At 65.1% G+C, this 57,671-nt stretch carries 56 protein-coding genes (2 of these 56 only partly in view); 25 read left to right on the forward strand and 31 right to left on the reverse strand.

Translation table 11 applies throughout. The features are described 5' to 3' along the window. Positions 1–415, reverse strand: partial view of an acetoin utilization protein AcuC gene (locus J2X62_RS15795; RefSeq protein ID WP_052054723.1) — the 5' end (the start) only. 854 nt of this gene lie to the left of the window's left edge; the window shows 415 of its 1,269 coding nt (coding positions 1–415); it begins with the start codon at positions 413–415; its stop codon lies off the left edge, out of view. A gap of 185 nt (positions 416–600) precedes the next feature. On the opposite strand from J2X62_RS15795, the gene J2X62_RS15800 reads away from it, so the two are divergent. Beyond that, complete coding sequence (locus J2X62_RS15800; protein WP_027496875.1) at positions 601–1,287, forward strand: metal-dependent transcriptional regulator; 687 nt, start codon at positions 601–603, stop codon at positions 1,285–1,287. A gap of 46 nt (positions 1,288–1,333) precedes the next feature. Continuing rightward, positions 1,334–2,314 carry a UDP-glucose 4-epimerase GalE gene (galE, locus tag J2X62_RS15805; RefSeq protein WP_027496874.1) on the forward strand — a complete coding sequence of 327 codons (981 nt, stop codon included), beginning with the start codon at positions 1,334–1,336 and terminating at the stop codon, positions 2,312–2,314. Positions 2,315–2,326: 12 nt separating this feature from the next. Here the strand turns inward: galE and J2X62_RS15810 are convergent, their stop codons facing one another. The 4 genes from J2X62_RS15810 to J2X62_RS15825 all read right to left on the reverse strand — a co-directional run bounded on the left by J2X62_RS15810 (position 2,327) and on the right by J2X62_RS15825 (position 6,146). Then, on the reverse strand, positions 2,327–3,442 hold the full coding sequence (locus J2X62_RS15810) for a DUF4192 domain-containing protein (protein ID WP_310181633.1): 1,116 nt from the start codon (positions 3,440–3,442) through the stop codon (positions 2,327–2,329). A 169-nt stretch (positions 3,443–3,611) separates the two neighbouring features. Next, positions 3,612–4,286 (reverse strand): DUF5642 family protein, encoded by a 675-nt coding sequence (locus J2X62_RS15815; RefSeq protein WP_371129016.1) that lies wholly within the window; start codon positions 4,284–4,286, stop codon positions 3,612–3,614. A 145-nt stretch (positions 4,287–4,431) separates the two neighbouring features. Further along, entirely contained in the window at positions 4,432–5,064 is a 633-nt protein-coding gene (locus J2X62_RS15820) for an MBL fold metallo-hydrolase (protein ID WP_310181635.1), read from the reverse strand. After that, the gene (locus J2X62_RS15825) at positions 5,061–6,146 is read right to left on the reverse strand and encodes an S-(hydroxymethyl)mycothiol dehydrogenase (protein WP_072691985.1); all 1,086 of its coding nucleotides are present in this window, start codon (positions 6,144–6,146) and stop codon (positions 5,061–5,063) included. The genes J2X62_RS15820 and J2X62_RS15825 overlap by 4 nt, the downstream gene beginning before the upstream one ends. A 164-nt stretch (positions 6,147–6,310) precedes the next feature. Between J2X62_RS15825 and sthA the strand changes: the two genes are divergently transcribed. The 7 genes from sthA to J2X62_RS15860 all read left to right on the forward strand — a co-directional run bounded on the left by sthA (position 6,311) and on the right by J2X62_RS15860 (position 15,057). Further along, complete coding sequence (sthA, locus tag J2X62_RS15830; protein ID WP_032366488.1) at positions 6,311–7,726, forward strand: Si-specific NAD(P)(+) transhydrogenase; 1,416 nt, start codon at positions 6,311–6,313, stop codon at positions 7,724–7,726. A 181-nt stretch (positions 7,727–7,907) separates the two neighbouring features. Continuing rightward, entirely contained in the window at positions 7,908–8,852 is a 945-nt protein-coding gene (locus J2X62_RS15835) for a proteasome assembly chaperone family protein (protein ID WP_027496868.1), read from the forward strand. 225 nt (positions 8,853–9,077) lie between these two features. Beyond that, on the forward strand, positions 9,078–10,118 hold the full coding sequence (locus tag J2X62_RS15840) for an alpha/beta fold hydrolase (RefSeq protein WP_027496867.1): 1,041 nt from the start codon (positions 9,078–9,080) through the stop codon (positions 10,116–10,118). Positions 10,119–10,183: 65 nt separating this feature from the next. After that, a complete protein-coding gene (locus J2X62_RS15845; protein ID WP_032389879.1) occupies positions 10,184–12,700 on the forward strand; it encodes an RNA helicase in 2,517 nt (838 codons plus the stop codon). A gap of 456 nt (positions 12,701–13,156) precedes the next feature. Next, positions 13,157–13,744: a peroxiredoxin gene (locus tag J2X62_RS15850; RefSeq protein ID WP_310181659.1), complete on the forward strand. Its 588-nt coding sequence runs from the start codon at positions 13,157–13,159 to the stop codon at positions 13,742–13,744. Position 13,745: 1 nt separating this feature from the next. Beyond that, positions 13,746–14,285, forward strand: coding sequence for a carboxymuconolactone decarboxylase family protein (locus J2X62_RS15855; RefSeq protein WP_032383674.1), 540 nt, complete (start codon positions 13,746–13,748; stop codon positions 14,283–14,285). Between the two features lie 97 nt (positions 14,286–14,382). Then, positions 14,383–15,057 (forward strand): PhzF family phenazine biosynthesis protein, encoded by a 675-nt coding sequence (locus J2X62_RS15860; protein WP_310181662.1) that lies wholly within the window; start codon positions 14,383–14,385, stop codon positions 15,055–15,057. Here J2X62_RS15860 and J2X62_RS15865 read toward each other — a convergent pair. After that, positions 15,047–15,721, reverse strand: a complete 675-nt coding sequence (locus J2X62_RS15865) for a hypothetical protein (protein ID WP_032383676.1) — start codon at positions 15,719–15,721, stop codon at positions 15,047–15,049. The two genes, J2X62_RS15860 and J2X62_RS15865, sit on opposite strands and share 11 nt — an antisense overlap. A gap of 37 nt (positions 15,722–15,758) precedes the next feature. Here J2X62_RS15865 and J2X62_RS15870 point away from each other — a divergent pair, with 37 nt between their 5' ends. Next, positions 15,759–15,989 (forward strand): hypothetical protein, encoded by a 231-nt coding sequence (locus tag J2X62_RS15870; protein ID WP_032383677.1) that lies wholly within the window; start codon positions 15,759–15,761, stop codon positions 15,987–15,989. Here J2X62_RS15870 and J2X62_RS15875 read toward each other — a convergent pair. Next, complete coding sequence (locus J2X62_RS15875; RefSeq protein ID WP_032383678.1) at positions 15,973–17,232, reverse strand: aspartate aminotransferase family protein; 1,260 nt, start codon at positions 17,230–17,232, stop codon at positions 15,973–15,975. The two genes, J2X62_RS15870 and J2X62_RS15875, sit on opposite strands and share 17 nt — an antisense overlap. A gap of 97 nt (positions 17,233–17,329) precedes the next feature. Between J2X62_RS15875 and hrpA the strand changes: the two genes are divergently transcribed. Further along, on the forward strand, positions 17,330–21,226 hold the full coding sequence (gene hrpA / locus J2X62_RS15880) for an ATP-dependent RNA helicase HrpA (protein WP_310181669.1): 3,897 nt from the start codon (positions 17,330–17,332) through the stop codon (positions 21,224–21,226). 12 nt (positions 21,227–21,238) lie between these two features. Here the strand turns inward: hrpA and nrdR are convergent, their stop codons facing one another. Together nrdR and J2X62_RS15890 are read right to left on the reverse strand one after the other, a co-directional pair. Further along, the gene (nrdR, locus tag J2X62_RS15885; protein ID WP_027496857.1) at positions 21,239–21,703 is read right to left on the reverse strand and encodes a transcriptional regulator NrdR; all 465 of its coding nucleotides are present in this window, start codon (positions 21,701–21,703) and stop codon (positions 21,239–21,241) included. Positions 21,704–21,802: 99 nt separating this feature from the next. Beyond that, on the reverse strand, positions 21,803–22,192 hold the full coding sequence (locus tag J2X62_RS15890) for a hypothetical protein (protein ID WP_027496856.1): 390 nt from the start codon (positions 22,190–22,192) through the stop codon (positions 21,803–21,805). A gap of 399 nt (positions 22,193–22,591) precedes the next feature. Here J2X62_RS15890 and lexA point away from each other — a divergent pair, with 399 nt between their 5' ends. Then, positions 22,592–23,275, forward strand: coding sequence for a transcriptional repressor LexA (gene lexA, locus J2X62_RS15895; RefSeq protein ID WP_027496855.1), 684 nt, complete (start codon positions 22,592–22,594; stop codon positions 23,273–23,275). A 79-nt stretch (positions 23,276–23,354) separates the two neighbouring features. On the opposite strand, the gene J2X62_RS15900 is transcribed toward lexA, so the two are convergent. The 3 genes from J2X62_RS15900 to ptsP form a co-directional block, all read right to left on the reverse strand. After that, positions 23,355–24,497, reverse strand: coding sequence for an acyl-CoA dehydrogenase family protein (locus J2X62_RS15900; RefSeq protein WP_027496854.1), 1,143 nt, complete (start codon positions 24,495–24,497; stop codon positions 23,355–23,357). A 153-nt stretch (positions 24,498–24,650) separates the two neighbouring features. Further along, entirely contained in the window at positions 24,651–25,922 is a 1,272-nt protein-coding gene (locus tag J2X62_RS15905) for a uracil-xanthine permease family protein (protein WP_032400221.1), read from the reverse strand. Positions 25,923–25,942: 20 nt separating this feature from the next. Beyond that, on the reverse strand, positions 25,943–27,610 hold the full coding sequence (gene ptsP / locus J2X62_RS15910; protein WP_371832738.1) for a phosphoenolpyruvate--protein phosphotransferase: 1,668 nt from the start codon (positions 27,608–27,610) through the stop codon (positions 25,943–25,945). Between the two features lie 242 nt (positions 27,611–27,852). Between ptsP and J2X62_RS15915 the strand changes: the two genes are divergently transcribed. From J2X62_RS15915 to J2X62_RS15930, 4 genes are read left to right on the forward strand one after another with little or no spacing between them, the layout of a single operon-like run. Next, complete coding sequence (locus J2X62_RS15915; RefSeq protein WP_027496851.1) at positions 27,853–28,620, forward strand: DeoR/GlpR family DNA-binding transcription regulator; 768 nt, start codon at positions 27,853–27,855, stop codon at positions 28,618–28,620. Continuing rightward, positions 28,617–29,627, forward strand: a complete 1,011-nt coding sequence (locus tag J2X62_RS15920; RefSeq protein WP_032370129.1) for a 1-phosphofructokinase family hexose kinase — start codon at positions 28,617–28,619, stop codon at positions 29,625–29,627. The genes J2X62_RS15915 and J2X62_RS15920 overlap by 4 nt, the downstream gene beginning before the upstream one ends. A gap of 8 nt (positions 29,628–29,635) precedes the next feature. Beyond that, positions 29,636–31,690 (forward strand): fructose-specific PTS transporter subunit EIIC, encoded by a 2,055-nt coding sequence (locus tag J2X62_RS15925; protein ID WP_310181683.1) that lies wholly within the window; start codon positions 29,636–29,638, stop codon positions 31,688–31,690. A 43-nt stretch (positions 31,691–31,733) separates the two neighbouring features. After that, positions 31,734–31,991, forward strand: a complete 258-nt coding sequence (locus tag J2X62_RS15930) for an HPr family phosphocarrier protein (RefSeq protein ID WP_027496848.1) — start codon at positions 31,734–31,736, stop codon at positions 31,989–31,991. Here the strand turns inward: J2X62_RS15930 and J2X62_RS15935 are convergent. The 5 genes from J2X62_RS15935 to J2X62_RS15955 form a co-directional block, all read right to left on the reverse strand. After that, entirely contained in the window at positions 31,988–33,082 is a 1,095-nt protein-coding gene (locus J2X62_RS15935; protein ID WP_310181689.1) for a hypothetical protein, read from the reverse strand. The genes J2X62_RS15930 and J2X62_RS15935 overlap by 4 nt on opposite strands. A 5-nt stretch (positions 33,083–33,087) precedes the next feature. Next, complete coding sequence (gene hflX / locus J2X62_RS15940) at positions 33,088–34,509, reverse strand: GTPase HflX (RefSeq protein ID WP_051365137.1); 1,422 nt, start codon at positions 34,507–34,509, stop codon at positions 33,088–33,090. A gap of 184 nt (positions 34,510–34,693) precedes the next feature. After that, entirely contained in the window at positions 34,694–35,563 is an 870-nt protein-coding gene (dapF, locus tag J2X62_RS15945) for a diaminopimelate epimerase (RefSeq protein WP_310181692.1), read from the reverse strand. Positions 35,564–35,587: 24 nt separating this feature from the next. After that, positions 35,588–36,529, reverse strand: coding sequence for a tRNA (adenosine(37)-N6)-dimethylallyltransferase MiaA (miaA, locus tag J2X62_RS15950; protein WP_094622481.1), 942 nt, complete (start codon positions 36,527–36,529; stop codon positions 35,588–35,590). Continuing rightward, positions 36,522–37,244 carry a class III extradiol dioxygenase subunit B-like domain-containing protein gene (locus tag J2X62_RS15955; protein WP_032372567.1) on the reverse strand — a complete coding sequence of 241 codons (723 nt, stop codon included), beginning with the start codon at positions 37,242–37,244 and terminating at the stop codon, positions 36,522–36,524. The genes miaA and J2X62_RS15955 overlap by 8 nt, the downstream gene beginning before the upstream one ends. Positions 37,245–37,396: 152 nt before the next feature. Between J2X62_RS15955 and J2X62_RS15960 the strand changes: the two genes are divergently transcribed. Then, positions 37,397–38,872: a DUF349 domain-containing protein gene (locus J2X62_RS15960; protein WP_032389872.1), complete on the forward strand. Its 1,476-nt coding sequence runs from the start codon at positions 37,397–37,399 to the stop codon at positions 38,870–38,872. 31 nt (positions 38,873–38,903) lie between these two features. Here the strand turns inward: J2X62_RS15960 and J2X62_RS15965 are convergent, their stop codons facing one another. Together J2X62_RS15965 and miaB are read right to left on the reverse strand one after the other, a co-directional pair. Next, positions 38,904–39,491 (reverse strand): hypothetical protein, encoded by a 588-nt coding sequence (locus tag J2X62_RS15965; RefSeq protein ID WP_027496841.1) that lies wholly within the window; start codon positions 39,489–39,491, stop codon positions 38,904–38,906. Continuing rightward, positions 39,488–41,038, reverse strand: a complete 1,551-nt coding sequence (gene miaB, locus J2X62_RS15970) for a tRNA (N6-isopentenyl adenosine(37)-C2)-methylthiotransferase MiaB (protein ID WP_094653102.1) — start codon at positions 41,036–41,038, stop codon at positions 39,488–39,490. Before miaB ends, J2X62_RS15965 begins: the two co-directional genes overlap by 4 nt. A gap of 249 nt (positions 41,039–41,287) precedes the next feature. Here miaB and J2X62_RS15975 point away from each other — a divergent pair, with 249 nt between their 5' ends. The 4 genes from J2X62_RS15975 to J2X62_RS15990 all read left to right on the forward strand — a co-directional run bounded on the left by J2X62_RS15975 (position 41,288) and on the right by J2X62_RS15990 (position 44,545). Next, positions 41,288–42,016: an amino acid ABC transporter ATP-binding protein gene (locus tag J2X62_RS15975; protein ID WP_174557262.1), complete on the forward strand. Its 729-nt coding sequence runs from the start codon at positions 41,288–41,290 to the stop codon at positions 42,014–42,016. Between the two features lie 52 nt (positions 42,017–42,068). Then, positions 42,069–42,899 (forward strand): glutamate ABC transporter substrate-binding protein, encoded by an 831-nt coding sequence (locus J2X62_RS15980; protein WP_027496838.1) that lies wholly within the window; start codon positions 42,069–42,071, stop codon positions 42,897–42,899. 96 nt (positions 42,900–42,995) lie between these two features. After that, the gene (locus tag J2X62_RS15985; protein WP_027496837.1) at positions 42,996–43,673 is read left to right on the forward strand and encodes an amino acid ABC transporter permease; all 678 of its coding nucleotides are present in this window, start codon (positions 42,996–42,998) and stop codon (positions 43,671–43,673) included. Then, positions 43,673–44,545, forward strand: coding sequence for an amino acid ABC transporter permease (locus J2X62_RS15990; protein ID WP_310181699.1), 873 nt, complete (start codon positions 43,673–43,675; stop codon positions 44,543–44,545). Before J2X62_RS15985 ends, J2X62_RS15990 begins: the two co-directional genes overlap by 1 nt. A gap of 96 nt (positions 44,546–44,641) precedes the next feature. On the opposite strand, the gene J2X62_RS15995 is transcribed toward J2X62_RS15990, so the two are convergent. The 5 genes from J2X62_RS15995 to J2X62_RS16015 all read right to left on the reverse strand — a co-directional run bounded on the left by J2X62_RS15995 (position 44,642) and on the right by J2X62_RS16015 (position 48,488). Then, positions 44,642–45,193 carry a regulatory protein RecX gene (locus J2X62_RS15995; protein WP_032372568.1) on the reverse strand — a complete coding sequence of 184 codons (552 nt, stop codon included), beginning with the start codon at positions 45,191–45,193 and terminating at the stop codon, positions 44,642–44,644. Between the two features lie 12 nt (positions 45,194–45,205). Further along, positions 45,206–46,243: a recombinase RecA gene (gene recA, locus J2X62_RS16000; protein WP_027496834.1), complete on the reverse strand. Its 1,038-nt coding sequence runs from the start codon at positions 46,241–46,243 to the stop codon at positions 45,206–45,208. A 193-nt stretch (positions 46,244–46,436) separates the two neighbouring features. After that, on the reverse strand, positions 46,437–46,628 hold the full coding sequence (locus tag J2X62_RS16005) for a DUF3046 domain-containing protein (RefSeq protein ID WP_027496833.1): 192 nt from the start codon (positions 46,626–46,628) through the stop codon (positions 46,437–46,439). 10 nt (positions 46,629–46,638) lie between these two features. Next, a complete protein-coding gene (locus J2X62_RS16010; protein WP_032366617.1) occupies positions 46,639–47,811 on the reverse strand; it encodes a glycosyltransferase in 1,173 nt (390 codons plus the stop codon). Positions 47,812–47,876: 65 nt separating this feature from the next. Beyond that, entirely contained in the window at positions 47,877–48,488 is a 612-nt protein-coding gene (locus J2X62_RS16015; protein ID WP_027496831.1) for a TetR/AcrR family transcriptional regulator, read from the reverse strand. Between the two features lie 238 nt (positions 48,489–48,726). Here J2X62_RS16015 and J2X62_RS16020 point away from each other — a divergent pair, with 238 nt between their 5' ends. Further along, on the forward strand, positions 48,727–49,623 hold the full coding sequence (locus tag J2X62_RS16020) for a diacylglycerol kinase (protein WP_027496830.1): 897 nt from the start codon (positions 48,727–48,729) through the stop codon (positions 49,621–49,623). A gap of 12 nt (positions 49,624–49,635) precedes the next feature. Here the strand turns inward: J2X62_RS16020 and J2X62_RS16025 are convergent, their stop codons facing one another. From J2X62_RS16025 to pgsA, 5 genes are all read right to left on the reverse strand, one after another. Then, a complete protein-coding gene (locus J2X62_RS16025) occupies positions 49,636–49,809 on the reverse strand; it encodes a hypothetical protein (RefSeq protein WP_027496829.1) in 174 nt (57 codons plus the stop codon). A 98-nt stretch (positions 49,810–49,907) separates the two neighbouring features. Next, complete coding sequence (locus tag J2X62_RS16030) at positions 49,908–50,777, reverse strand: phage shock envelope stress response protein PspM (RefSeq protein ID WP_310181716.1); 870 nt, start codon at positions 50,775–50,777, stop codon at positions 49,908–49,910. A gap of 45 nt (positions 50,778–50,822) precedes the next feature. After that, positions 50,823–51,632 (reverse strand): PspA/IM30 family protein, encoded by an 810-nt coding sequence (locus J2X62_RS16035; RefSeq protein WP_027496827.1) that lies wholly within the window; start codon positions 51,630–51,632, stop codon positions 50,823–50,825. 144 nt (positions 51,633–51,776) lie between these two features. Next, positions 51,777–52,118: a helix-turn-helix domain-containing protein gene (locus tag J2X62_RS16040; RefSeq protein ID WP_027496826.1), complete on the reverse strand. Its 342-nt coding sequence runs from the start codon at positions 52,116–52,118 to the stop codon at positions 51,777–51,779. A gap of 219 nt (positions 52,119–52,337) precedes the next feature. Further along, complete coding sequence (gene pgsA, locus J2X62_RS16045) at positions 52,338–52,931, reverse strand: CDP-diacylglycerol--glycerol-3-phosphate 3-phosphatidyltransferase (protein WP_027496825.1); 594 nt, start codon at positions 52,929–52,931, stop codon at positions 52,338–52,340. Positions 52,932–53,134: 203 nt separating this feature from the next. Here pgsA and J2X62_RS16050 point away from each other — a divergent pair, with 203 nt between their 5' ends. Both J2X62_RS16050 and J2X62_RS16055 read left to right on the forward strand, forming a co-directional pair. Beyond that, positions 53,135–53,722, forward strand: a complete 588-nt coding sequence (locus J2X62_RS16050; RefSeq protein WP_228139205.1) for an amino-acid N-acetyltransferase — start codon at positions 53,135–53,137, stop codon at positions 53,720–53,722. A gap of 41 nt (positions 53,723–53,763) precedes the next feature. Then, a complete protein-coding gene (locus tag J2X62_RS16055) occupies positions 53,764–54,048 on the forward strand; it encodes a YciI family protein (protein WP_027496823.1) in 285 nt (94 codons plus the stop codon). A gap of 86 nt (positions 54,049–54,134) precedes the next feature. Here J2X62_RS16055 and J2X62_RS16060 read toward each other — a convergent pair whose 3' ends face one another. Together J2X62_RS16060 and J2X62_RS16065 are read right to left on the reverse strand one after the other, a co-directional pair. Next, positions 54,135–56,837: a DNA translocase FtsK gene (locus J2X62_RS16060; RefSeq protein ID WP_310181724.1), complete on the reverse strand. Its 2,703-nt coding sequence runs from the start codon at positions 56,835–56,837 to the stop codon at positions 54,135–54,137. A 68-nt stretch (positions 56,838–56,905) separates the two neighbouring features. Then, positions 56,906–57,529 carry a TIGR03085 family metal-binding protein gene (locus J2X62_RS16065; protein ID WP_310181726.1) on the reverse strand — a complete coding sequence of 208 codons (624 nt, stop codon included), beginning with the start codon at positions 57,527–57,529 and terminating at the stop codon, positions 56,906–56,908. 79 nt (positions 57,530–57,608) lie between these two features. Here J2X62_RS16065 and J2X62_RS16070 point away from each other — a divergent pair, with 79 nt between their 5' ends. After that, positions 57,609–57,671 carry the start of a sulfite exporter TauE/SafE family protein gene (locus J2X62_RS16070; protein ID WP_032366467.1) on the forward strand. The gene runs 717 nt beyond the window's last position, so 63 of the gene's 780 nt are visible here — the first part of the coding sequence; it begins with the start codon at positions 57,609–57,611; its stop codon lies beyond the right edge, outside the window.

Genomic DNA, 57,671 nt, shown 5'->3' on the forward strand with positions numbered 1-57,671 from the left:
TCCTGGCCCGCCCCGACGCGATCTCACGCGCGGCCGCCAAGGAGCCGCCGGTCAGCATCGCGCTGGCTTCGTGCATGTGCTCGAACACCGGGTTGTCGTCGGAACCGAGACCGTGGACGACGTCGTCGGGGTCTCGCAGGGCCGGACCCTGCGACGGCGCGCGCTTGACGGCCTCGATGTACGCGCTGGTATGGAAACGCAGCAGCTCCGAGTCCGGTGCCGCCGACGGTTCGACGAGCTCCACGCCCGCCAACACACCGAGATCGGTGGCGAGGGCCATCGTCAGATCGAGCCGCGTCGGGTTCATCGGATGGTCGTCGCTCCACCGGTAACCGAGATAGTCCGCGCTCCACACGACGATGTCCTCGGGACGGTTCGGAATGGATACGGCGGCGCGTGTCGCCTGATCAGACATACGGACAAAACTACGTTGCCGCGCGGGATGGTGTTGCCGGGTTCCGGTGTTGTGTTCGGTACCCGGTTGTGACGCGCCACGGCGAGCGGCTTCCGGGGTTGTGATGCGCCGCGCCCGCCGCCATCGGGTGCAGCGCCGATTCAGAGCCGCTGACGGTAGGATCGAACCCGACGAAGGGGTTGAGTGTGAAGGATCTGGTCGACACCACGGAGATGTACCTCCGGACGATCTACGATTTGGAAGAAGAAGGCGTCATCCCGCTCCGCGCGCGGATCGCCGAGCGGCTGGAGCAGAGTGGTCCCACCGTCAGTCAGACCGTCGCCCGAATGGAGCGCGACGGTCTTCTGTCCGTCGCCGGCGACCGGCATCTGGAGCTGACCGAGAAGGGCCGCAGCCTGGCCGTCGCGGTCATGCGCAAGCACCGTCTCGCGGAGCGTCTGCTCGTCGACATCATCGGACTGCGCTGGGAAGATGTGCACGCCGAGGCGTGCCGTTGGGAACACGTGATGAGCGAGGAGGTCGAGCGCCGGTTGGTCACCGTGCTGAACAACCCGACGACCTCGCCCTACGGTAATCCGATCCCTGGTCTGGCGGAGTTGGGTCTGGGTCAGACGACACTGGCACCGGAGGCTCTCATTCGTCTCACCGACGTACCGCTCGGCGAGCCTACGGCGGTCGTCGTTCGCCGCTTGGCCGAGCACGTTCAGTCCGACCCCGAGGTCATCGCTCAGCTACGCGAGGCGGGCGTGGTTCCCGATGCCCGGGTTACAGTCGAAGCCAAGCCCGGGTCGGTGACGATCACGGTGCCAGGACACAGTGGTGTCGACATATCCGACGAAATGGCGCATGCCGTTCAGGTGAAGAAGGTCTGATCTCTTCCCACGGACGGCCTCTGCCGCGTGTGAGGGAGATCGAACAGTGAAGCTTCTCGTTACCGGTGGTGCAGGGTACGTCGGCAGTGTGTGCGCGGCGGTACTCGACGAACGCGGCCATGAGGTCGTCGTCGTGGACAACCTGTCCACCGGTAATCGGGATGCCGTTCCCGCCGGGGTCACTTTCGTCGAGGGTGACATCAAAGACGTCGCGGCGGAAGTATTGACGGGCGGCGACTTCGATGCAGTTCTGCATTTCGCAGCGCAGTCGTTGGTGGGCGAGTCGGTTGTGTCGCCGGACAAGTACTGGAGTGGGAACGTAGTGACGTCCCTGGCTCTTCTGGACGCGATCCGGTCCTCCGGCACCCCCAAGTTGGTGTTCTCCTCCACCGCGGCCACCTACGGCGAGCCCGAGAAGACTCCCATCACCGAGGACGACCCCACACGTCCCACCAACCCGTACGGTGCGACGAAACTCGCGATCGACCACGCCATCACCTCGTACGCAGCGGCCTACGGTCTCGCCGCTACCAGTCTGAGGTACTTCAACGTGGCCGGCGCGTACAAGGGTTTCGGTGAGAACCGCGTCGTCGAGACCCATCTCATCCCCCTCGTATTACAGGTCGCCCTCGGTCAGCGAGAGAAGATCTCGGTGTTCGGCACGGACTGGCCCACTCCCGACGGCACAGCCGTCCGCGATTACATCCACGTCGCCGATCTCGCCGAAGCGCACATCCTCGCCGTCGATGCCGCCCAACCCGGTCGGCACTCCATCTACAACCTCGGCAGCGGAACGGGATTCTCCGTCGACGAGGTCATCTCGTCGTGCAAGCGCGTCACCGGACTGCCCATTGCCGTCGAACATGCGCCTCGCAGGCTCGGTGATCCGGCCGTGCTGATCGCATCGAGCGCCCGTGCCGTCGAGGAACTGCATTGGACGCCGGAGTTGACCGATCTCGATCGCATCGTGTCCGATGCGTGGGACTTTCTGCAGCAGCTCGGCGACCGTTCTCACGCGGCTCGCTGAGCAGACTCCAGATCAGCGCCGACCGAACGGGTCGCCCGGTAGCCGAATGCCACAGGCTCGCGCACAGGCGAACCCACTCTCGGCGACTTCGCGAACCAGGGCAGGACTGGCACCGACACTGAGCGACCGGTCCAACAGCGACGCCAAACTGTGGGAGCTGTCTGCCTTCAGGGCCGCATCGATCGCGATTCGGGCCATCGGCCCGTCTCCTCGCACGTAGGCGCTGAACGCGAGAAGTGTTGCTGCTATTGCTCTTTCGCGGTTCGGAACCACACGGACGAGGTGCGCCCAGAATTCCTCGACGATATCTGCATCCTCACCGAGAGTCAGTGCCAGCACCGCGTCCCGGACCTGCACATGCCCGATCGCGACGGCGACCCGCGCGAAGTCGGTGGTCTCGAGCTCGGAGTCGTAGGGAGACCGCGCGAGGTAGGACAACACCGCTGTCAGGTGGTCGGTCAGCGACAGTGCACCGCTGCGCCGAAACTTTGCCATCTCGGCGGCGACTGCCTGCACCGTCTCGACCGGGCCGGGTGCGATGAATTCGGCGAGCTCGTCTCTCGAGCGTCGCACCGGATAGCCGTCCAGCACTCTGGCCACCGTCAGCGGCGATGCCGTCGGATCGGCTATACGACCGTGCTGCCGTGGTCCCTGTAGCGACCACCAGTGCGCGGCATCGGCAATGGCCGAGGTTGCGAAGGCGGCTTCGAGCCGCACACCGAACGTCGGGAGGGTGACCTCGAGCTCGTTCACCAGATCCTGAACGTCGAGTGTGTAGTGCGTTCGCTCGTTGCGGCCGAGTCTGTCGTCGACGAACACAGCGATCACCGAGACGATGTTCTCGAATGCGCAGTAGCCCGCCAGGTAGTCGATGACGTCGAGCATGTCCGGCGTGGCGCGAGTGTCGCTACCCGCACGTCGATCGGTGTGTTCGCCGGCCAGCACGAGGTCGTGCCGCATCGTCGGGCCGATGCTGGTGCCGCCGTCCTCGAGCGCGATCAGCACCATCGATCGATGGGGATCGAAGCCGAGCATCGCCGGGATCGCGGCCAACAGTTCGCTCGCGTCACCGATCCGTACGCGGTGTCGACCGGAGAAGGGGTCGTGGGAGTTCGTCGGTGTGTACATGCCACGAAGTCTTGCGAGGCTCCGTGACGCCTTCGCGGCTCGACCAGGGGCCGAGCAGCACCCTGTGCATGCCGGACTAACTGTGGATGAAACGGCGTCCACCCGCCTCCGCCGAGCGGATCGTGTCGGTCCGCTCTGCTAGAGATGCCGCCACTCCGGCGGGAGAACGTCAGCTCTGGTTCACCTTCTGCACCGCGGCCGTGAACAGCTCGTCCAGCGTCATCGCATCGGGTGTGGCGGACCCGAAGGACATGAATGTCGCCGAGATCCGCACGCCGTCGACCTGCGCCATCAGGGTCAACATCGACTGGGTGACGGCATCCCCGCCGGTGCCCGACGAGACGGTCTGTCGCACGGCGAGTGTGTCGTCAGCGTCTATCGGCGGCGCGGGTGTCAGTGTGGACGTGACCGTGGAGGTGGCACCGGACTTGGTTGCGGTCACTTCGCCGCACTGTTCGAGCTGCTCTTTGCGCGCCGAGAGCGGCTGGTCGACAGCGGTCAGTTCGATGGAGATCGTGGATCGACTGTCGTTGTCGGTGCCGACGATCATCGCCGTACCGGTCGGGCCGAAGTCCTGGTCCGCTGGTTTGCACCCCGCCGGGCTGACCTCGGCGCCGGCCGGTATTCCGCTGAGATCGGGAGCGGCCTGCGAGATGGCCTGCTGGGGCAACACCAACGCGTCGTACGGGGCCGGGAAGCTTGCCGGGTCGATGAGCAGTGTGTTCAGGTCCGTGCCGGGCTGCGATGCGGTGGTGCCACCGGCAGTGGGCTCGGCCGTTCCGGTGACGGTGGAGCTGCACCCCACCAGCACGAATGCTCCGATCGCCGCCGACGTGGCAGCGATGGTCAGGCGGGTCTGTGCGGCGCGGCTCACGTGAAGTCCTCTTCGAGTTCGTGGGGACGCCGCAGCGAGCGCTTCGGCGTCCCCACCACTGTCTCATTCCACCCACCTCGAACGCGGCAGGCGAGCTACGGCAGTGTCGCAAATGTCAGTTCCCGCGGGCGATCCATTCTTCGAGGTGCGGGGACTCGTCCCCGATGCTCGTTCCGTCTCCGTGACCGGTGTTGACTCGGGTCTCGGCGGGCAACGCGAACAATCGATCCCGGATCGAGCCGATGATCGTCGGGAAATCCGAATACGACCGACCCGTCGCACCGGGCCCACCGGAGAACAACGTGTCCCCCGAGAACAACTGACCGGCCTCGGGCAGATACAGACAACTCGACCCCGGCGAATGACCGGGAGTATGCAACGCCACGATCTGCGTCCCCGCGACGGTGATCCGCTGACCGTCCTCGAGCACCGAATGCCCGATTCCCGGATGCGTCTGCTCCCACAACACATCATCGGCCGGATGCAACAGAATCGGCGCATCCAACTCCCCCGACAACTGCGGAGCGACCGTCACATGATCGTTGTGACCATGCGTACACACGATCGCCCGCACGTGCCGACCGGCGACCGCATCGACGATCGGACCGGCCGTATGCGCAGCATCGACGATCACCACCTCGTCGTCGTCACCGACCAACCAGATGTTGTTGTCGACCTCCCACTCGCCACCATCGAGCGCGAACGTCCCCGACGTGACCACCTTCTCGACCCGCAACTGCCCGCTCACAGGACCACCACCGAACGCAGCACCGTGCCCTGATGCATCTTCTCGAACGCCGCCTCGATATCACCGAGACCGATCCGTTCGGTCACGAACTTCTCGAGCGGCAACCGACCCTGCTCGTACAGATCGACCAACATCGGAAAATCCCGCTCCGGCAGGCAATCGCCGTACCACGACGACTTCAACGACCCACCCCGGGAAAAGAAATCGATCAACGGCATCTCGACGGTCATCTCCGGGGTCGGCACCCCGACGAGGACGACGGTCCCGGCGAGATCGCGGGCGTAGAACGCCTGCTTCCAGGTTTCCGGGCGGCCGACGGCATCGATGACCACATCCGCCCCGAACCCACCGGTGAGCTCTTGGATGGCCTCGACCGCATCGACCTGCGAGGCATCGACAGTGTGCGTGGCCCCGAGTTCGAGAGCCCAGTCGAGTTTTTTCTTGTCGCGGTCGACGGCGATGATCGTCGACGCCCCCGCCAGGCGGGCACCGGCGATCGCGGCATCACCGACACCGCCGCACCCGATCACCGCCACCGAATCCCCGCGGGAGACGTGGCCGGTGTTCATCGCCGCACCGAGTCCGGCCATCACCCCGCAGCCGAGCAACCCGACCACCGCCGGATCGGAGTCCGGGTCGACCTTGGTGCATTGTCCTTCGTGGACGAGGGTCTTGTCGGCGAACGCCCCGATCCCCAACGCCGGGGAGAGTTCGGTGCCGTCGGCGAGAGTCATCTTCTGCGACGCATTGTGGGTGTCGAAGCAATACCAGGGGGTGCCTTTCTTGCAGGCTCGGCATTCCCCGCACACCGCCCGCCAGTTCAGCACCACGAAGTCGCCGACCTCGACATGAGTGACCGCGTCGCCGATGGTTTCGACGGTGCCTGCGGCTTCGTGGCCGAGCAGGAACGGGAACTCGTCGTTGATGCCGCCCTCGCGGTAATGCAGATCGGTATGACACACCCCGCACGCGGCGATGGTGACCACGACATCGTTCGGGCCGGGATCGGGAATGGTGATCGTCTCGATCGAGACGGGCTCGCCTTTGCTCTTGGCGACGACGGCGCGGACCTGCTGCGGCATGTATTCCTCCACTGAAAATCGTGTGTTGCGTGCTCGGTTCAGCCTCGCACAACGCATCGTCACGTGGCGACATCTGCATTCGTTCGGTGGGACGAGCCGCGGAATTCACACGCTCGTGACCGAGCGGGCACACAGTCTTCTCGTGCGAGCGGTACCTATGAACGATGTCTGCACCCATGGAATACGACCTGGTGGTCATCGGCTCGGGCCCCGGCGGCCAGAAGGCCGCGATCGCGGCCGCGAAGCTCGGAAAGCGAGTGGCGATCGTGGAGAAGGGCCACATGCTCGGCGGCGTGTGCGTCAACACCGGAACCATTCCGTCCAAGACACTCCGAGAAGCCGTTCTCTATCTGACGGGGATGAATCAGCGAGAGCTGTACGGCGCGAGCTACCGCGTCAAGGCCGACATCACTCCCGCCGACCTGCTGGCCCGAACCCAGCATGTCATCGGTAAGGAAATCGAGGTGGTGCGCTCGCAACTGCTCCGTAACCGCATCGAGCTGATCACCGGGGTCGGCAAGTTTCTGGATGCACACACCATCGTCGTCGAGGACGAGGCCCGGGGCGAGCGCATCACGGTCTCGGCTGCCAACGTGGTGATCGCCACCGGCACCGCCCCCGCGCGACCCGCCGACGTCGCATTCGACGACTACCGGGTGTTGGACTCCGACGGCATTCTGAACTTGGAGTTCATCCCGGCGTCGATGGTCGTCGTGGGTGCCGGCGTGATCGGCATCGAGTACGCCTCGATGTTCGCCGCCCTGGGCACCAAGGTGACCGTCGTCGAGAAACGCGATTCGATGCTCGACTTCTGCGATCGCGAGATCATCGAATCCCTGCAGTTCCACCTCCGCGATCTCGCGGTGACGTTCCGCTTCGGTGAAGCAGTCACCGCGGTGGATGTCGGGCCGAACGGCACGGTGACGACCCTTGCCAGCGGCAAACGCATCCCGGCGGAGACGGTGATGTACTCGGCGGGTCGCCAGGGGTTGACCACGGCCCTCGAACTCGAGAACGCGGGCCTCGAAGCCGACGCCCGTGGGCGCATCTTCGTCGACGAGCATTTTCAGACCAAGGTGGACCACATCTATGCCGTCGGCGACGTCATCGGGTTTCCGGCGTTGGCGGCGACGTCGATGGATCAGGGCAGGTTGGCGGCGTATCACGCGTTCGGGGAACCGAGCGCGCAGCTCACCGACGTCCAACCGATCGGCATCTACTCCATCCCCGAGGTCTCGTACGTCGGCGCGACGGAGGTCGATCTGACGAAGGGATCCATTCCTTACGAGGTCGGTGTGTCGCGATACCGCGAACTCGCCCGTGGCCAGATCGCCGGGGACTCGTACGGGATGCTCAAGTTGCTCGTCTCCACCGAGGACCGTTCGATTCTCGGCGTGCACATCTTCGGTTCGGGAGCCACGGATCTGGTGCACATCGGTCAGGCCGTCATGGGGTGCGGCGGCACCGTCGACTACCTGGTCGATGCGGTCTTCAACTACCCGACGTTGTCCGAGGCGTACAAGGTCGCCGCACTGGACGTCACGAACAAGATCCGAGCCCTGGCAAATTTCGACCGCTGATGCGTCGACGCGGGGACCGAATCGCCGACCGGGAATGAACGACGGTTCCGCGGTTGTTCTGTCGGGTAGTGATTCACCACGATCGACGTCGGCGTGTATGCGGCTCGAGCAGACGGTCCGCGTATTCTGACCCGATGCTCGCGTCGAGGCATCGACGAGTCGATCCGAAAGGGGCCCGGCCATGACCGAACAGTCGAAGATGTACGAGCTGGAATTTCCGGCACCTCAGATTTTCTCCAACGACGGAGTCGGGCCCGTGCTGGTGCACGGGCTGGAAGGATTCTCCGACGCCGGCCATGCCGTGAAGCTTGCGACGACCCATCTGCGGGAGAGTCTCGAAACCGAGCTGGTGGCCTCCTTCGATGTCGACGAGTTGATCGATTACCGGTCCCGTCGGCCGACCATGACGTTCAAGTCCGATCATTTCTCGGATTACGACGCTCCCGAGCTCAACCTGTATGCCGTAAAGGACAACGTGGGGACCCCCTTCCTTCTTCTGGCAGGCATGGAGCCCGATCTGCGATGGGAGAAGTTCACGACGGCAGTGCGACTGCTTGCCGAGCAGCTCGGAGTGCGGCGCACGATCGGTCTCGGCTCCATTCCGATGGCCATTCCGCACACCCGCCCGCTGGGCGTCACCGCGCACGCGAGCGACAGGGCGTTGGTCAAGGAAGGTAACAGCTGGGCGGGCGAGCTGCAGGTGCCCGGTAGTGCGTCGTCCTTGCTCGAACTACGGATGGCACAGCACGGCCACGAGTCGATGGGCTTCTCGGTACACGTCCCGCATTATCTCGCGCAGACGGACTACCCGGGGGCTGCGGAAACGCTGCTCGAGAACGTCGGTGAGGCCGCCGAGCTCGATCTACCGTTGGCAGCGTTGGGCGAGGCCGCGGCTCGCGTCCGGGAGCAGGTCAACGAGCACATCACCGGAAACGAGGAAGTGCAGTCGGTCGTACAGGCACTCGAGCGCCAGTACGACACGTATGTCGCCGCGCAGGAACAACAGTCCACGCTGTTGGCCAGTGACGAGCCGCTCCCCAGCGGCGACGAGCTGGGTGCCGAGTTCGAGCGGTTCCTGGCCGAGCAGGCCGGCCTCGACGACGGAGACGGGCAAGCACCCCGGTAGTTGTGGAGCTGGTCACAGCGAAAGCAGTGGGATCCAGTCATATGCGACAGCCCCGGCGGATCGCAACATACCTGTAACCCGCAATACGCCCGATGCTCTGCCCCGAGCGCGATCTCGTGCGAGAGTCGTAGCAACACACAACCGTCGTCTGTGTTGCTGCGCTCTCGTGAGCAGCGACGCCGTACTGCGCCGTACGTCGGCGCACCAGGGAATCAGGAGGCGCGAATGTCCACTACTCCGCGCAGTCGTAAGCTCCGGCCGGTTCCCGACGAGGAACCGCGGCTGATCTTTCGGACCATTCACGGCTATCGGCGGGCCTTTCGCATGGCCGGTGAGGGCCCTGTGCTGCTGCTGATCCACGGGATCGGTGACAATTCCGAGACGTGGAACGAGGTCATCCCGCACCTCGCCAAGAGCTACACGGTGATCGCACCCGATCTCCTGGGCCACGGCCGCTCCGACAAACCTCGGGCCGACTATTCCGTTGCCGCGTATGCCAACGGTATGCGCGATCTGTTGTCCGTCCTGGGCATCGAGCACGTCACCGTGGTGGGCCACTCGCTCGGCGGCGGGGTGGCGATGCAGTTCGCCTATCAGTTCCCGCACATGGTCGATCGCCTCGCGTTGGTGTCCTCGGGCGGAGTGACCAAGGACGTGCACCCCCTTCTGCGACTGGCGTCGATGCCGTTCCTCTCCGAGGCGGTGAAGCTGCTGCGCTTGCCGGGCGCGATACCGGCGGTCAAGCTGGCCGGCGGCCTGTTGAGCAAACTGCACAGCTCCCCACTGCGACCGGGGTCGATGCTGCACGACACCCCCGATCTGATCCGAGTGCTGAGCGAACTGCCTGCGCCGACGACGTACGAGGCCTACCTACGGACGTTGCGTGCCGTGGTGGACTGGCGTGGCCAGGTGGTCACGATGCTGGACCGCTGTTATCTCACCGAGAATCTGCCGGTGCTGCTGGTGTGGGGTGAGCAGGACTCGGTGATCCCGGTGGCGCACGCCCGGCTGGCTCATTCCGCCATGCCCGGTTCGAAGCTGGAAGTGTTCGACAATTCCGGACACTTCCCGTTTCGCGACGATCCGATGCGCTTCCTTCAGGTCCTCGAGGACTTCATCGACTCGACTCCCTCGCTCAGTTTCGACGAGGTGCGCTGGCGCAACCTGCTCATCACCGGCGTCGGCGAGGACATGATCAGCGGCAGCTCGAGCACCAGGATGGCCGTGCTCGGGGCCATGGGGTCCGACGAGCGAAGCGCGACCTGACGCTCCCGTCGCAGGCGTTCGGTGTCGATTCGGGAACCGCCGTCACCGACACATAGCCTGTAGAGGTGCTCCTCACCGAACTGATACCCGACGTTTCCGCCGCCACCTCCGACGGCGTGGACCCGGACGTCCTGTTCGACACGTTCACCACCTGGGCTTCGGACCGGGGCCTGACGCTGTATCCCGCGCAGGAAGAGGCGCTGATCGAGCTGGTGTCGGGATCCAACGTCATCCTGGCCACGCCGACCGGTTCCGGAAAGTCCATGGTCGCCATCGGTGCCCACTTCGCGGCCATGGCCGCAGGCATTCGCAGTTTCTACACCGCGCCGATCAAGGCGCTCGTCAGCGAGAAGTTCTTCGCCCTGTGCGAGATCTTCGGAGCGCAGAACGTCGGCATGATGACCGGCGACGCGTCGGTCAATTCCGGTGCGCCGATCATCTGCGCCACTGCCGAGATCGTCGCGAACCTGGCACTGCGGCAGGGCGCCGACTCCGACATCGGCCAAGTGATCATGGACGAGTTCCACTACTACTCCGAGCCGGACCGGGGGTGGGCCTGGCAGGTACCTCTGATCGAACTGCCGAACGCCCAGTTCCTGCTCATGTCGGCGACGTTGGGCGACGTCTCGTTCTTCCGCGACGATCTGACCCGACGTACCGGCCGCACGACCACCGTCGTCTCCGGTACCGAGCGGCCTGTCCCGTTGATGTTCTCGTATGTCACCACCCCGATCAGCGAAACGATCGAGGAGCTGGTGCAGACGCACCTGGCTCCTGTGTACGTCGTGCACTTCACCCAGGCGGCGGCACTCGAACGCGCTCAGGCCCTGACGAGCATCAATGTCGCGTCCAAGCAAGAGAAGGCCGCGATAGCCGAGGCCATCGGCAATTTCCGCTTCACCACCGGCTTCGGGTCGACGCTGTCCAGACTGGTTCGTCACGGTATCGGGGTGCATCACGCCGGCATGCTTCCCAAGTACCGCAGGCTGGTGGAGAAACTGGCGCAGGACGGTCTGTTGAAGGTGATCTGCGGTACCGACACGTTGGGCGTGGGCATCAACGTTCCCATCCGGACCGTGCTGTTCACCGGACTCACCAAATACGACGGCATCAGAACACGCAAGCTTCGGGCGCGTGAGTTCCATCAGATCGCGGGACGCGCGGGCCGCGCGGGGTACGACACCCTCGGCACCGTCGTGGTCGAGGCACCCGAGCACGACATCGAGAATGCGCGGCTCGTGGCCAAAGCCGGTGACGACCCGAAGAAGCTCAAGCGGGTACAGCGCAAGAAGGCACCCGACGGCTTCGTCTCGTGGGGCGAGCCGACGTTCGAGCGCATCATCGCGGCGAGCCCGGAGCCGTTGACGTCCCGGTTCTCGGTCAGCAATGCGATGTTGCTCAATGTCATTGCGCGGCCGGGCAATTGCTTCCACGCGATGCGTCATCTGCTCGAGGACAACCACGAGACCCGGCCGGCTCAGCGCAAGCACATCCTGCGTGCGCTGTCGCTGTACCGCGGCCTGGTGGAGGCCGGAATCGTCGAACAGTTGGCCGAGCCGGACGCGGACGGGCGCCATGCCAGGCTGACGGTGGACCTGCAGCCGGACTTCGCGCTCAATCAGCCGTTGTCGACGTTCGCGGTGGCCTCGTTCGAGTTGCTCGACGTCGACTCCCCCACCCACGCGCTCGACGTGGTGTCGATCATCGAGTCGACGCTCGACGATCCTCGGCAGGTGTTGATGGCGCAGCAACATGCCGCACGCGGCGAAGCGGTGGCACAGATGAAGGCCGACGGCATCGAGTACGACGAGCGGATGGAACTCCTCGAAGAGGTCACCTGGCCGAAACCCCTTGCCGAGCTGCTCGTTCCGGCCTTCGAGATCTACCGCGGGTCTCACCCGTGGCTCTCCGAGGTGGGTCTGTCGCCCAAGTCCGTCGTCCGTGACATGGTCGAGCGCGCGATGACCTTCGCGGAGCTGATCAGTCACTACGGCCTCATGCGCTCGGAGGGCCTGGTACTGCGCTATCTTGCCGACGCGTACCGAACTCTGCGCCAGACGGTTCCGCCGGAATCGCGGACCGAGGAAGTGCAGGACATCACCGAGTGGCTGGGCGAGCTGGTTCGGCAAGTCGATTCCAGCCTGCTCGACGAGTGGGAGAACCTGACCGATCCCGGTGCCGAACCGGAAGCCCTGGTCGAGGCGTACGGGTCCGATGCGCCGCGTCCGATCTCGGCGAATCCACGGGCTTTCCGAATCCTGGCCCGTAACGCGATCTTTCGAAGGGTCGATCTGGCGGCGCGTCGTCAGTGGAACGCGCTCGACGACCTGGACGACGGGCCGGACTGGGAGGAGGAATTGGAGCCGTTCTTCGCCGAGTACGGGTTCATCGGCACCGGCCCCTCGGCTCGCGGACCGGCGCTGTTCACCCTGAACGTCGGTGCGGAATCCACCACGGTCCGCCAGGTACTCGAAGATCCGGACGGCGACCACGGCTGGTCCCTCGATGCTGTCATCGACCTCGCCGAATCCGACGCGGCCGGAGAAATCGTGTTCGACGAGATCGTCGTCACGCCCGGCTGATGCGTGCGCCTCGCACGCGAGAAAGCCTGCGAGCGTGGCGAAGTCGGTTATGGCCGACCCGTTCCACGCACTTCGGATCCGAATTGCGTTGCGCGGCAACGGTCAGGGTGCGTCCGCCGAGTACACGACCGGACGGTACGACGGGGACGAAATGCTCCGTGTACACGGTTGGTTGGGCAGGTACCTAGTTTTCGACGGCCCGATACGGTGCCGAGACCAATTGCGTTGCTGCCGTTACGAAGTGGCGGTACTGTGCGGATCGCGGACAAGACTGCGTCGGCCGACAGGGTCGATCGGGCACGCCTGTCGGTCCAGTGCCACTCATCACGTTTACCTTTCGGCCCATTTTTGGCACACTCGTCCAGGTCGGTCGAGCTCGTGCGGCTGCACAATCGCCACCGAGCCGAACCGCTTCCCGACGGAACCGACGCGATCATTTCGACACGAGGAGACCACATGGCACTGTTGACAATCGGCGACCAGTTCCCCGCATACAATCTCACCGCCGTCATCGGCGGCGACCTGTCCAAGGTGAACGCGCAGCAGCCCGACGACTACTTCACCACCGTCACCAGCGACGACCACGCCGGAAAGTGGCGCATCGTCTTCTTCTGGCCCAAGGACTTCACGTTCGTGTGCCCCACCGAGATCGCAGCATTCGGCAAGCTCAACGACGAGTTCGAAGATCGTGACGCGCAGGTCCTCGGTGCCTCCGTCGACAACGAATTCGTGCACTTCCAGTGGCGCGCGCAGCACGACGAGCTCAAGACGCTCCCCTTCCCTATTCTCTCGGATCTCAAGCGCGAATTGGCCGCTGCCACCGGTGTTCTCAATGCCGACGGCGTCGCCGACCGGGCCACCTTCATCGTGGACCCGCACAACGAGATCCAGTTCGTCTCGGTCACCGCCGGATCGGTCGGTCGCAATGTGGACGAGGTTCTTCGAGTACTGGACGCACTGCAGTCTGATGAGCTGTGCGCCTGCAACTGGAAGAAGGGCGATCCCACCATCGACGCCGGCGAACTACTGACTGCGAGCGTCTGACATGTCGATCGACAATTTGAAGAACGCCGTCCCCGAATACGCGAAGGACCTCAAGCTCAACCTCGGTTCGATCGTGCGGTCCACCGTGCTCAGCGAGCAACAGCTCTGGGGCACATTGCTTTCGGTGGCCGCCGCGTCGAAGTCCGCGACCACGTTGAAGGAGATCGCCGAGGACGCCGCCGACTCGTTGTCGGCCGAGGCGTACAACGCCGCTCTGGGTGCCGCGTCGGTCATGGGTATGAACAACGTCTTCTACCGCACCAAGGGCTACCTGGACGGAAAGTACGACGATCTACGCGCCGGCTTGCGTATGAACATCATCGGCAACCCTGGCGTCGAGAAAGCCGATTTCGAGCTGTGGTCGCTCGCGGTCTCGGCCGTCAACGGATGCAACCACTGCCTCGAGGCGCACGAGAAGACTCTGCGCGCCGAGGGCGTCGACCGCGAGAAGATCTTCGAGGCGATTCGCGCCGCATCGATCGTCGCGGGTGTCGCGCAGGCCGTCGAGACCGGCCGCGTACTCGACGGTGCCTCCGTCTGAGGTTCCGCTGAACAGGTCGACACGGGGATCCGCTGCGGCGGGTCCCCGTTCGTCGTCGATCGAGACGCCTCGACGACGTATTGGTAACGTCCCCGGCATGGCTATCGAAGTGTCCGTCGTCCGAGTGTTCACCGATGCCGACGGCAGGTTCGGTAATCCACTGGGCATCGTTGACGCACAGGTTGTAGGCGAGAGCGACAGGCAGGATGTTGCTAGGCAGTTGGGTTTCAGCGAGACGGTGTTCGTCGATCGCTCGTCACCCGGTACCGCGTCGGCGACGATCTACACCCCGGCGACTCAGCTCCCGTTCGCCGGACATCCGACGGTCGGATCGTCCTGGTGGCTTCGCAACAACGGACACTCGGTGCAGACGCTCACCGTCCCCGCTGCCACGCTCGACGTCCGCTACGACGGCGAGCTCACCTGGGTGCGTGCACGCGCCGAGTGGACTCCGCAGTTCACGTTTCATCAGGTCCACGACGCAGCCGAGGTGGCAGCGGCAGATCCGAACACCTACGACAGTGGCCACCACTACATCTGGGCCTGGACCGACGAGCAGCGCGCCGAACTGCGCTCGCGCATGTTCGCGCCGATGATGGGAATCGCCGAGGACGAGGCAACAGGTGCTGCCGCCGTCCGGCTCACTGCCGAGCTCGGTCGGGGCCTGAACATCGTCCAGGGTGCGGGGTCTGCGCTGTGGACCACCGTCGACGAGGACGGGTGGGTGGAGCTCGGGGGCCGAAGCGTCGACGACGACTCGATCACGGTGTGACGGGCACGTCCACTTCGATTTCCTCACCCAGACGCACCCCTTCCGCCAGTGGCAGACGGTCGCCGCTCCAGAACTTTCCTGGATCGAACCAGTTGGCTTTCTTGTTTCCCGTCAACAGACCCATCGAGTCGTAGGTCATCGCAACAACTTCGGCGCAGTACGCGGTTTCGAGCGCAGCGCTCTCCTGCGCGTTCTTCCGGAGCGCCGGCACGCGTCCACGGAACCACCGACCGGCGAGCGCCGCGGTGGTCGGAAAAGCCGTTCCGTCCATCCGCGCGATGGTGCGAAGCAGCGCGTCTTCCTGCTCCTTCGTCACGGCCGGAGTGGAGCCTGGGGAACGACCGGCGTATCCGTCCAATTGCCGCAGCCAACAACGCTGTTGATACCGCTGGGCCCAGTGCGTGACGGCAGCGCGTAGGTCGTGCAGCTGCACTCCACGCTGGAAGTTTCCGGTCCACATGTCCTGCAACGACTTTCCGAGCTCTGCATGCCACATCAGCGGCGGCAGGTCGTCCAGAACGACGGCCATACCGACGTGATTGACCGGGCTGTTCGTCAGAGCCTGAATTGCGCGGTCCGCCGAAGAATGGCCACGGAAGATCCAGATATCGCCGGTTCTGGTGGCATCCACAGCGGTATCGAGGCTGACTCGCGACGGATTCATGGACCAACCCTAGATCTCGTGGCGGTACGGTTGCCGCATGAACGTCTGGAAAGCTCTCGGTCTCGCCGGGATGGCCGGGGTTGCGGCCACCGGGGCGTTGGTGGTGCGGTCCGAGCGCAAGCGGCGCGCGTATGCGCCCGACGAAGTGCGCGATCAGCTGCAACGGCGGTTCGCGGCAATCTCCGCTGAGCCGGAACCCGAACCTGCTCCCCCGCTCTCGCGGGGGAAGCAGCTGTTGAGCAGACTCCGGTTCAGCCGAGCGCACTGAGGATGCGCGAGGCCATATCCTCGATCTCGGCGTCGGTCATGACGAACGCCGGCGAGATCTGCATTGCACCCTGTCCGGCCGCGCGGCCCGAAACACCATGAGCTCTCAACGTTTTCACGAACGGTAATGCCTCCGCCGGGTCGGCGAGCTGAACGGCAGCGACAGCGCCGATGCCACTGCGGACTTCCGCGACCCGATCGTGGTCGGCCAGGGGCGCGAGGTGGGTGTGCAGTGCGGCTTCGATGCGCTTGGAGTGACTCAGCAGGTCCTCGCGCTCGATGATGTCGAGATTGGCCATCGCTGCGGCGGCTGCACCTGCGTGGCCACCGTAGGTGTAGCCGTGACGCCACCAGACTCCGCCTGCGAAGAACGGTTCGGCGATCTTCGGAGCGATGAACACTGCGCCCATCGGGACGTAGCCCGACGTCAACCCCTTGGCGGTCGTCATCAGGTCGGGTTCGAGCTCGAAGCGGGTGGAGGCGAACCAACTACCGCCGATCCGGCCGAATCCGGTCACCACTTCGTCGGCGACGAACAGCACGTCGTTGTCGCGGCAGATCTGCCGTACCTCACGTAGGTAGCCCTCGGGAGGCAAGTAAATTCCACCCGCTCCGATCACCGGTTCGCAGAAGAAGGCGGCGACGTTCTCGGCTCCGACCTCTTCGATCAGCGCGAGAAGCGATTTCGCGTCGTCCCACGCCACTGTTCTGGCGTCGGGCATCAGCTCGCCGTAGTTCTCCTTGTTGACCGGAATGCCGGCGAGCGCGGTGCCGGCGACGTGCATGCCGTGGTAGGCCTTCTGCCGTCCGACGATGATCTTCTTGGACGGCTGTCCCATTTCGACCCAGTAGCGGCGCGCAAGCTTCGCCGCGGTGTCGATGGAGTCCGATCCACCCGAGGTGAAGAAGATCTTGCTGCCCGGCACCGGTGCGATGGCGGCGAGACGATCGGCCAGGGCCAACGTGGTCTCGGGCACGAAGTCGCCGAAGTTCGAGTAGTGGGCGATCGAGCTCAGCTGCGCGGCAACGGCGTCGGCGATCTCGCGGCGGCCGTGACCGACGTTGGTGAACCACAGACCGGCGGTGGCGTCGAGGTATCGGTTGCCCTCGTTGTCGAAGATGTACGCACCCTCGCCTCGCGAGACGACGAACGGCCCATTGGCGGTGACGTTGCCCATGTCGGCGAAGCCGTGCCACAGCGCGGAGGTGTGTGTGGAGGCGGCTGGATCCAGGTCGGAAGACATGCGGTACACAGTAGTCACGTCGAATTCGGCGAGTGCATCGGTTCGTTCCCGGACGGAGTTCGGGTGAGTACCGCGTAACGGATATCCTGGTACGAGTATGTCTACCTCGAATTCGTCCGGTGATCGACGAGCACTCGCCGCACGTGTTGCACAGCTCACCATCCGCGACGAGAACCGGCTCCGACGACGTCTCGACAAGGCCCGCACCGAGGACGCCGTCGCCGCGCTCGAACGCGATGTAGCTCGCGCGGAAGCCGTCATCTCCACACGCCAGGCGGCAGTGCCCACACTCGAATATCCGCAGGCGTTGCCCGTCAGCGCGCGCAAGGACGACATCGCCGCAGCGATCGCTGCCCACCAGGTCGTCATCGTCGCCGGTGAAACCGGGTCCGGCAAAACCACCCAGATTCCCAAGATCTGCCTCGAACTGGGGCGCGGAATCCGCGGCTCGATCGGTCACACGCAGCCCCGAAGGTTGGCGGCGCGCACCGTTGCCGAGCGCATCGCCGAGGAGGTGGGTCAACCACTGGGCGAATCGATCGGCTACAAGGTTCGATTCACCGACCAGTCCTCGGATTCGACCCTCGTCAAGCTGATGACAGACGGCATTCTGCTGGCCGAGATCCAACGCGACCGACTGCTCCGCCAGTACGACACCCTCATCATCGACGAGGCGCACGAGCGCAGCCTGAACATCGACTTCATCCTGGGATACCTCGCGCAACTGCTCCCCCGGCGACCCGATCTCAAGATCGTCATCACGTCGGCGACCATCGATCCGGAGCGATTCGCGCAACACTTCGCACGCGACGGGGTCGCAGCACCGATCATCGAGGTATCCGGCCGTACGTTCCCGGTCGAGATGCGGTATCGACCTCTGACGGTCGACGCGGGAGAAACGACGATCGACCTCGATCCCGTCGAGGCCACCTGCCAGGCCGTCGACGAGCTGATGTCCGAGGGTGACGGCGACATCTTGGTGTTCCTGTCCGGTGAACGCGAAATTCGCGATACCGCGGACGCGCTGGCCGATCGCAATCTCCGCAACACCGAGATCGTGCCGCTGTATGCCAGACTCTCTGCCGCCGAACAGCATCGGGTGTTCTCACCGCACTCGGGACGCCGGGTCGTGCTGTCGACGAACGTGGCAGAAACGTCGCTGACGGTCCCCGGCATCCGCTACGTCGTGGACCCGGGCACCGCGCGCATCTCGCGATACTCGTTGCGCACCAAGGTGCAGCGGCTGCCCATCGAACCGATTTCACAGGCGTCTGCGCGCCAGCGGGCGGGTCGCTGCGGACGCGTCGCCGACGGGATCTGTATCCGGTTGTACTCGGAGGAAGACTTCGAGCGCCGTCCGCAGTTCACCGAGCCGGAGATTCTGCGCACCAATCTGGCCTCGGTCATTCTGCAGATGACCGCGCTCGGATTGGGCAAGATCGACGCGTTTCCCTTCGTCGAGCCGCCGGATCCACGCAGCATCCGCGACGGTATCGGCTTGCTGGAAGAACTCGGAGCACTGAAGCCGGCCACGAAGGACGGCACTGCCGAGCTCACCCCGATCGGCCGCGAACTGTCCGCCCTTCCTGTCGATCCTCGAATGGCACGAATGTTGGTCGAGGCCAACGGCAACGGATCGCTCCGTGACGCGCTGGTGGTGGTGGCGGCGTTGTCGATTCAGGACGTGCGCGAGCGTCCCGCCGAGCACCAACAGGCTGCAGACGAGAAGCATGCCCGTTTCGCCGTCGAGAATTCGGACTTCCTGGCGTACGTGCAGCTGTGGAAGTATCTGCGGCAGCAGCGAGACGAGCTGTCTTCCAACCAGTTCCGACGCATGTGCCGCACCGAGTTCCTGCACTACCTGCGGATCCGCGAATGGCAGGACCTGCACGGACAACTCCGCCAGATCACTCGCGGCCTCGGATGGACAGTGCCCGACGCAGAGTCGAGCGAGAACGCACTGCATCAGTCCCTGCTGTCCGGCCTGCTCTCGCACGTCGGCCTCAGAGAGGGCGACAAGCGTGAATTTCTGGGTGCCCGCGGAGCACATTTCGCGATCTTCCCCGGGTCAGGTCTGTTCAAGAAGCCACCGCGCTGGGTCATGGCTGCAGAACTGGTCGAGACCGGACGACTGTGGGGCCGGATGGCCGCCCGCATCGAACCGGAATGGGCCGAACGGTTGGCACCGCATCTGGTGAAGCGCACGTATTCCGAACCACACTGGTCGATCAAACGGGAATCGGCGCTGGCCTACGAACGGGTGACGTTGTACGGCATCCCGTTGGTGACGCAGCGCCCGGTCAACTATCACCGCATCGATCCCGAGGCGTCTCGCGAGCTCTTCATCAGGCATGCACTGGTTCAGGGCGAATGGAAGACCCAGCACGGGTTCTTTCACAAGAACAGGGCTCTGCTCGACGACGTCGGCGAGCTCGAACATCGTGCTCGCCGACGGGACATCGTCGTCGACGACGACGCACTGTTCGATTTCTACGACGCCCGCATCGCCCCGGAAGCCGTGTCTGCGCGACACTTCGACACCTGGTGGAAGAAGGCCCGCCGGCAAGATCCGTCCCTGCTCGATTTCACTACGGACACCGTCGTCAACTCGGACGCCGCGTCGGTACTGACGGGTGCGTATCCGGACGCGTGGCGACAGGGTGACATTCAATTCCCACTGACGTATCAATTCGAGCCCGGCACGGCCGCTGATGGCGTCACCGCGCGGATTCCCATCGCACTGCTCGCTCAGGTACAGCCGGTCGGCTTCGACTGGCTGGTGCCTGGGATGCGCGCCGAGCTCGTCACCGCCTTGATCAAGACTCTACCGAAGGCATTGCGACGCAACGTGGTCCCGGCTCCGGACTTCGCTGCGGCAGCGTTGGCAGTGATGAAACCGCGGGCCGAAACACTCGTGACGGCTCTGGCCCGAGAACTCTCACGGGCCGCACAGTGCCACATCACCGCGAAGGACTTCGACACTGCGGCGCTACCCGATCACCTGCGAATGACGTTCGCCGCGGTCGACCCGTCCGGGACCGTGCTCGGCAGCAACAAGGATCTGACTGCGCTGCGCGCCGGTCTGGCCGGTGACGTCGGCCGACAGGTTGCACGTGCGGTCGGCGACGCGGAGCGCGCCCCGACGCTGGCGTGGACCTCGGGCACGTTGGGCCGCTTGGAACCCACGGTCACCCGAGACGTGGGCGGGCAGAAGGTCACCGGGTACCCGGCGTTGGTACCCGAGGGTTCGGGCGTGGCGGTGCGAGTGCTCAGTACCCCCGCCCAGCAACGAGCAGCCATGCGCGCGGGCACCCGCACTCTGCTGCTCGCCACGGCACCGAAGGGAACGAAGGCGCTGTTGGCCGGGCTGCCGACCGCCGAACGTCTTGCGCTCGGCCAGAACCCGTACGGCGGCGTCGATGCGCTGCTCGAGGAATGCCGTGCGCTCGCTGTGGAAGAAGCGATGGACGCGCACGGCGGACCGGTTCGCGATCCGGCCGAGTTCGACAAGCTCAGGGCACTGGTGGACGCGGAGGTCCCGCGGCGTACTGCTGCTGTTCTCGCACTGGTTCGACCGGTCCTGACGGCCGCGTTGGCTCTGTCGGCCCAGTTGCAGAGCGCATCGGGTGAGCCGGCCGACGATGTCCGAGAACAGCTCGACGGCTTGATCTTTCGCGGTTTCGTCACCGAATTCGGTTCCCGACGGTTGGCCGATCTGCCACGCTATCTCGCTGCGGCGACGAAGCGGCTGTCCACTCTGCCGAGCAGCGCGGGCCGCGACGCTGCGGCGATGGACGTTCTCGACCGGGTGTACAGCTCGTACGGGCGGCTGTTGGATTCGCTTCCGGAGAGCAGGAAGAACAGCCCGGGTGTGCAGGAGCTGTTCTGGATGATCGAGGAGCTGAGGGTGGGGTTGTTCGCGCAGGGAATTCGTACCGCGTATCCGGTATCGGAGAAGCGCATCGAGAAGGCGATCGCCGATCAGTCTCGCTGATCGGCCCGCGGGTCACTCGACGTCGGCGGACTCTCGATGTTTGCGGAGTTCGTGAATTTCCTTCTCGAAGTCCTCTGCCGAACTGAACGAGCGGTAGACCGATGCGAAACGAAGGTAGGCCACTTCGTCGAGATCGCGTAGCGGTCCGAGAATGGCCAGGCCCACTTCGTTGCTGGGAATCTCGGCCGAACCGGCCGCGCGAATATTGTCTTCGACTTGCTGAGCCAGCAGGTTCAGCGCGTCGTTGTCGACGTCTCTGCCCTGGCAGGCGCGACGAACTCCTTTGACGACCTTCTCGCGACTGAACGGCTCGGTCACACCACTGCGTTTCACGACGGCGAGCACGGCAGCCTCCACGGTGGTGAAGCGTCGACCGCACTCGGGGCAGGACCGGCGTCGCCGTATTGCCTGACCCTCGTCCATTTCACGCGAATCCACCACGCGTGAGTCGGGGTGCCTGCAGAACGGGCAATGCATGAGGGAGCCTCCGTCGTAGCCGATACTCCGACGACGAACGTGCGCGTCGGGGCAGTCTTCGAGGATACTCAGCCACGCTGGGCACCATGGTGCCGGTGGTCATCTGCTGGGTGCGTACTCGACGAGCGCTCCGTCGTGAACCATGACCGCGCCCGCGGGCTGAGTGGCCGCGTCGGGTGTGGTCGCGCTCAGATTCGCGATGCCGATCAGACCGCCGGCCACGACGACCACAGCCAACATCCACAGAACGAGAGAGCGTGGGCGCACGGTCTGGCTCGCGAAATGGGCCGAGGTGTCGTCGAAGTCTCGATCCGCCATCTCGCGATCGGTGACGTCGGTCCAGGACTCGTCCACGACAGGCAAGCACGGGCCGTTCTGCGTCCGACGCGCGTGGTTCTGCAGCACGGGCCGTGAGCGCCGACGACGCTCGACGACACCGGATCGCGAACGCATACCGGCAGTGGTGGGACGATCGGTGGTGATGGTCATCGGAACCTCGTCTTCGCTCGTTGGATCGATTGTTCGATCAGGCGTTCGATGGACGCTTGTTCGAAGTTCTATCACGCACCTCCGACAAAGTCTGTAGAAAACGCGACACGAGTCGAACAGATGTTTGATTCAACAGCTGATACACGCTAGATTCGTGTCAGAAACCACACGCCACACGAGTCGACATCATCAACTCCAGTCCGCGTGGATCGATACCGCGTAGACCGAATCCAGCCGCATCAGCAGGAGGCCGACAGCATGAAGGACGAGACCTCGACGAGGTCCATCACCGGTTCCAGTACGACGGGTTCCACGAAAGCTGGTTCCACGCGAGCCGGATCCTCGACGGTCGGCAAGGCTGCAGCCGGAAAGCCGGCTGCCGAGCCGACCCCGAAGGCCATGGAGGTGGGCACCGACATCAGTGCAGGGCTCACCGAGCGCCAACGGAAGGTGTTGGAGGTCATCCGGGCCTCGGTCACCGAGCGCGGATACCCACCCAGCATTCGAGAGATCGGCGATGCCGTGGGCCTGACGTCGACGTCGTCCGTCGCACATCAGCTTCGCACCCTCGAACGCAAGGGGTTCCTGCGGCGCGACGCCAACCGCCCTCGCGCTGTGGACGTCCGCGGACTGGACGAGGTGCAGGCTGACCAGGCCGCGGCGGCGGTGGACGGTTCGGCAGCGTCCGACGAGCAGGATCGGTTGCCGACGCCGACGTTCGTGCCGGTTCTCGGACGGATCGCCGCGGGTGGACCGATTCTGGCGGAAGAAGCCGTCGAGGACGTGTTCCCACTCCCCCGCGAGTTGGTCGGTCAGGGATCGTTGTTCTTGCTCAAGGTCGTCGGCGAGTCCATGATCGACGCGGCGATCTGCGACGGTGACTGGGTGGTGGTGCGTCAACAGTCCGTGGCCGACAACGGCGACATCGTCGCGGCGATGATCGAGGGTGAGGCCACGGTCAAGACGTTCAAGCGTTCCAAGGGTGAGGTGTGGCTCATGCCGCACAACCCACTGTTCGAGCCGATCCCGGGCAACAATGCCGCCATTCTCGGCAAGGTCGTCACCGTGATGCGCAAGCTCTGAACTCTGTTCGGACACAACGAAGAAGGGCCGCAGCACAGATGCTGCGGCCCTTCTCTTCGGTCCTGAACGATGGAAAGAATCAGAGATTCAGTCCGCGACCGATGATCTCCTTCATGATTTCCGTGGTGCCGCCGTAGATGGTCTGTACCCGAGAATCCATGTACGCCTTGGCAATCGGGTACTCCTTCATGTAGCCGTACCCACCGTGCAGCTGAAGGCACCGGTCGATGAGCTTGACCTGGTTCTCGGTGGTCCACCACTTGGCCATGGCAGCTTCCTGCACGGTCAACTTGCCGTCGTTGAGCAGTTCGATGAATTTGTCGACCATGATGCGGGTGGCGGTGGTTTCGGTAGCGAGTTCCGCCAACACGAATCGCGTGTTCTGGAACTTTCCGATCGATTTACCGAATGCCTTGCGGTCACGGCAGTACTGAATGGTCATCTCCAGTGCCGATTCCATGGCCGCAGCGGCGACGACGGCAATCGAGAGCCGCTCCTGAGGCAAGTTCTGCATCAGGTAGATGAAGCCCATGCCTTCTTCGCCGAGCAGGTTGGCGGCAGGAACCCGAACGTCGGTGAAGCTGAGTTCCGCGGTGTCCTGGGCCTTCATGCCGATCTTGTCGAGGTTGCGACCACGCTCGAATCCGGGCATGTCGCGCTCTACGACCAACAGGCTGAAGCCCTGGGCACCTTTCTCGGGGTCGGTGCACGCTACGACGATGATCAGATCGGCATTGATGCCGTTGGTGATGAACGTCTTCGAGCCGTTCAGTACCCAGTCGTCGCCGTCCCGAACGGCCTTGGTCTTGATGCCCTGCAGGTCGCTACCGGTACCCGGCTCGGTCATGGCGATCGCGGTGATCAGCTCACCGGAGCAGAATCCGGGCAGCCACCGCTGCTTCTGCTCGTCGTTGGCCAACTCGATGAAGTACGGCGCGACGACGTCGTTGTGCAGGGTGAAGCCGATGCCGCTGTAGCCGCCGCGGGTGGTTTCCTCGGTGACGATGGCGTTGTAGCGGAAGTCCTTGACGCCGCCGCCGCCGAACTCCTCCGGTGCGGCAGTCCCGAGGAAGCCCTGCTTGCCGGCCTCTACCCAGACGCCGCGGTCGACGATGTTCTGCTCTTCCCACTTCGCGTGATTGGGGGCTACGTGCTGTTCGAGAAACTTCCGGTACGACTCCCGGAACAGCTCGTGCTCGGGCTCGAAAAGTGTGCGTTCCACGCGGGTCTCCTTGTTCGGTGCGCACCGTCGTCGACCGCGAGAAAGGGGTGTCACAGCGCGGTCGTCGGTGCGACTGACGTCACGGTTCAACAGTACGTTCGCGGTGCACCGAGGGTCGATGACCAAAACGTGCGCGATCCGTGACCGCCCCTGCTAGCGTCGTCGAGTCGTTCTCCCTCGGGCCAACGCCGAGACGATCGGGTATCCCACGAGGATGCCCAGCGATCCCCACGCGATACCACCGAGTTCGACCGATCCGACGGAGAGCGTCAGGTCGCCGATTCCGGCGACGAGTGCGGCGGCGACGACGGTGAGGTTCACGGGATCGGTGAAATCCACCTTGGCGTCGGTCCAGATTCGAACGCCGAGCAGTCCGATGAGTCCGTAGAGCACGAGTGTCGCTCCACCGATGACACCGTCCGGGACGGTGAAGATCAGCGCACCGAACTTGGGCGAGAACGCCAACACGATCGCGGTGATCGCGGCAACCCAGTACGCGGCGGTCGAGTACACGCGGGTAGCGGCCATGACGCCGATGTTCTCCGCGTACGTGGTGGTTCCCGATCCACCGGCGGCCCCGGCGAGGGTGGTCGCCAACCCATCGGCGATCAGAGCGTCACCGGCAACGTCGTCGAGGTTCTTTCCGGTCATCGCCGCGACGGCTTTGACGTGTCCGACGTTCTCGGCGACGAGGACGATCACCACCGGCAGCGCCACCAGAATCACCGACAGCTGGAAGGACGGGCCACGGAACTCGGGTAACCCGATCCAGCTCGCGGCGCTCAGAGCATCGAGTCGTGGTTGCGCGATACCGCCGGTGACGGCAGCGAATACCCAGCCCACGACGACGCCGAGCAGGATTCCGAGCCGACCCACCAGACCGGGACCGACGGCCGTCGCGAGGAGAATCGCCACCAGGGTGACGGCCGCGACGAGCGGTTGCGCCTCGAACGAAGTCGTCGCGGCAGGGGCCAGATTGAGCCCGATCAATACGACCACCGCACCGGTGACGACGGGCGGCATCGCTGCGTCGAGTACCCGCGCTCCGGCGAACTTCACGACGAAGCCGATCGCAGCCAGCACGACGCCGACACAGAGAACGGCACCGAGTTGCGCAGCCGGACCATCGGCTGCGGTCGCACCGAGTGGAGCCAGGAAGGCGAACGACGACCCGAGGTAGCTCGGTACCCGCCCGCGCGTGATGATCAGGAACAGCGCGGTACCGATGCCCGAGAACAGCAGCGTCGTCGAGACCGGGAACCCGGTGATGGTCGGAACCAACAGTGTCGCCCCGAACATCGCGACGACGTGCTGCATCCCGATGCCGACAGTGCGTGGCCACGACAACCGTTCGTCCGGCGCGACCACCGCCCCAGCGTCGACGGTTCGTCCGTTTCCGTGCAGCGTCCAACCCATAGTTCTCATGATGGGAAGAGACTATTGCGTCACCCGAGGATCGCGCTCACTGCCTCACGGGCTGCGGCGGTGCTGTCGGTCTTCAGTGCAGCGGCAGCGGCGGCCTTGCACTGATCGAGGGTCACGGTCGCCAACTTGGACCCGACGTGGGCGACGGCGGCGGAGGCCGCGGACAACGACGTGATGCCCATTCCTACCAGCACACAGGCCAGCAGGGGGTCGGCGGCAGCCTCGCCGCAGACACCGACGGGCTTGCCCACCTTCGCGCCGGCCGCGGCCGTGTGCGCCACCAGTGCGAGCACGGCCGGTTGCCACGGATCGGTCAGACCGGCCAGCTGCGCCGACATCCTGTCGGCGGCCATCGTGTACTGAGCCAGGTCGTTGGTACCGATGGACAGAAAGTCCACGTGCTCGAGGATGTGCTCGGCGAGCAGAGCGGCAGCGGGAATCTCGATCATGACGCCCGGGGTCAGTCCGCGTTCGCGTACATCCGCGGCGAAGTCCTGTGCTTCCTGCGCGGTGGCGATCATCGGTGCCATCACCCACGGCGAGGACTCGGTCGCCTTGGCTGCCGCGGCGATGCCGTCGAGCTGGCGGTACAGGATGCCGCGGTCGGCTTCGGCGATACGGATACCGCGGATGCCGAGCGCCGGATTGGCCTCGTCGGGGTGGTTGGCGAATCGAAGTGGTTTGTCCGAGCCGGCGTCGAGGGTGCGGACGACGACCTTCTTACCTGCGAACGCGTCGAGGACCTGGCCGTAGATCTCGGCTTGCTCGTCGACGGTCGGTTCGGAATCGCGGTCCAGGAAGCACAGTTCGGTGCGGAACAATCCCACCCCGTCGGCTGCGCTGGAGCGCGCTGCGCGGGCACCGGCTCCGTCCTGGACGTTGGCGAGGATATCGACGGAATGTCCGTCGGAGGTCGCGCCCGGCCCGGTCCACCGAGACACTCGGTCCAATTCGTCCCTGGCCGAGACGACTGCTGCGCGGGCGGTGTCGGCATCCGGTTCCAGTTCGATGCGTCCGCTGGTTCCGTCCACGGATGCATGCGTGCCGGCGGCGATGTCGTCGAGGCCTGCGACGGCCACGATGCAGGGAATCCCCAGCTGCCGCGCGATGATCGCGGTGTGACTGGTCGGGCCGCCCAGTGAGGTGGCGAGGCCGACGATGAGGGTGGGGTCGAGGCCCGCGGTGTCGGCGGGTGCCAGGTCGTCGGCGAACAGTACCGACGGTTCGGCCGGCACGGGAACACCCGGCTCGGGCACACCGAGAATTTCGGCGATGACGCGATCGCGAATGTCGCGCAGATCGGTCACTCGTTCGGCCATCAATCCGCCGAGCTGGGTGAACATGGCGGCGAACTTCTCGGTCGCGGCAGCAGTGGCGGTGACGGCGGTGTTGCCCTTGGCGATCGAGGCGCGAGCGGCACCGAGCCATCCGCGGTCGGTTGCCATCGCGGCGTTGGCCGACAGCACCTCCGAAGCGGCTCCCGTCGCCAGCTCCGCGCGTCCGCGCAATCGAGTGGCGACGGCGTTCGCCGCTGCATCGAACACAGCCTTCTCGGACTCCCGATCGGCTTCGGCCACCTCACCGGTGTCGGCCGGGATGGCCGGACGTGCCCCGGGACGGATGACGGGTCCGTAGCCGACTCCGGGCACGACGGGTGTGCCGCGCAGTGTCGTGGACTCCGCTCCGATCGACGACGTCCCATCTGCAGCAGGTGCTGCATCGGTGTGTCCGGTCGATGCGGTGCTGACCGATCCCGTCATGTGGTCCTCCTCGGATCCTGCGTGTACGTCTGTCGTCCCGGATGTCAGATGAGTGTGCCGCACCTGGCTTCCCGATGATGTTGTGACCGAGATTACTCCAAACCCTTGACATGTCAACACACACGGGCGTAAAACAACATAAAGCAACATCAACCGGGAAGGAGACGCAGGTGTACGCAGAAGAAAGACAGCACGCCATCGCTGAGCTGATCAGCACGCAAGGACGCGTCTCCGTCAACGACCTGGCCGCCAACTACGGCGTCACCACCGAGACCGTGCGACGCGATCTGGCCACCCTCGATCGACTGGGAGTGGTACGCCGCGTGCACGGTGGAGCGGTACCCGCCTCGGCGTTGACCACACTCGAGCCGGGCGTCTCGGAACGAGAGTTCACCCGCGCGGACCAGAAGGACGCGATCGCAGCGGCTGCGTTGTCGTTCCTCCCACCCGTCGGCGGCAGTGCGGTCTTCGATGCGGGCACCACCACCGGCCGCCTGGCGGGACTGCTACCGCACGATCGCGAACTCACCATGGTCACCAATTCCGTACCGATCGCAGCCCGGGCCGCAACCATGCCGAGCATCAGTCTTCGATTGCTCGGCGGGCGTGTTCGAGGAACGACACAGGCCGCTGTGGGCGACGAGGCACTGCGCGCCCTCGAATGGCTACGGGTGGACGTTGCGTTCATCGGAACCAACGCCATCAGCGTCGGACACGGACTGTCCACCCCCGACAGCGACGAAGCCGCGGTCAAGCGCGCCATGGTCGACGCCGCGAACCATGTTGTCGTGCTGGCAGATTCGTCGAAGATCGGCCGCGAGCACCTGGTGAGTTTCGCCCGAGTAGACACCATCGACGTCATCGTCACCGACAGCGACATCTCGAACGAAGACCGTAAACAACTCAGCAACAAAGGAATCGAGGTGGTGATCGCATGATGGTCACGCTCACGGCCAATCCGAGCATGGACCGCACGGTCACGCTCGAGACGCCACTGACCCGCGGCGGAGTGCACCGGGCGTCGTCCTCGGCCGTCGACCCGGGTGGCAAGGGCGTCAACGTCGCTCGCGTCATCGGCGGATCGGGAGTAGAGGCGCTGGCCGTCCTGCCGGCCAACGTCGGCGATCCATTACTCGACGCGATGTCCGCCAAAGGCGTTCGATACTCGGCAGTTCCGACGTCCGGACCGGCGCGCACCAACATCACCGTCAGCGAAATCGGTGGCACGACCACCAAGATCAACGAGCCGGGTGCAACGGTGTCGGAGCAGACACGCGCCGAGCTGCGAGACCGGATTCTCACGCTCGCTGTCGATGCCGAGTGGGTGGTGCTGTCGGGTTCGCTTCCTCCCGGCCTGCCCGTCGAGTGGTACGCGGAACTGGTTGTCGCCCTTCGCGCTACCACGGCCAAAGTTGCGGTGGACACCTCCGACGAGCCGCTGCTCGCTCTCGCGGATCGGTTTCCGGAATCGGCACCCGACCTGATCAAGCCCAATTCGGAGGAACTCGCCCAGCTCACCGGGTACGATTCCGAGGAGTTGGAAAGCGCTGCGGCACAGGGTGATCCGTCGGCCGCTGTTTCCGCCGCGACGATCCTTCTCGGCCGAGGAGTAGGTGCCGTACTGGCGACGCTCGGCAGCGCCGGAGCAGTCCTGGTCACCCAGGGCGGTGCCTGGTACGCCAGCCCACCTCCGATCACGGCCGTCAGCACCGTCGGCGCAGGAGACTCCTCGCTGGCCGGCTACATTCTGGCCGACGTCGAGAACTGTTCCGACGCAGACAAACTTCGCCGCGCCGTCGCCTACGGAACGGCAGCCACCGCACTTCCAGGCACCACGCTTCCCCTGCCCGAGCAGACCCATCCGACTTCGGTGACGGTTCGCGCGCTCGACATCTCCACGTCCGTCACCCCGTCCACGCTCTCCCCTTCTTCGAACCGTCTCTAGGAGTCCCCATGTCCACCCCCACCGAAGATCAGCCGATCATCGCCGAGGATCTGATCCTCCTCGACGCCGATCTGGGCGAATCCAAAGCTGCCGTCATCGAACGCCTCGCAGGCGTGCTGGCCCACGCGGGTCGCGCAACCGACACCGACGCCCTGCGCGACGCAGCCCTTGCGCGCGAAGCCCAGTCGGCCACCGGCCTGCCCGGCGGCATCGCAATTCCGCACTGCCGTTCCGAGGCGGTCACGAGCGCCTCGCTCGGCTTCGCCCGCCTGAACCCCAAGGTCGACTTCGGCGCCCCCGACGGCCCCGCCGACCTCGTCTTCCTCATCGCTGCACCGGCCGGAGCCGGTTCGGCGCACATGAAGCTGCTCTCCAGCCTGGCTCGGGCACTGGTCAAGCCCGAATTCGTCACCTCACTGCGCAACGCGTCCTCGCCCGCCGAGATCGTCTCGCTGGTCGACGGAGTCATCAACCCGGCCGCCAAGCCGGTTGCCGCAACCGCTGCAGCTGCGCCGGTCGACACCGCGAAGCACAGTGCGCCTGCAGCCACCCCCGAGACGGCAACATCCGCCTCGCCCAAGCACATCGTGGCAGTCACCGCCTGCCCCACCGGAATTGCGCACACCTACATGGCTGCCGATTCACTCGTCGCCGCAGGCGAGCGCGCGGGTGTCACGGTGCACGTGGAGACTCAGGGCTCGAGCGGCAGCACGCCCCTCGACCCCGCACTCATCGCCGGTGCCGAGGCCGTCATCTTCGCCACCGACGTGGGCGTCAAGGGCCGTGAGCGATTCGCCGGTAAGCCCGTCATCTCTTCCGGCGTCAAGCGCGCCATCAACGAGCCCGACGTCATGGTCACCGAAGCGCTCCGCGCAGCTCTCAATCCGGATGCTGCTCGCGTCGGCGGCACCGCTGTCGCGGCCGGCTCCACCGACTCTGCCGGTGAGCTCGGATGGGGCACCCGCCTGCGTCAGATCCTGCTGACCGGTGTCAGCTACATGATTCCGTTCGTCGCCGCCGGTGGACTCCTGATCGCCCTCGGATTCCTGCTCGGTGGGTACGAAATCAAGGATGTCGCCGAGGACATCGTCGTCAACAACTCCATCACTTCGCTGCCCGACGGCGGAATCGCCGCCTACCTCGGTGCCGTGCTGTTCCAGATCGGCGCGCTGTCCTTCAGCTTCCTGGTGCCCGCGCTGGCCGGTTACATTTCCTATGCCATAGCCGACAGACCAGGTCTGGCACCAGGTTTCACCGCCGGCGCAGTGGCCGTGTTGGTGGGCGCAGGCTTCATCGGCGGTCTCGTCGGTGGCCTGATCGCCGGCTTCGTCGCACTGTGGATCAGCAAGTGGAAGATCCCCGCGGTTCTGCGTGGCCTGATGCCGGTTGTCATCATCCCGCTGTTCGCCACCCTCATCGTCGGCGCGATCATGTTCCTGCTGCTCGGCAAGCCGCTCGCCGCGATCACCAGTGGACTGACCGACTGGCTCAACGGACTCAGCGGTTCCTCGGTCATCATCCTCGGCATCATTCTCGGCCTGATGATGTGCTTCGACCTCGGCGGACCGGTCAACAAGGCGGCCTACGCCTTCGCCACTGCAGGCCTGTCGGTCACCGACACCGCCTCACTGCGCATCATGGCAGCGGTCATGGCGGCCGGAATGGTGCCGCCCCTGGCCATGGCACTGGCCTCGACCGTTCGTTCGCGTCTGTTCACCGAGGCCGAGCGCGAGAACGGTAAGGCTGCATGGTTCCTCGGAGCAGCATTCATCTCCGAGGGCGCCATCCCGTTCGCCGCGGCCGATCCGTTCCGCGTCATCCCGTCGATGATGGCCGGCGGCGCAGTCACCGGTGCCATGATCATGGCCTTCAACGTCACCCTCAGCGCGCCCCACGGCGGGATCTTCGTGTTCTTCGCCATCGGAAACATCCTGTGGTTCATCGTCTCGCTGGCCGTGGGCACCATCGTCTCCGCATTCCTGGTGGTCTCCGCCAAGCAGTTCATCAAGGGCAAGAACGCACCGACCGACGCCGAACTCGACCCGGCACTCGCCACCGTCTGACGCTCGATACGATCCAACGAACCCACTACGCAAGGAGCAGCACATGCCCAGCACCACAGTCGCAGTCGGATCCTCGATCGGCCTGCACGCCCGCCCCGCAGCACTGATCGCCGATGCCGTAGCCGAAGCCGGAGTCGACGTCACGCTGGCAACAGCGGACTCCGAGCCGGTGGACGCCGGTTCGGCCCTGATGATCATGACGCTCGGCGCCACCAAGGGCACCGAAGTCACCGTCACCAGCGACGACCAAGCAGCACTCGACAAGGTTGCAGCACTCGTCGAAGCAGACCTGGACGCCTAACCAGAGCGCATCGATCGCCGGACGGTGAATCCCACCGCTCCGGCGATCAGCACCACCCCGGCAGCGACGGCAGCTCGGAATTCCCATTCCGAGTCCGTCGCTGTCGTCGTCTGTGCGGGTGCCGCAGGAGCAGCAGGATCGCGGGTCGGCGACGCCGGCGTAGCCGAAGGTGTCGACAGCTCCACCGACGTCAGGTTCGGAATCTTCAAAATGGGCGGCAGCGTTCCGTCGGTCGGTGCGAACCCGGCTTCCGACGCGAGCAGAAGGGAACCGTCGTCCAGGAACGTCGCCGCCTCGCCCTGTGGCTGAGCCGGTAGCGCGTAAACGGCTCGGGGTGAGGTGGGGTCGACCAGCGCCGACGCGACGTCCCCGTCGGGCGGACGGAACACATACGCATCGGTGTACGTGCGCACCACGGCGGTCGATCCGTCTGCACTCACCGCTCCCCCGGTAGCCAGGATCGAGCCGACCACGAACGGCGGCCCACCGGCCGTACCGGTGGCCGTGAAAGCCATCTCACCGACCTTGCGCAGCGGCGTCGGGCCCGGACTGCTCAGATCGGTGACGGATTCGTCTCCGGTCGGTACGTATACCCCGCTGACACCCGAGAGTTCCTTGGTGACGATCACCGGCCGACCGCCGGGTTCGATGAGCAGTGTCTCGGCGTCGTGCGCGCCGTCGGGGTAGGCCAGTCGATACAGCTCGCCCGCGCCTGTTTCCGGGTCCATTCGCGTCAGTGCCACAGTGTCGCGGCGCAACTGATTGTCGCCGATGTCGGCCAACCACAGTGAGCCGTCGTACGACGCCATGTCCTCCACGTCGTACGGGTCGACGGGAACGTCGATCCAGCGCTGCACCGCACAATTCGCGTCGAGCACCGCCACCCGATCATCGGCACCGCTGTCGCCGATCCCGTACACGGTGCCGTCGAGCACCGTCGCACCGGACAGCTCGTCGAGTCCGGGATCGGTTGGTAGACAGTAGGTTGCAACGTCGACCGGCGCGGCCAGGGCGGTCGATGCACAGGTCAGCACGATCGCCGTGCCGACCACGGCCGCGGCACCACCACGCACCACTGCGCGCGGATTCACCGAACTCAGGCGCTGGGTACGGTCGCGGTGAACTCGACGAGGGCGGCCGCAAGTGATTGCGGCACACGAGCTTCGACGCGCGTGCCGTCCGCCTCGTGCGTCGATTGCACTATTCGGCCGTCGGTGTGGATCCGGGCGACCAGGTCGCCGCGGGTGTACGGGACGAGGACGTCGACCAACACATCGGGCTCGGACAGAATGTCGCCGAGGTGATCCCGCAGTGCATCGATGCCTTCACCGGTCTTGGCCGAGACGAATCGTGCGCCGTCGAGCAGGCCACGCAACTGCGTCAGCTGGACCGGATCTGCGGCGTCGATCTTGTTGACCACCAACAACTCCGGTGGCATCTTCGCGTCCTGCTCGCGGACCACCTCGGTGATCACTTCGCGTACTGCTTTGATTTGATCGATCGGTAGCGGATCGGAACCGTCGACCACGTGCAGCAACAGGTCGGCGTCGGTCACTTCCTCCAGCGTGGAGCGGAAGGCCTCGACCAGCTGGGTCGGCAAGTGCCGGACGAATCCGACGGTATCGGTCAGCACGATGGCGCGGCCGTCTTCGAGCGTCGACTTCCGGGTCGTCGGATCGAGGGTTGCGAACAGCGCATTCTGAACCAGCACACCGGAACCGGTCAGCGCGTTCAACAGACTCGACTTGCCCGCATTGGTGTATCCGACGATCGCGATCGACGGCACCGTGCCACTGAGCCGCTGCTCGCGTTTGGTGTCGCGAGCCTGCTTCATGCCTTTGATCTCACGGCGGAGCTTGGCCATGCGCTCACGGATGCGTCGGCGATCGGTCTCGATCTTCGTCTCACCCGGTCCACGAAGACCCACGCCGCCGTTGCTACCGGCGCGTCCACCCGCCTGACGCGACATGGATTCACCCCAGCCGCGGAGCCTGGGCAACATGTATTCCATCTGGGCGAAGGCGACCTGTGCCTTGCCTTCTCGTGACGTCGCGTGCTGCGCGAAGATGTCGAGGATCAGTGCGGTTCGATCGATGACCTTGACCTTGACGACCTTTTCCAGCGCATTGAGCTGGGCGGGCGTCAGTTCGCCGTCGCAGATCACGGTATCGGCCCCGGTCGCGAGCACGATGTCGCGCAGTTCCTTGGCTTTACCCGAGCCGATGTAGGTTGCAGCGTCGGGTTTGTCCCGGCGCTGCATCAGCGCCTCGAGTACTTCGGAGCCTGCAGTCTCGGCGAGCGCGGCCAGTTCGGTCATGCTGGATTCGGCCTGTGCCGCAGTACCGGTGGTCCATACTCCGACCAGTACGACGCGTTCGAGGCGCAACTGCCGGTACTCGACCTCGGTGACGTCGGCGAGCTCGGTCGACAGTCCGGCGACTCGTCGCAGCGCAGTCCGCTCCTCGAGTTGCATATCGCCCGAGGACGGGGAGTCATCGTCGAGGGGTGAGCGCGCCATCCGCCTCGACCATGCGTCGGACTCCTCGCGGGTCCATGCAGATGCGGTATCGGGTGAACCGTCGGCATCATGGTCGACCGGTTCGCCCGCAGGTGATGTTTCATGTGAGTTCGTCATACAACTCCCATGATCCACGAAAAGCCCAGCGTGTGCACGCGGGTTTCGCTCGGAGCCGGCGCGACGGTCAGGACTGACCGGCGAACCAACGGTCGTCGACCTCTCCCCGGGCGAGCAGTACCGACGGTCCGCGCAGGGTTGCACCGACGTGGTCGATGGCCACTCGGACCCGACCGCCGAGCACACCGACACTCACGTCTCCGGTCTCGAGCCCCTCGTAACTGAGCGCGGCAGCGGCGGCAGCGACGGTTCCGGTGCCACACGAGCGTGTCTCTCCGACGCCGCGTTCGAAGACGCGCATCTCGACTGCACCGTCGTCGAGCCGGGTCAGAATCTCGACGTTCGCACCGTGGGGAAAGAACTCGGAATCGAGAGTCGGCGGAGCGGTGAAGTCCAGCGCCCGCAACGCGGTGCGGTTCAGCGTGGGATCGACGCAGGCCAGATGCGGGTTGCCGACATCGACGCCGATCCCCTCGTACGCTGCACCGGCAAGGGTCGTCGCGCTCGAACCCAGCAGGGTGACGTCGCCCATGGCCACGGTCACGTCGGCATCGGTCTCGTCGTACGAGTGCACCGTCACCGCACGTGCGCCTGCGCGAGAGCCGACCACGAATTGATCGCGCTGCTCGAGATCGTGGACTCGCAGGTAGTGCGCGAAGACTCGGACCCCGTTTCCGCACATCTCGGCGATGGTGCCGTCACCGTTGCGGTAGTCCATGAACCAGTCGTCGGCCTCGACACCGGCCGGGATGCGATCGAGCACACCCGCGTCCCGCAGCACCCCGGCGCGCGCGACACGCAGTATCCCGTCGGCGCCGATCCCCTGCCGTCGATCACACAGCACCGCGACCGCCGACCTGGTGAGTTCGAGCTCGGCACCGGGATCCGGCAGCACGACGAAATCGTTCTGCGTTCCGTGGCCCTTGGCGAATTCCATGTCGGCGAGTCTACGGGGACCGACCTAGCCGAGTTCGATCGCGGACAGCGCATCCGACCGCAGGGTGGGCGATGCGCCGTCGAGCCACCGCACTCGTTCGTCGCGGCGGAACCACGACCGCTGGCGACGCACATAGCGCCTGGTGCCGATGAACGTCCGCTCCCGCGCATGGTCGACGTCGTATTCCCCGGCCAGCACATCGAGCGCCTGGGCGTAGCCGATCGCCCGTGACGCCGTCACCCCGTCGCGCAGGCCGAGCTCCAGCAACCCTTCGACCTCGTCGAGCAACCCGGAATCGAACATGCGCCGAGTACGCAGATCGATCCTCTCGTCCAACTCTGCGGTGTCGCGGTCGACGCCGAGCACCACCGTGCCCCAGCGCGGTTCACCGATGACGGGGGCCGAGGCCGCGAAAGGCCGACCGGTCAATTCGACCACTTCCAAGGCCCGCACCATCCGCCGTCCGTCCGTGGGCAGGATCGACGCGGCAGCGTCCGGATCGACCTCCGTCAGAGCGCGGTGGATCGCGTCGACTCCGTCGCGTTCGAGCACCGCCTCCCACTTGGCCCGGACGACCGGGTCCGTGGCGGGAAAGGCCCATTCGTCGAGCAGTGATTGGACGTACATCATCGAACCGCCCACGATGATCGGCCGACGGCCACGGGATCGAATGTTCTCGACGTCGGCGACGGCAGCAGATTGGTAACGCGCCACCGTCGCGATATCGGTGACCTCGAGCACATCGAGCTGATGGTGCACGATGCCGCGGCGCTCCGGCACGGTCACTTTCGCGGTACCGATGTCCATCCCCCGGTATTGCTGCATCGCGTCGATGTTGACGATCTCCCCGCCCAGCTCCTCGGCCAGGTCCAGCGCCAGGTCCGATTTGCCCGCTGCGGTCGGTCCGATCACTGCCACCGGTGTCGTGGCCGAATCCTCGGCGGTCGCCCCGGTTTCGTCAGCCACGGGACCAGACTCCGACGAAGTATCCGACACCGAACGGTGCGCCCCGATACAGCTCGGTCGTCGAGACGGGGTCGGTTCCCACGAGTGCGGCGAGCATCTGCACGGCCGGTCGGCCCCGCACGCCGATCGCTGCGCAGAGGCCCTCGTCGAGCTCCGCGAGGGCGTCGACGTCGGCGGTGGCAAGAGCATCGTCGATGCGACGCTGCACGTCCGCGGCGCGCGAATCGAACGACCCCGGTGCCTTCGGGGTGAGGGTGTTCGCGCCGTCTGCCAGCACCAACACTCCCCACCTGTCGTCGGACGCGTCGAGTTCGCGGCGCAGTTGCATCCCAGCGTGCGAGCACCATCGTGCGCTCGCGTCCGCGGGTACCGTGCGGACCTCGATTGCCCTGTCGGCCGCCGCCGCACCGCGCAGCCAGCCGGCGAGGAGAACCGCCAGCGGCAACTCGGGGTCCGGCCCGGACCGTGCCGGCGAACCGGACAGCCGCACCTCCACATCGACGCCGTACCCACGCATGGTACCGACCGTCGTCTCGTCGTAACGCCCCTCGCCGTCGTCGACGCCGACCGCGAGCCACCGGTCGGCCACCGCGGACAGCTGCTCGACAGCAGACACAGCAGCGGCCCGAAGCTCGGTTGCCTCGGCTGCTGCCCGGCCCATCAGTTCGGGGACCAGTAACGGCGGAGAGGGCACCAGGGCCGCGGCACAGAACACACGTATCACGCTAGTCGGTGACGCGACTTGGCCGGACGAGTCCACCTCGAACCGTCTGAGCTGTTTCAATGGTCCGATCGGTCGTCACCGAGTTCAATGGTGTCCAGATCGCGATCGTAGGCAGCCGTGACGCGCGGCAGAGATGAGGAACAATGACCGACCCGAACGCCGGTACCCCCACCACCCCCGACGCCCCGTCGTCGGTTGCACCCGCCGATCATTCCGGCGGTGACGCGACCGGTACACCTCCGACCGGAGGACCCAAGCCAGGTGGCGGCCCCAAGCCCGGCGGCGGACCGAAGCCCGGCGGACCGAGTTCTGCTTCTCCTCGTCCCGGGGCACCCCGCCCCGGTGGCTCCTCGGCAGCCAAGCCGCACCCGACGGCCGCGCATGTGCCCACCGTGGTCGCGCCGGCGAGCGATCCGAGCAAGTACGGCCGGGTCGACGACGACGGCACCGCGTGGGTGAGCACCTCGGACGGCGAGCGTCAGGTCGGCTCCTGGCAAGCGGGCGACGCAGCGGAAGGCCTCGCGCATTTCGGGCGGCGCTACGACGATCTGGCCACCGAGGTCGGACTGCTCGAAGCCCGATTGACGTCGGGTACCGGTGATGCCAAGAAAACCAAGGCTGCGGCCTCGGCGCTGCTGGAGAGCCTGCCGACGGCTGCGGTGATCGGCGACCTCGATCTGCTGGCTCGCCGACTCCACGCCGTCGTCGAGCACTCCGACGCAGCAGCGGCGGTCGCCAAGCAGGAGAAGGAGCTCGAACGCGCCGAGCACACTGCCCGTAAGGAAGCCCTCGCCGCCGAGGCCGAGCAGATCGGCAGTGAATCGACGCAGTGGAAGCATGCCGGGGACCGGCTGCGCGAGATTCTGGATGAATGGAAGACGATCCGCGGGGTGGATCGAAAGATCGACGATGCGCTGTGGAAGCGGTACTCGAAGGCCAGGGAGAACTTCAACCGGCGTCGTGGAGCGCATTTCGCTGATCTCGATCGGGAGCGAGGAGCAGCCAAGACCCGCAAGGAAGAGCTGGTCGAGCGCGCAAAAGCGTTGTCCTCGTCCACCGATTGGGGTCCCACTGCAGCAGCATTCCGAGACCTGTTGGTGGAGTGGAAAGCGTCGGGCCGGGCTCCGCGGGACGCCGACGACGCATTGTGGAAGAACTTCAAGGCCGCCCAGGACGTATTCTTCGCGGCACGCAACGCCGCGGCGTCGGAGCGGGACGCGGAATTCGAGGCCAACGCCGAGGCCAAGGAAGCGTTGTTGGCAAAGACACATATCGATCCGAGCAAGGACCTGGACGCTGCTCGTGCGGCGCTGCGTGATCTGCAGGACAAGTGGGACGCCATCGGCAAGGTTCCGCGCGAGAAGATGCAGGAACTCGAAGGCAAGCTCCGGGCGATCGAGAAGTCCGTCCACGACGCCGTGGAGTCTCAGTGGCGTCGTTCCGACCCCGAGGCGGTTGCCCGCGCGGCCCAGTTCCGTGAGCGAGTGGCCCAGTTCGAGGATCAAGCGGCCAAGGCGACGGCGGCAGGCAAGACCAAGGACGCCGAGCGGGCGCGTGCGCAGGCCCAGCAGTGGCGTGAATGGGCCGATGCCGCGGAAAGTGCCGTCGACGAGTTGTGACCTGCAGTGCGGTGCGGGCGGCCACACGAACTCAGGGGTTCGAGTGGCCGTCCCACAGGCGTAGCTTCTGCTCGCCCGACGCCGCCGCGATACGGCGCTGTTCCTGAGCGGCGAGCTGAGAGTTGGTCTTGTTCCATACGGCTTTGAGCCAATGGAACGTCAGCACCATCACCGCGATCCACGCAATGACGAGACCGATGCCCGGTCCGCCGCCCTGCAGGTTGTCCGGCACGGTCTGCCGCGTCCAGATCGAAAGCATCCCGTACACCGACGACACCGCACACCCGGCGAGAGCGGCCCAGGCCAGCGCCCAGACGCGGGTGACCAGCGCCAGCACCGACATCACCACACCGAACGTCAGCACCAGCACGACGAAAACGCGCGACGGCAGGGCAATCGATTCCGCGGCTGCTGCGTCGCTGCCCGTCAGCACGTCGAATCCGGTGGCCGATCCGGTGTGCGGCAACGCGAACGTGACCAACAGGACCAGCACCAGCCCGGCCACCACCATGGCTCGCGCTCCCGGATCCAGCTCGGTCATCACCGCCCGCTCGGTTCGTCCGAGTTCCTCGGCGGTTCGCGAGGGTACGACGCGATCGGGTCCATCTGTGTCTGTCATACGGTGCATCCTGTCTGAACCGGAAGCGGTGCCGGGGCACCGATCGAGGGAAGTCCGAGACCGACCCCGATCGGGGCCGTCTTCGGCATGATGCCGCGTTCGTGGGCGTCGCCTGCCGCGGTCCGTCGGTGCGTCAGCACTCCGGCGTCGGCGATCAGGTGGTACGGGGCCGCGGCGGTCAGGGTCGTCGTGACGACGTCGCCCGGGCGAATGTCGCCCGCTCGCTCGGCGTCGACGGCGAAGTGCACCAGTCGGCCGTCCCTGGCGCGTCCGCTCATCCGATGAGTTGCGTTGTTCTTGCGCCCCTCACCGGTGGCGACGAGCAATTCGACCTCGGTGCCGATCAGGGCCTGGTTCGCGGCCAGGACGATCTCCTCCTGCAGCGCGATCAACCGCAGATACCGTTCCTGTACAACCTCTTTCGGTACCTGATCGGGCATGTCGGCCGCCGGGGTACCCGGGCGCTTTGAGTACTGGAAGGTGTACGCGTTGGCGAACTTCGCACGCCGCACCACCTCGAGCGTCTGCTCGAAATCCTCTTCGGTCTCGCCGGGGAAACCGACGATGATGTCGGTGGTGATCGCCGCGTGCGGCATGGCCGCGCGAACCTTGTCGATGATGCCCATGAACTTCGTCTGTCGATAGGACCTGCGCATCGCCTTGAGGATTCGGTCCGAGCCGGACTGCAGCGGCATGTGCAGAGTGGGACAGATGTTCGGGGTCGATGCCATCGCCTCGATGACGTCGTCGGTGAACTCGGCCGGATGCGGAGACGTGAACCGCACTCGCTCGAGTCCGTCGATGGATCCGCACGCGGTCAGCAGCGCGGCGAACGCCCCGCGGTCGCGAGGCAGATCGGGGTCGGCGAACGAGGCACCGTAGGCGTTGACGTTCTGTCCCAGCAGCGTCACCTCCAGCACGCCCTGGTCCACCAAAGCCTGTACCTCGGCAAGGATGTCGCCCGGCCTGCGGTCGATCTCCTTGCCGCGCAGCGCCGGAACGATGCAGAACGTGCAGGTGTTGTTGCAGCCCACCGATATCGATACCCAGCCGGCGTACGCGGACTCCCGCTTGGCCGGCAGGGTCGACGGGAAGGCGTCGAGCGACTCGAGTATCTCGACCTGAGCCTGCTCGTTGTGCCGGGCGCGCTCGAGCAGTACCGGCAGCGACCCGATGTTGTGCGTACCGAAGACCACGTCCACCCACGGAGCCCTGTCCACGACGGTGTTGCGGTCCTTCTGCGCCAGGCAACCGCCGACGGCAATCTGCATGTTGGGGTTTCGCGTCTTCGCGGGCCGGAGCATGCCGAGGTTTCCGTACAGCTTGTTGTCCGCGTTCTCGCGTACAGCGCACGTGTTGAACACGACGAGATCTGCGTCGGTACCGGCGTCGGCGGGCACGTAACCGGCCTCTTCGAGCAGCCCGGACAGGCGTTCGGAGTCATGAACGTTCATCTGGCAGCCGTGTGTGCGCACCTCGTAGCTGCGGGCACCTGCCGCCGATGGGGCACTGGCCGTCTCGGGGTCGACGCTCCCGCGATCGGTCACGTCCACGGTCGAAAAAACACTCGTTTGCACCTCTTCAGGGTACGTCCATCGCACGGGCGGACACGCCGGGGTCACGGGGCCCTCCGCGGACTGTGCAGGCGCTATGCGTGCCGACAGTAAAGTTTCCATTACATAATCGAAGACTGCGGGCGAAAACGCCGGTCGGCGAGGAAACTACGCATAGGGTTTCCACCTATGACGCACGCCACCGACGCCCCGGCAGCGACACCACCGCCGGGCGCCCCTTCGATGATCTCGCTCAAATCCGTCGACAAGCACTTCGGTGATCTGCACGTACTCAAGGACATCAATCTCGAAGTGCCGGCCGGCCAGGTCGTCATCGTCGTGGGTCCGTCCGGATCCGGCAAGTCGACGCTGTGCCGGACGATCAACCGGTTGGAGCCGATCGATTCCGGTGCCATCGAGGTCGACGGGGATCTACTCCCCGCCGAGGGCAAGGCCCTCGCTGCACTGCGTGCGGATGTCGGCATGGTGTTCCAGTCGTTCAACCTCTTCGCACACAAGACCATTCTGCAGAACGTCATGCTGGCACCGATGAAGGTGAGAAAGCTCAAGAAGGACGAGGCCGAGAAGAGCGCACTGGCTCTGCTCGAACGCGTCGGCATCGCCAACCAGGCAGACAAGTACCCGGCTCAGCTGTCGGGTGGTCAGCAACAGCGCGTGGCCATCGCCCGCTCACTCGCCATGAACCCCAAAGTGATGCTCTTCGACGAGCCCACCTCGGCCCTGGATCCGGAGATGGTCAACGAGGTACTCGACGTCATGACCTCGCTGGCCAAGGAGGGCATGACAATGCTCGTCGTCACCCACGAGATGGGCTTCGCCCGCAAGGCAGGCGACCGAGTCATCTTCATGGCCGACGGTGCCGTCGTCGAGGACACCGATCCCGAAACCTTCTTCAAGTCCCCGAAGTCCGAACGCGCCAAGGACTTCCTCGGCAAGATCCTCGGTCACTGATCAGATTCACCGCTCGTCCCCGTACGTACGACCTATCCGAAGGACATTCACTGTGAGAATCACCCGACCGCTTCGCCTCGGTGTCGCCATCGCCGCTCTGTCCATCGTCGCCACCGCCTGCGGCGGCGGCGAAGAAGCGCGCACCATCTCGAGCAGCGCCGAGAACGGCAGCCTCATCGTCGGCATCAAGTTCGATCAGCCGGGCCTCGGCCTCCGCAATCCGGACGGCTCGTTCAGCGGCTTCGACGTCGAGGTGGCCAAGTACGTCGCAGGCAAGCTCGGTGTCGACGAGGCGAACATCGAATTCAAGGAATCCCCGTCCGCGCAGCGCGAGACGCTGATCCAGAACGGTGAGGTCGACTACATCGTCGCCACCTACTCCATCACCGACACCCGCAAGGAGAAGGTCGGCTTCGCCGGACCGTACTTCGTGGCAGGTCAGTCGCTCCTGGTGAAGCAGGACAACACCGACATCACCGGTCCCGATTCGCTCGAGGGCAAGAAGCTGTGCTCGGTCACCGGTTCCACCCCGGCACAGAACATCGCCGACGAGTACCCGGGAGTCCAGCTTCAGCCGTTCGACACCTACTCCGCCTGCGTCGAAGCACTGCGCAACGGCACCGTGGACGCCGTCACCACCGACGACATCATCCTTGCCGGTTACGCCGCTCAGTCCCCCGGTCAGTTCAAGGTGGTCGGTGAGCCCTTCACCACGGAGAACTACGGCATCGGCCTGAACAAGGACGACACCGACGGACGCAACAAGATCAACGACGCCATCGAAGAGATGGTGACCAGCGGTGCCTGGGAGCAGGCGTTCAACGACACCGTCGGCGCGTCGGGCTACCCGCTGCCGAGCCCGCCCACCGTCGACCGCTACTGATCGACTGCTACTGATCGACCACGCCGTCGTGTCCCGCTCGTCGCGGGCGGGACACGACGGCTCGATCTCGCCGAGCCGTGAGGATCAACAAGCACCGTGAACCTATTGAGCAAGTACGGCGATCAACTGATCGACGCGTTCCTCTCGACCATCTACCTGACGTTGGCATCCCTCGTCGGTGCGTTGGTCATCGGAACGATCATCGCCGCGATGCGCGTATCACCCATTCCGATTGCGCGCGGAATTGCGGCGACGTACGTCACCATCTTTCGTAACACCCCCTTGACCCTGATCATTCTGTTCACCTCGTTCGGGCTGTATCAGACAATGGGCGTTTCTCTGGCGTCGGAGTCCTCACCGACGTCACTCGACGACAACAACTTTCGATTGGCAATCCTCGGGCTGAGCATCTACACCGCGTCGTTCGTGGCCGAGTCACTGCGATCGGGCATCAACACCGTCCCGGTGGGGCAGGCCGAAGCGGGCCGCTCGCTGGGAATGACGTTCACCCAGAACATCTCGATCGTCGTTCTTCCTCAGGCGTTCCGCGCGGTGGTCGGCCCGCTGGGAAGCGTCGTGATCGCGTTGACGAAGAACACGACCATCGCATCGGTCATCGGCGTCGCCGAGGCGTCGTTCCTGATGAAGAACATGATCGAGAACGAGGCCGCGATCTTCGTCGTCGGCGGAATCTTCGCGCTCGGCTTCATGATCTTGACGCTCCCGACCGGGTTGCTGTTCGGCTACATCAGCAAGCGATTGGCGGTGTCATGATGAGTGATGCAGTAGCAGTTCTGTACGACGTTCCCGGACCCAAAGCGGTACTGCGATACCGCATTCTGACTGTCGTCGTCGCGGTGATCTCGCTCGGAATCGCATTTCTGATCTACCGCGCCCTCGACTCGAAGGGGCAGCTCACTGCCGAGAAGTGGGACCCGTTCCTCGAATCGACAACGTGGACCACGTATCTGTTGCCCGGTATTCAGGGAACTCTGGTCGCGGCGGCATTGTCGATCGTGTTCGCCCTGATTCTCGGTGCCGTCCTCGGCATCGGCCGCCTCTCGGATCACCGCGCTGTACGGATCGTCAGCGGTGCGATCGTCGAATTGTTCCGTGCAGTTCCCGTGCTGATCCTGATGATCTTCCTGTACGCGGTGTACGCCGATTACGAGGTCTTCAAGGTCAAGTACCTGGCGTTGGCCGCGGTGGTCACCGGCCTCACTCTGTACAACGGATCGGTGATCGCCGAGATCGTACGTGCCGGAGTCAATTCACTGCCGAAGGGTCAGCGCGAAGCCGCCTCGGCGCTGGGCATGCGCAAGAGCCAGGTCATGACCCTGGTACTGCTCCCCCAGGCCGTGACCGCGATGCTGCCCGCCATCATCTCGCAGATGGTGGTGGCACTGAAGGACTCGGCGCTGGGATACATCATCGGGTACGTCGAAGTAGTCCGTTCCGGTCAGCAGGTCGGCGCGTTCTACAGCAACTACCTCCCGTCGCTGATCATCGTCGCCGTCATCATGATCATCATCAACTCGGCGTTGACGAAACTGGCGACCGTGGTCGAGCGGCGTCTGCGATCGCGAAAGCGTAAGGGCGGCAACGCCGCTGTCGTGCCTGCGCTCGACGGCGGTCAAGCGGCCTGAGCTCCGCACCGTTCGGCTGCACAGCAGTATGGCCCGCAACACCGATGGTGTTGCGGGCCATACTGTTTCTCGACTTCCTGGACTCGATGTGGACGATCACATCGAGTCTGGGCCGTCGAAGTCTTCGGTGTCGGCTCCCACGCGATCGAGTTGTTCCTTGACCACGGCGAATGCCATTCCCTGCGAGTAGCCGCGGCGGGCCAGCATCCCGACCAACTTGCGCACCACTTTGTCGCGTTCGACTCGTGCGTCGGGCCCGTTCGGATCCGGCAGATGCAGCGTTCGGAATCGTTTGCGCACCAACTCCGCAGCACGCTGACGCTCGTCTTCGGCATCGATCAGATCCAGGGCGTTCACGGCCAACTCGTTGCTGACGCCTTTGTTCCGCAGCTCCATGCTCAGAGCGCGTTTGCCCTTGCCGGAGTACTTGTGCCGAGATTGAACCCACTGCTCCGCAAACGACTCGTCGTCGACGAGTTTCGCCTTCTCGAGTCGGTCGAGCACTGCGGTGGAGACCTCGTCGGTGAAACCCTTCTTGGCCAAGCTGGCTTCGAGTTCGTGTCTGCTGCGGGCCCGGTCGGTCAGCAGCCGAAGGCAGACGTCTTTCGCCTGCGCTTCGGTGCCGCCGCCGTTGTCTCGCTGCTGCACAGCGAACCCAGGTTAGAAGTCGACCGGAGCAGCTGCGGGCTCCTCTGCGGTGACGTCCGCACCGATCTGCAGCTTCTCCATGATCTTCTTCTCGATTTCGTCACGCACATCGGGATTCTCGAGCATGAACTTACGGGCGTTCTCCTTGCCCTGTCCGAGCTGATCGCCTTCGTAGGTGAACCACGAGCCCGACTTGCGGATGAACCCGTGCTCGACACCCATGTCGATCAACGAGCCTTCACGGCTGATGCCCTTGCCGTAGATGATGTCGAATTCGGCCTGCTTGAACGGCGGCGCGACCTTGTTCTTGACGACCTTGACACGGGTGCGGTTACCGATGGCCTCGGTTCCGTCCTTCAGCGTCTCGATCCGACGGATGTCCAGACGTACCGAGGCATAGAACTTCAATGCCTTACCACCGGTGGTGGTTTCGGGGGAACCGAACATGACGCCGATCTTTTCGCGCAACTGGTTGATGAAGATCACGGTGGTACCGGAGTTGCTCATGGCACCGGTGATCTTGCGCAGCGCCTGGCTCATCAGACGGGCCTGCAGACCCACGTGACTGTCACCCATCTCGCCTTCGATCTCGGCGCGCGGTACCAGTGCGGCCACCGAGTCGACGACGAGGATGTCGAGGGCACCGGAGCGAATCAACATGTCGGCGATTTCCAGGGCCTGCTCACCGGTGTCGGGCTGCGAGACCAACAGTGCGTCGGTGTCGACACCGAGCTTCTTCGCGTAGTCGGGATCGAGCGCGTGCTCGGCATCGATGAACGCGGCGATTCCGCCGGCACGCTGAGCGCTGGCCACCGCGTGCAATGCGACGGTGGTCTTACCCGAGGACTCAGGACCGTAGACCTCGATGACTCGGCCGCGGGGCAGACCTCCGATGCCGAGTGCCACGTCGAGCGCGATCGATCCCGTGGGGATGACGGCGATGGGCTGACGGACCTCGTCGCCGAGGCGCATCACCGAGCCCTTACCGAAATTCTTGTCGATCTGCGCGAGTGCGAGATCGAGCGCTTTGTCGCGGTCGTATGCAGCCATCGTGAGCTCCCTGTGTCGTTTCGTTCAGCTGTGTCTGTCGATCAGCTTGTTGGCGGTAACGCTAGAACGGGGTACCGACAAGAAGTTCTTCGAGACCGGCCAGCAACCGTTGACATCAGCATAGGCGAACACGTGTTCGAGTCAACTACCACGGCTTTCGACACGCCGAGCGACTCGAGCCGATGCAGTGGAGCTACCAACGTTCCTTGGGCACATCGAACTCGTAACAGATCGACCGCCATACTTCCCGCGGGTCGACACCGTCTTCGATGGCCTGCGCGCCCGTCCGTCCGATACCGGACAGCACATGATCGGCGAGCAGGGAATTGCCTCGAACGGAGCCGAACTCCTCGGTGAGCAGTTCACGAAATTCGGTCAGACGCACATCGATCAGCCTAACGCCCGCCCTCGGCGTCGCTACCGGCGAGCACCTCGCGGCAGACCGAGACAGGATCCTCGACGTGATGCGCGCCTGCAGCCGCCGAGGTCGCTGCCGCCGCATGACGAGGGTCGGACAGCACGGCGGACACGGCGTCGGCAATTGCACCCGCGGTGGCGGGACGCACCAGTACGGCACTCCCCTGCCGAGCGGCCCGGTTCGCCAGCTCCCATTGATCGCCGCCGCCCGGCACGGTGACCACTGGAACTCCGTGGATGAGCGCCTTGGCCAACATGCCGTGACCACCTCCGCACACCACGACATCGGCGCGGCGCAGCAATTCGTCCTGGCGACCGAGTCCGGCATTCGCCCATTCCGGCACGTCGTCGGGCCCCCCGTCGAGCACCGAGGCCACTACCCGGACGCCTGTGCCGTCCAATCCCTTCAGAGCCATCTCCAACATTCCCTCGGCCCCGGTGAACGCCGTCGACGGGGCCACCATCACCAGCGGCGTATCGCCGGCGGGGACGTCGAGCAATTCGTCGGTGGGCTCCCACAGCAGTGGGCCCACCACATGGGCATCCCCCGGCCAGTCGGGCCGCGGCACTTCGAGTGCGGGAATGGTGGCGATGAGCCGAGCAGCCGGCCCGGGATCGCGTGCGGGTAGTCCGATGCTCACTCGGGCGTCGGCGCGCTGTTGCTGCCCGCGGGCGATAGAGCGCGCCGTCAACGCGCGCATCACCGTATCGCGAAGACGACCCCGAACACCGCGTCCGGGCGCGAGCCCACTTCCGATGGGCGGCAACCCCTTCGATGGCGAATACAGCGGGTGGGGCGAGAGCTCGACCCAGGGAATTCCCAATCGCTCGGCAGCCATTCCGCCTCCGGCCGTGAGAATATCGGAGACCACCAGATCGACGTTCTCGCGCTCGAGGTCCGGCAACAGTTCTGTCGCGACAAAGGCTGCGCGCGAATGAATTCGCTGCCCGGCATCGAGATCGTCGTCCTCCGGTCGCGGCAGCAGGCCACCCAGTGGGAGCGTGCGAAGACCGGCCGCTCTGGCGTCGCCGACCCACCGGCTTCCGGTGAACAGGACCGGATCGTCACCCGCCCGCTCGAACAACAGCGACAAGGCGATAGCGGGAAACGCATGTCCTGGGTCCGGGCCGGCCACCACTGCTACTCGCACGCGCTCAGCGTGCCACATCGCCGCGCTGGACGATCACCGATCGTGCCGGGCAGCGGCACCGACGGTCAGGCTTTGTCGGGACGAAGGTAGGCGTCGACGGCGTCCGCCATCTGGCGTACCACCTCGCCACCCGGAACCCGTTCGGACACCATCTCGGCGGACTGGACGGCGGACTGGACCATGAGCAGGACGAGCGTCGCCAGGGTATTCGGATCCCCGTCGCGGATCGACGAATCACGTTGTCCCGCTTCGACAAGACGCGCAACTGCATCGATGATCAACGATTGGCTGGTACCGAGGCGGTGCAGAATGTAGGTCGCGAGCACGTCCGAGTCCGACCGCAGAATCTTGACGAACAGCGGATGCTGCCTTATTCGATCTCCCGCCTGAACCACAGCAACGACGATCTGCTCGCGTCCGGACGCGGTGGCGTCGAAGTCGGGAATCAGGGCAGCGATCTCACGGGTGAGCAGGCTCGACACCACTGCTCGGGTATCGGCCCACCGCCGGTACACCGTGGGCCTGCTGACTTTGGCGCGTCGTGCGATCTCGGCGAGGGTCGTACGCTTGACTCCTCGTTCGAGGATGCACGATCGTGCGGCGTCGAGAACGGTGTCCTCCACCGACTTCTCGGGTGCTGCCTCCGGGGAGGACTCGACCGAGGCGGGAGTCGACACCTGCTGCTCGATCACAGATCACCCTTCGCACAACGGTCGGAAGTAAAGTACTTCACTCGGAAACATTTCGTGTCGTTACTATACCTCACAGTAACAGCGACACCGTGTTGCACAGTGACCGTCGGCCCGTCCGTCCGTATTCTTCGGTGCCATTGTCGGGTGCCGATCACGCCGCCGACCTGCGCAGGAAACCTCGACCCTGGCAAGCTGATCGAGTGACCGACGAATTCGAGCCTGCATGACGCGATCGGTGACCGTTCTGACCAATCCCACGGCCGGCGGTGGTCGAGCAGTCCACGCAGCACGGCGCGCCGTGACGCGTCTGCGCGAGCGTGAACTCGACGTCTCGACCGTCGAGGGCCGAACGGCGGGTGATGCGCTGGAGTTGTTGAAGCGAGCCGTCGGGTGCGGGACGGATGCCGTCGTTGCCGTGGGCGGCGACGGGGTCGTCAATCTCGCGTTACAGGTGATCGCGGGAACCGACACTCCGCTCGGACTGATTCCTGCGGGCACAGGCAACGATTTGGCCCGGACGCTCGGGGTCCCCCTCGACGATCCCACCCGCGCAGCGGATCTCGTGGTCGACGGAGTCGTGACGTCGATAGATCTCGGTAGGGTCGGGACGCGCTGGTTCGGTACGGTCCTGTCGAGCGGCTTCGATTCACTGGTCACCGAGCGCGCCGGCCGCCTGCAGTGGCTTGCCGGCCCGCTGCGGTACAACGCGGCCATGATATTGCAGTTGGCTGCTCTCCGAACACTTTCGTACACAATAGAATTGGATGACGCCGAGCTGCACCTGGATGCCGTTCTCGTCGCCGTCGGAAATGGCAGCAGCTACGGCGGCGGCATGGCCATCTGCCCGACCGCACGAGTGGACGACGGGCTGTTCGCCATCACTGTCGTCCGGGATGTGAGTCGAACGCGATTGCTTGCGCTGTCGCCGACGTTGTATCGGGGTGCCCACGTCGACCTTCCGGAGGTCGAGGTCTACAGCGCCCGGAACGTGACCGTGCACTGCGACGACATGGTGGCGTACGCAGACGGCGAACGCATCGCAGAATTACCCGTCACGATCGAATGCGTGCCGCGTGCGTTGCGAGTGTTCGTCGGAGCGGATTCCCCACTGCGCACGTAACGCGGTCGGCAGTCAGTATTTCAGCGACGAACGGTCGTGACCGGAGGAGATGGCCTTGTACAGCCACACCAGCCCGAAGACGATGGCCCCGGCCACGACCAACCAGAACAAGCCCTTGATGATGCTGCCCAGCAAGGCAAGTGCGATCCAGACGAGAACGATGAATCCGAGAATCTTCCAGAACATGAACGGCTCCTACCGTGTGACGCGCACCGGGTCGTATCGCGTTATGTCGATACTGGCAGCCGATCACGGCGAACACATCGGGGTGAACCCTGATCTTCTCACCGGTGTCGTGACCGGATTTCGTCGAGTTCGGTGAGCGCTTCGGCCCACCCTTGCAGTCGATCGGTGGCAGACAACAATTCTCGGCGATGAGATTCCACCACGTTCTTCGACGTGGACCCGGCCGGTCCGGTCATCCGTGCTGCAGCGGCGACGAGATCCTCGTACTGATCCACTCCGGCAGCGAGATCGCTTGCCGCAGCCTCGATTCCGGGCCGCAGATGCGTGCGTGTCGACGAGCTTGCCGCTCCCGCACGTTCGAGGGCCGCAATATCGACGGCAACACCTTCCAAGCCCCTCACCGCATCCGAGGCAACGCCGATCATCTCTTCGACGTCCTCGGCGGCGATGGTGCCCGATCGCGCCAGAATTCCGAGCAGCTCGAACAGACTCTGCTCTGCGCCTGCCAAACGTGACATCGGCTCGAAGGCGGCAGATCCACGCTGCGGTAACGAACGCCTGCCGGGCAGTCCCACCGGAACCGGTTGACCTCGCAGTCGCCGCAAACGACCGAAGGCGAACACAGCAGGAACGGCCAACAGCGCGGCAGAACCACCACCGACGAACAGAGTCCATTCCGGAGCCGACAAGGCTGCGATCCCCGCAGTACTCACCGCAGTGGTCGTCGACGCGGCCCCGAACCTGATACTTCGCCGGCGAGCCCGTCGAATCTTCTTCAGGTGCTTGGCACGTGGATCCTTACGACGGCCGGCGGCATCGAGCAGTGAGGTTCCTGCGGCCCGCGCTGTCTCGGCCAGAGACCGGACCACCGCTCCGGATTCGGCAACGGCGGCTGTCACCGTCTCCCTGTCCAGCGAAACGGCCGGCCGCTTACGCGACCGGCCGGGTTCGTGATTCTTGTTGCTCATGCGTCGGAACTACTGTCTACTCGAACGAACTTCGCGTTCGGTCGATCACGCCTGTGCCGGCGGCTCGGGCGTTGCGTCCGGGGCCTTGGCGATCGACGGCTTGGCGGCGGAATTACCCGTGGGCAGGGAGTCACCGGCCATGGAGGCACGGATCTGCTCGAGCCGACTGTGACCGGCCATCTGCACAGATGCCTGCTGAACCTCGAGCATGCGTCCGGACACGGAGTTCTGAGCGAGCTCGGCGGAACCGAGCGCGTCTGCGTAGCGACGCTCGATCTTGTCGCGTACCGCATCGAGACTCGGGGTGTTTCCCGGTGCCGACAACGTGCTGTCCATCGAGCGCAGCGATTCGCTGACCTTCTCCTGCATCTTCGCCTGCTCGAGCTGGCTGAGCAGTTTGGTGCGCTCGGCGACCTTCGACTGCAGGGCCATCGCGTTCTGCTCGACGGCTTTCTTGGCCTGTGTGGCAGCCTGCAGAGACTGGTCGTGCAGAACCTTGAGGTCCTCGACGCTCTGCTCGGCAGTCACGAGCTGAGCCGCGAACGCCTCGGCCGCGTTGGTGTACTGCGTGGCCTTCTCGACGTCACCTGCAGTGGCGGCCTGATCGGCCAGCGTCACGGCCTGACGAGCGTTGGCGTTGAGCTTCTCGACCTCGTCCAGCTGCCTGCTGAGCTTCATTTCGAGCTGACGCTGATTGCCGATGACGGACGCCGCCTGCTGCGACAGCGCCTGGTGCTGCCGCTGCGCGTCTTCGATCGCCTGCTGAATCTGAACCTTGGGGTCGGCCTTCTCGTCGATCTTGGAATTGAAGAGCGCCATCATGTATTTCCAGGCCTTGACGAAAGGATTAGCCATGGGGTGGTCCTGCCTCCATCTGTTGCGCCGCGGTGGCCGCGTACGGGTCGGCTGCTGTCGCAGTGACCGAAATGAACCTGTCAGTGCAGTGATGTTCGGGTGATTCGGTGGGGCCGGCAGCCGACTTCGGCTACTCGTTCGATCTTAGGCGGCGGCGAGAGCTCTGGCAGCAGGTGCCGGAATCACGACTCGTGTATCTCCGTCGATGCGGGTGGCCACAGCCGATTCCTCGGCACGGACAGCAGCGGTGGATGCATCCGACAGCGTGATACTCACGTCGCTCATCACGTCGGAGAGAGGAACGGCGAGAGCATCGCAGATCGCTGCGAGCAGTTCGCTCGACGCTTCCTTGCGACCACGCTCCACCTCGGAGAGGTAGCCGAGGCTCACGCGCGCGGTGTTCGAGACTTCACGCAGGGTGCGGCTCTGTGCGACGCGAGTACGCCGCAAACTGTCGCCGAGTGCTTCACGCAATAGCAGCGCCATCTCGCTCCTCCTCGTTGGTGCTGTTGCCGACGACTGTGCCGTCGAGACGACCACGTTCGTATCGTTCGTTCGGAGCCGTCGTAGGGTCAACGTCCCAGCCGGCCCGATTGGTTCCCGACCCTATATGCCCGTCGCCTCCGACACGTGCCGAAGGGGCTCCGACACGGCTGTCAGAACTGTAACTTCCCGCATCGCCTCGTGGACGCCCGTCGAATGCACTCACACCGAGGACACACCCCGGCGCAACCGAATCGCCTGAACCACGTAGTCCAGGCCGGTGTACACGGTCAGCAGAACCGCCAGAGCCATCAGCGCCACCGCCACTGGATCGACTGCGCTGGGCAGCGGACACAGATACACGCCGATCGCGAATGTCTGGACCAGTGTCTTGACCTTGCCGCCACGACCGGCCGGAATGACTCCGTGACGAATGACGGCGAACCGGACAGCGGTGATGCCTATTTCGCGTACCCCGATGATCGCCGTCACCCACCAGGACAGATCGCCCAACATCGACAGTCCGACGAGGGCAGCGCCGATCAGCGCCTTGTCGGCGATGGGGTCGGCCATCTTCCCGAAATCGGTGACGAGTCCGTACTTGCGGGCGAGTTGGCCGTCGATCCGGTCGGTGATGGCCGCTGCGGCGAAGATCGCCGTCGCCGCCAACCGCCACGAGGTGTCGTGACCGTCTCCGACGAAGAGTGCCGCAAGAAAGACCGGAACCAGAGCGATGCGCAGCACGGTCAACACATTGGCGATGTTGAGCAGCGGGACGGCGTCCGATCCGCCCGGAGCAGCGTTGCCGTGCGGCAGCCCCGCACTGGGCGAGGCACCGCCGGGCGGAACACCGTGGCCCGGCGCTGTCGGGCCGGTCACGAAGCCGCTTCTCGGCCGCGGACCGGGCCTTCGATGGTGTGTCGGCGTTCGGGCAGCACCGACCCGTCGAGACGGGGACACTGCTCGCTGAACGACACACGGAAAGTTTATCGGTTGCATCGGTGACTACTGTTCACCACATGACTTCTGGGCCGAATCGGGCGAGTCGCGACACTGCCGATCCCGAATCCGACGAGTATTCCGACACCGTGGACGGCACGTCCATCGGCGACGCCACCCTGGTCGTGCGTCGAGCCCGAACCTCCGACATTCCCGAGATCAAGCGGCTGATCGACATCTACGCGGGCCGAATCCTGCTCGAGAAGAACCTGGTGACGCTGTACGAGGCAGTGCAGGAGTTCTGGATTGCCGAGCGCGCAGGCGAAGTCATCGGATGCGGAGCTCTGCACGTGCTCTGGGCAGACCTGGGTGAGGTACGCACGGTGGCAGTCGACCCCGCAGCCAAGGGGCACGGAGCCGGCCACCTGATCGTCGCCAAACTCATCGAGGTGGCACGCGAGCTGGCGCTGCAGAAGGTGTTCGTGCTGACCTTCGAAGTGGATTTCTTCGCCCGGCACGGCTTCTCCGAAATCGAGGGAACGCCCGTCACTGCCGAGGTGTACGCGGAGATGTGCCGGTCCTACGACACCGGCGTCGCAGAGTTTCTCGACCTGAGCTACGTCAAGCCGAACACATTGGGCAACACGCGCATGCTGCTCTCGCTCTGACAGAATTCTCCGGACACCCCTCGAATCCGGAAGTGAGCTCCATGCCCCTGATCGCCGTCACCTACACGTACTCCCCCACGACCACCGAGGGCCGCGACACCCATCGCGCCGCACACCGGGCGTGGCTGGCCGACTTGTTGGAGAAGAAGACGCTCGTCTCCAGTGGCCCGTTCGCCGACGACAGCGGCGCTCTGCTGCTCGTGGACGGCCCGGACGCCGCATCCGTGGAATCACTGTTCGCCCAGGATCCCTTCGCGGTCGAGAACCTCATCGAGTCGGCAGACTTCCACGAATGGACACCGGTGATGGGCGCGTTCACGGCCTGAGTCTGCTCGCCCACCCGTTCTGCGTGAATGGACCATTGCACCGCCCAGACGGCTGCAATGGTCCATTCACGCAGGTGTAGAGCCCGTCAGAACTCCTCGGACGCCGGCTGCTCGTCCGGGTCCCCGCCCTTGATGGACCACAGCAATCCGTCGAGTTCGTCGGGCTTGACGAGTACTTCGCGGGCTTTCGAGCCCTCGCTCGGACCCACGACGCCGCGGTTCTCCATGAGGTCCATCAGTCGTCCTGCCTTGGCGAATCCGACCCGTAGCTTGCGCTGCAGCATCGACGTGGAACCGAACTGGCTGGTGACGACGAGTTCGACGGCCTGCAGCAGCACGTCGAGGTCGTCACCGATGTCGGGGTCGACGTCCTTCTTGTCCGAGACCTTCGCGGCGGTGACGGTGTCGTTGTACTCGGGCTCGGCCTGATTCTTTGCGAAGTCGACGACGGCCGAGATTTCCTCGTCCGTGATGAACGCACCCTGCAGACGCGTCGGCTTGCCCGCACCCATCGGCAGGAACAGCGCGTCGCCCATGCCGATCAATTTTTCGGCTCCGGGCTGATCGAGGATGACTCGCGAGTCGGTCAACGACGACGTGGCGAACGCCAGACGTGAGGGCACGTTCGTCTTGATCAGACCGGTGACGACGTCGACGGACGGACGCTGCGTGGCGAGCACCAGGTGGATACCTGCGGCGCGCGCCTTCTGGGTGATGCGCACGATCGCTTCCTCGACGTCGCGAGGAGCAGTCATCATCAGGTCGGCAAGCTCGTCGACGATGGCCAGGATGTAGGGGTACGGCCGGTAGACGCGCTCGCTGCCCAACGGTGCGGTGATCTCGCCGGACCGCACCTTCTTGTTGAAGTCGTCGATGTGCCGGACCTTGTTGATCTGCATGTCCTGGTAGCGCTGCTCCATCTCCTCGACGAGCCAGGCCAGGGCCGCGGCAGCCTTCTTCGGCTGCGTGATGATCGGCGTGATGAGGTGCGGGATGCCCTCGTACGGCGTCAACTCGACCATCTTCGGGTCGATCAGAATCATCCGGACCTCGTCGGGTGTCGCCCGTGCCAGCAGCGACACGAGCATCGAGTTCACGAAGCTCGATTTACCCGAACCGGTGGATCCCGCCACCAGCAGGTGCGGCATCTTCGCCAGGTTGGCACTGACGAAATCGCCTTCGATGTCCTTGCCGAGGCCGATCACCAGAGGGTGGTGATCCTTGCGGGTCGACGGGGCGGTCAGCACATCGGCGAGGCGGACCATCTCGCGATCCGAGTTCGGCACCTCGATACCGACGGCGGACTTGCCGGGGATCGGGGCGAGCAATCGCACGTTGTCGGTCGCGACCGCGTAGGCGATGTTGCGAGCCAGCGCAGTGATCTTCTCGACCTTGACGCCCGGTCCGAGCTCCACCTCGTAGCGGGTGACCGTCGGTCCGCGGGTGAATCCGGTGACCGCAGCGTCGATCTTGAACTGCTCGAGTACCTCGGAGATGGCCTCGATCATCGCGTCGTTCGCCTGGCTGCGCGTCTTGGGCGGATCACCGTCGATGAGCAGCGACAACGACGGCAGCGTGTAGTCGCCGTCGACGACGCGATCGACGACGCGATCGACGACGATCTTGTCGTCGTCGGCAGCCGGCTTGGGTTCGGCGGCCTTGACGATCGGCTTGGGCTTCGGCCGCGGGGGCGCGGCAGGCTCGGGCACCGGGACCGGTGCGGCCGCGGCAGGCGTCATGACCTCGGTGGGGGCCTCCGGTGCCGGTGCAGGGGTCTTGCGAGCGCGTGATGGCTTGACGACCGGGATGTACTCCTCGGTCGGGTAGTTGTCGTACGGGTCGGTGGTGCCGTGCACCGGGTATCCGTCGGCGTCGAAGTTCGAGTCGTAGTCGCCGTAGCCCTCGTCGCCGAATTCCGAACCGAAATCGGCCGGGTCGTACTCGTCGTATTCGTCGCCTCGACTGTCGGTACCGAACAGTGCCCGCATCCGGTCCGGTACGTCTCGTACCGTGGTGCCGGTGAGCAGCAGCACGCCGAACAGGCCGGCGAGCAGCAGCAACGGTACGGCGAGCCACACCGTCAGGCCGTCGGCGATGGGTCCTCCCGCAACGTAGCCGACGAAGCCCGCTCCTTCGGACCGGCCGGTGGCGTCGGTCGGTGACCCCGCCGCCATGTGCCACAGCCCGAGAACGGGCAAGCCCAGCAGTATCGAGCCCAGGACAAGGCGTGGTCTGACCTCGGGGCGAGGCTCGGAACGCATCAGCACGACGGCGATCGCGACCCCCAGCACGGGTGCGACGTAGCCGGCGTCGCCGATGACGGCACGGATCCCTACCTCGATCCACTCACCGACCGGGCCGCCGGCACTGAACCAGACGCTTGCGGCGACGACGACGCTGACGGCGATGAGCCCGAGGGCGATTCCGTCACGTCGGTGACCGTGCTCGATGTCCGCGGCCTTACTGACGGTGCGTGTGGTGGCACCGACACCTCGTGCCGCCATCGACCACGTGGACGCGATTCCGCGACCGATCGCGTCGAGCGCACCGCGGGACTTCTTCTTCGTGGGGGGCCGCCGCGACGCAGCACCTCTCGCAGGTGCCTTACCGCGAGACGATGCGCTTGCCCGCGTGGTCGCCGGGTTGCGGGGCGCGGTGGGCTTCTTCGGTGTCGTGACGGTTCGAGCCGTGCGTCCGGTACCGGACTTACGAGAGGTACCGGACGCGCGCGAGGAGCCGGATCCGCTGGATCCGGCCCTGGCGGTGGAGGTGCTGGTCTTTCCTGCCATGCCCCCAGGCTAGTCGCAACAGCCCCGTCGAAACCATCCGCAACACCAGTAACAACGACGGATGTGCGTCAGAAACTCAGGTCGAGCGCCTTCACGGCGGCGACATCGTTCGCAGAACCTTCGTACACGACCTCTACCTGGTCCCGACCGAACGCATAGAGAAGGAGTTCGGAGGGTTCCCCCACCACCGTCACACCCGGGCCCGAGCCACCCTTGAAGGTGGCCTGTCGGCCGTCCGGGGTGCGGACATGCACCGGAACCGGTGCCGAGCGGTGCCCTGCTCGTCCGATCAACCGTACCTGGGGCCACAGTCGGGATTCGACCGCGCTGGGCAGAACCCGTCGGGTCCACTTCCCTTCCGCGCGGCGCAGATCCTCGTGATGCACGAACATCTCACCGAGGTTGATCAGCGGATCCAGCAGGGCGAACGGCGACCACATCGGCGGCCCGGTGCGAACGTCCTCGACCACCGCCGCGAATGGTCGCTTCGCGACGGAACGCTGCACCCGCTCCGTGTATCCGGACAACGGACCGAGAAAGATACCCGGCGACGCATCGAGCCGCCGTTCGCGAACGACGAGGTGCGCGGCCAGATCGGCAGCAGTCCACTCACCACACAGTGTCGGCGCATCGGGACCGACGTCGAGAAGGGTCCGAACAAGTTGGGAACGTTCATCCTGGGCAAGGCTCACGTACTCCAGGCTACGGCTACACCGAAGGAGCGGCATCCTGCCGGGAGCCCTACTCCTTCGTCTGGGTAACCTCCCAACAGTGCCGGTATCGGAAATTCTCGTCATCCTGCTCGCCGGCCTCGGGGCCGGCGCAATTAACGCC

Source organism: Rhodococcus sp. 3258 (assembly GCF_031456475.1).
GTDB lineage: Bacteria > Actinomycetota > Actinomycetes > Mycobacteriales > Mycobacteriaceae > Rhodococcoides > Rhodococcoides fascians.

Coding starts and splice junctions, on each gene's coding strand:
- hflX (WP_051365137.1), bottom strand. CDS start 34,509: ATGGCGCGCTCACCCCTCGACGATGACTCCCCGTCCTCGGGCGATATG.
- nrdR (WP_027496857.1), bottom strand. CDS start 21,703: ATGCATTGCCCGTTCTGCAGGCACCCCGACTCACGCGTGGTGGATTCG.
- J2X62_RS15965 (WP_027496841.1), bottom strand. CDS start 39,491: ATGACAGACACAGATGGACCCGATCGCGTCGTACCCTCGCGAACCGCC.
- J2X62_RS15930 (WP_027496848.1), top strand. CDS start 31,734: ATGCCCAGCACCACAGTCGCAGTCGGATCCTCGATCGGCCTGCACGCC.
- sthA (WP_032366488.1), top strand. CDS start 6,311: ATGTCTGCACCCATGGAATACGACCTGGTGGTCATCGGCTCGGGCCCC.
- J2X62_RS15975 (WP_174557262.1), top strand. CDS start 41,288: ATGATCTCGCTCAAATCCGTCGACAAGCACTTCGGTGATCTGCACGTA.
- J2X62_RS16025 (WP_027496829.1), bottom strand. CDS start 49,809: ATGTTCTGGAAGATTCTCGGATTCATCGTTCTCGTCTGGATCGCACTT.
- hrpA (WP_310181669.1), top strand. CDS start 17,330: ATGTCTACCTCGAATTCGTCCGGTGATCGACGAGCACTCGCCGCACGT.
- J2X62_RS15840 (WP_027496867.1), top strand. CDS start 9,078: ATGTCCACTACTCCGCGCAGTCGTAAGCTCCGGCCGGTTCCCGACGAG.
- J2X62_RS15990 (WP_310181699.1), top strand. CDS start 43,673: ATGAGTGATGCAGTAGCAGTTCTGTACGACGTTCCCGGACCCAAAGCG.
- J2X62_RS16055 (WP_027496823.1), top strand. CDS start 53,764: ATGCCCCTGATCGCCGTCACCTACACGTACTCCCCCACGACCACCGAG.
- J2X62_RS16040 (WP_027496826.1), bottom strand. CDS start 52,118: ATGGCGCTGCTATTGCGTGAAGCACTCGGCGACAGTTTGCGGCGTACT.
- J2X62_RS15835 (WP_027496868.1), top strand. CDS start 7,908: ATGACCGAACAGTCGAAGATGTACGAGCTGGAATTTCCGGCACCTCAG.
- J2X62_RS15865 (WP_032383676.1), bottom strand. CDS start 15,721: ATGAATCCGTCGCGAGTCAGCCTCGATACCGCTGTGGATGCCACCAGA.
- lexA (WP_027496855.1), top strand. CDS start 22,592: ATGGAGGTGGGCACCGACATCAGTGCAGGGCTCACCGAGCGCCAACGG.
- J2X62_RS15960 (WP_032389872.1), top strand. CDS start 37,397: ATGACCGACCCGAACGCCGGTACCCCCACCACCCCCGACGCCCCGTCG.
- J2X62_RS16030 (WP_310181716.1), bottom strand. CDS start 50,777: ATGAGCAACAAGAATCACGAACCCGGCCGGTCGCGTAAGCGGCCGGCC.
- recA (WP_027496834.1), bottom strand. CDS start 46,243: ATGGCTGCATACGACCGCGACAAAGCGCTCGATCTCGCACTCGCGCAG.
- J2X62_RS15925 (WP_310181683.1), top strand. CDS start 29,636: ATGTCCACCCCCACCGAAGATCAGCCGATCATCGCCGAGGATCTGATC.
- J2X62_RS15920 (WP_032370129.1), top strand. CDS start 28,617: ATGATGGTCACGCTCACGGCCAATCCGAGCATGGACCGCACGGTCACG.
- J2X62_RS15825 (WP_072691985.1), bottom strand. CDS start 6,146: ATGCCGCAGCAGGTCCGCGCCGTCGTCGCCAAGAGCAAAGGCGAGCCC.
- J2X62_RS15890 (WP_027496856.1), bottom strand. CDS start 22,192: ATGACCATCACCACCGATCGTCCCACCACTGCCGGTATGCGTTCGCGA.
- J2X62_RS16060 (WP_310181724.1), bottom strand. CDS start 56,837: ATGGCAGGAAAGACCAGCACCTCCACCGCCAGGGCCGGATCCAGCGGA.
- J2X62_RS16050 (WP_228139205.1), top strand. CDS start 53,135: ATGACTTCTGGGCCGAATCGGGCGAGTCGCGACACTGCCGATCCCGAA.
- J2X62_RS16035 (WP_027496827.1), bottom strand. CDS start 51,632: ATGGCTAATCCTTTCGTCAAGGCCTGGAAATACATGATGGCGCTCTTC.
- J2X62_RS16020 (WP_027496830.1), top strand. CDS start 48,727: ATGACGCGATCGGTGACCGTTCTGACCAATCCCACGGCCGGCGGTGGT.
- dapF (WP_310181692.1), bottom strand. CDS start 35,563: ATGGAATTCGCCAAGGGCCACGGAACGCAGAACGATTTCGTCGTGCTG.
- J2X62_RS15875 (WP_032383678.1), bottom strand. CDS start 17,232: ATGTCTTCCGACCTGGATCCAGCCGCCTCCACACACACCTCCGCGCTG.
- J2X62_RS15810 (WP_310181633.1), bottom strand. CDS start 3,442: ATGTACACACCGACGAACTCCCACGACCCCTTCTCCGGTCGACACCGC.
- J2X62_RS15905 (WP_032400221.1), bottom strand. CDS start 25,922: ATGAGAACTATGGGTTGGACGCTGCACGGAAACGGACGAACCGTCGAC.
- J2X62_RS15855 (WP_032383674.1), top strand. CDS start 13,746: ATGTCGATCGACAATTTGAAGAACGCCGTCCCCGAATACGCGAAGGAC.
- J2X62_RS15860 (WP_310181662.1), top strand. CDS start 14,383: ATGGCTATCGAAGTGTCCGTCGTCCGAGTGTTCACCGATGCCGACGGC.
- J2X62_RS15850 (WP_310181659.1), top strand. CDS start 13,157: ATGGCACTGTTGACAATCGGCGACCAGTTCCCCGCATACAATCTCACC.
- J2X62_RS15870 (WP_032383677.1), top strand. CDS start 15,759: ATGAACGTCTGGAAAGCTCTCGGTCTCGCCGGGATGGCCGGGGTTGCG.